Annotated in this window: 57 protein-coding genes, 6 tRNA genes and 3 rRNA genes (2 of these 66 only partly in view); 32 read left to right on the top strand and 34 right to left on the bottom strand. The window is 41.4% G+C overall.

The features are described from left to right. Positions 1–1,013, bottom strand: the 5' portion of a protein-coding gene (locus C9E88_RS02775; protein ID WP_227865850.1) for a hypothetical protein. The gene continues 157 nt to the left of window position 1, outside the view; only the first 1,013 of its 1,170 coding nucleotides appear in the window; its start codon is at positions 1,011–1,013; the stop codon falls past the left edge of the window. 149 nt (positions 1,014–1,162) lie between these two features. Between C9E88_RS02775 and C9E88_RS02770 the strand changes: the two genes are divergently transcribed. Beyond that, positions 1,163–1,459, top strand: a complete 297-nt coding sequence (locus C9E88_RS02770; RefSeq protein ID WP_029574588.1) for a pyocin activator PrtN family protein — start codon at positions 1,163–1,165, stop codon at positions 1,457–1,459. Here the strand turns inward: C9E88_RS02770 and C9E88_RS02765 are convergent. Beyond that, positions 1,425–2,561 (bottom strand): site-specific integrase, encoded by a 1,137-nt coding sequence (locus C9E88_RS02765; protein ID WP_010115612.1) that lies wholly within the window; start codon positions 2,559–2,561, stop codon positions 1,425–1,427. The two genes, C9E88_RS02770 and C9E88_RS02765, sit on opposite strands and share 35 nt — an antisense overlap. A 131-nt stretch (positions 2,562–2,692) precedes the next feature. On the opposite strand from C9E88_RS02765, the gene dusA reads away from it, so the two are divergent. Further along, positions 2,693–3,709, top strand: a complete 1,017-nt coding sequence (gene dusA, locus C9E88_RS02760) for a tRNA dihydrouridine(20/20a) synthase DusA (protein WP_106984577.1) — start codon at positions 2,693–2,695, stop codon at positions 3,707–3,709. A gap of 109 nt (positions 3,710–3,818) precedes the next feature. On the opposite strand, the gene coaBC is transcribed toward dusA, so the two are convergent. Then, the gene (gene coaBC, locus C9E88_RS02755) at positions 3,819–5,093 is read right to left on the bottom strand and encodes a bifunctional phosphopantothenoylcysteine decarboxylase/phosphopantothenate--cysteine ligase CoaBC (protein ID WP_106984576.1); all 1,275 of its coding nucleotides are present in this window, start codon (positions 5,091–5,093) and stop codon (positions 3,819–3,821) included. Positions 5,094–5,205: 112 nt separating this feature from the next. Between coaBC and radC the strand changes: the two genes are divergently transcribed. Further along, positions 5,206–5,895, top strand: a complete 690-nt coding sequence (gene radC / locus C9E88_RS02750; protein ID WP_106984575.1) for a RadC family protein — start codon at positions 5,206–5,208, stop codon at positions 5,893–5,895. Positions 5,896–5,972: 77 nt separating this feature from the next. Beyond that, positions 5,973–6,884: a bestrophin family protein gene (locus tag C9E88_RS02745; RefSeq protein WP_106984574.1), complete on the top strand. Its 912-nt coding sequence runs from the start codon at positions 5,973–5,975 to the stop codon at positions 6,882–6,884. A 55-nt stretch (positions 6,885–6,939) separates the two neighbouring features. On the opposite strand, the gene C9E88_RS02740 is transcribed toward C9E88_RS02745, so the two are convergent. Beyond that, the gene (locus C9E88_RS02740) at positions 6,940–7,791 is read right to left on the bottom strand and encodes a PHP domain-containing protein (protein WP_106984573.1); all 852 of its coding nucleotides are present in this window, start codon (positions 7,789–7,791) and stop codon (positions 6,940–6,942) included. A gap of 46 nt (positions 7,792–7,837) precedes the next feature. Here C9E88_RS02740 and C9E88_RS02735 point away from each other — a divergent pair, with 46 nt between their 5' ends. The 4 genes from C9E88_RS02735 (at position 7,838) to mnmC (ending at position 11,272) form a co-directional block, all read left to right on the top strand. Beyond that, positions 7,838–8,449, top strand: coding sequence for a septation protein IspZ (locus C9E88_RS02735; protein ID WP_106984572.1), 612 nt, complete (start codon positions 7,838–7,840; stop codon positions 8,447–8,449). Positions 8,450–8,478: 29 nt separating this feature from the next. Continuing rightward, entirely contained in the window at positions 8,479–8,781 is a 303-nt protein-coding gene (locus tag C9E88_RS02730; protein WP_106984571.1) for a YciI family protein, read from the top strand. A gap of 4 nt (positions 8,782–8,785) precedes the next feature. Beyond that, complete coding sequence (locus tag C9E88_RS02725; protein ID WP_106984570.1) at positions 8,786–9,289, top strand: SH3 domain-containing protein; 504 nt, start codon at positions 8,786–8,788, stop codon at positions 9,287–9,289. 78 nt (positions 9,290–9,367) lie between these two features. Then, positions 9,368–11,272, top strand: a complete 1,905-nt coding sequence (gene mnmC / locus C9E88_RS02720; protein ID WP_372658965.1) for a bifunctional tRNA (5-methylaminomethyl-2-thiouridine)(34)-methyltransferase MnmC2/FAD-dependent 5-carboxymethylaminomethyl-2-thiouridine(34) oxidoreductase MnmC1 — start codon at positions 9,368–9,370, stop codon at positions 11,270–11,272. Positions 11,273–11,336: 64 nt separating this feature from the next. On the opposite strand, the gene C9E88_RS02715 is transcribed toward mnmC, so the two are convergent. Next, entirely contained in the window at positions 11,337–11,651 is a 315-nt protein-coding gene (locus tag C9E88_RS02715; RefSeq protein WP_106984568.1) for a rhodanese-like domain-containing protein, read from the bottom strand. A 91-nt stretch (positions 11,652–11,742) separates the two neighbouring features. On the opposite strand from C9E88_RS02715, the gene C9E88_RS02710 reads away from it, so the two are divergent. From C9E88_RS02710 to C9E88_RS02700, 3 genes are all read left to right on the top strand, one after another. Then, complete coding sequence (locus C9E88_RS02710; protein WP_106984567.1) at positions 11,743–12,231, top strand: YajQ family cyclic di-GMP-binding protein; 489 nt, start codon at positions 11,743–11,745, stop codon at positions 12,229–12,231. Positions 12,232–12,259: 28 nt separating this feature from the next. Beyond that, the gene (locus tag C9E88_RS02705; protein ID WP_106984566.1) at positions 12,260–12,763 is read left to right on the top strand and encodes a DUF4442 domain-containing protein; all 504 of its coding nucleotides are present in this window, start codon (positions 12,260–12,262) and stop codon (positions 12,761–12,763) included. A gap of 132 nt (positions 12,764–12,895) precedes the next feature. Further along, the gene (locus C9E88_RS02700; protein ID WP_106984565.1) at positions 12,896–13,399 is read left to right on the top strand and encodes a nuclear transport factor 2 family protein; all 504 of its coding nucleotides are present in this window, start codon (positions 12,896–12,898) and stop codon (positions 13,397–13,399) included. A gap of 68 nt (positions 13,400–13,467) precedes the next feature. On the opposite strand, the gene C9E88_RS02695 is transcribed toward C9E88_RS02700, so the two are convergent. Genes C9E88_RS02695 through C9E88_RS02685 form a run of 3 tightly spaced genes read right to left on the bottom strand, consistent with a single transcriptional unit; the run spans position 13,468 to position 15,241 of the window. After that, positions 13,468–13,896: an acyl-CoA thioesterase gene (locus tag C9E88_RS02695; RefSeq protein WP_106984646.1), complete on the bottom strand. Its 429-nt coding sequence runs from the start codon at positions 13,894–13,896 to the stop codon at positions 13,468–13,470. Positions 13,897–13,913: 17 nt separating this feature from the next. Then, a complete protein-coding gene (gene trxC, locus C9E88_RS02690) occupies positions 13,914–14,345 on the bottom strand; it encodes a thioredoxin TrxC (RefSeq protein ID WP_106984564.1) in 432 nt (143 codons plus the stop codon). Next, on the bottom strand, positions 14,345–15,241 hold the full coding sequence (locus tag C9E88_RS02685; RefSeq protein WP_106984563.1) for an alpha/beta hydrolase: 897 nt from the start codon (positions 15,239–15,241) through the stop codon (positions 14,345–14,347). The genes trxC and C9E88_RS02685 overlap by 1 nt, the downstream gene beginning before the upstream one ends. A 121-nt stretch (positions 15,242–15,362) precedes the next feature. Between C9E88_RS02685 and C9E88_RS02680 the strand changes: the two genes are divergently transcribed. The 3 genes from C9E88_RS02680 (at position 15,363) to C9E88_RS02670 (ending at position 17,826) form a co-directional block, all read left to right on the top strand. After that, the gene (locus tag C9E88_RS02680) at positions 15,363–15,698 is read left to right on the top strand and encodes a protein tyrosine phosphatase family protein (RefSeq protein ID WP_106984562.1); all 336 of its coding nucleotides are present in this window, start codon (positions 15,363–15,365) and stop codon (positions 15,696–15,698) included. Continuing rightward, complete coding sequence (locus C9E88_RS02675; RefSeq protein WP_106984561.1) at positions 15,691–16,110, top strand: protein tyrosine phosphatase family protein; 420 nt, start codon at positions 15,691–15,693, stop codon at positions 16,108–16,110. Before C9E88_RS02680 ends, C9E88_RS02675 begins: the two co-directional genes overlap by 8 nt. Positions 16,111–16,446: 336 nt before the next feature. After that, positions 16,447–17,826, top strand: coding sequence for a dihydrolipoyl dehydrogenase (locus C9E88_RS02670; RefSeq protein ID WP_106984560.1), 1,380 nt, complete (start codon positions 16,447–16,449; stop codon positions 17,824–17,826). Between the two features lie 484 nt (positions 17,827–18,310). Here the strand turns inward: C9E88_RS02670 and rrf are convergent. The 8 genes from rrf to C9E88_RS02630 all read right to left on the bottom strand — a co-directional run bounded on the left by rrf (position 18,311) and on the right by C9E88_RS02630 (position 27,087). Next, positions 18,311–18,425: ribosomal RNA gene (gene rrf, locus C9E88_RS02665) — 5S ribosomal RNA — on the bottom strand. A gap of 196 nt (positions 18,426–18,621) precedes the next feature. Further along, positions 18,622–21,514 (bottom strand): 23S ribosomal RNA (locus C9E88_RS02660). A gap of 449 nt (positions 21,515–21,963) precedes the next feature. After that, a tRNA-Ala gene (locus C9E88_RS02655) sits at positions 21,964–22,039 on the bottom strand. Between the two features lie 75 nt (positions 22,040–22,114). After that, positions 22,115–22,191, bottom strand: a tRNA-Ile gene (locus tag C9E88_RS02650). 61 nt (positions 22,192–22,252) lie between these two features. Next, positions 22,253–23,790: ribosomal RNA gene (locus C9E88_RS02645) — 16S ribosomal RNA — on the bottom strand. The 16S, 23S and 5S rRNA genes sit together here with 2 tRNA genes alongside, the layout of an rRNA operon. A 446-nt stretch (positions 23,791–24,236) precedes the next feature. Further along, entirely contained in the window at positions 24,237–25,316 is a 1,080-nt protein-coding gene (locus tag C9E88_RS02640; RefSeq protein ID WP_106984088.1) for a DUF6670 family protein, read from the bottom strand. A 30-nt stretch (positions 25,317–25,346) separates the two neighbouring features. Next, complete coding sequence (gene pssA / locus C9E88_RS02635) at positions 25,347–26,174, bottom strand: CDP-diacylglycerol--serine O-phosphatidyltransferase (protein ID WP_106984087.1); 828 nt, start codon at positions 26,172–26,174, stop codon at positions 25,347–25,349. A gap of 55 nt (positions 26,175–26,229) precedes the next feature. After that, complete coding sequence (locus C9E88_RS02630) at positions 26,230–27,087, bottom strand: 23S rRNA (adenine(2030)-N(6))-methyltransferase RlmJ (protein ID WP_106984086.1); 858 nt, start codon at positions 27,085–27,087, stop codon at positions 26,230–26,232. A gap of 115 nt (positions 27,088–27,202) precedes the next feature. Here C9E88_RS02630 and C9E88_RS02625 point away from each other — a divergent pair, with 115 nt between their 5' ends. Both C9E88_RS02625 and C9E88_RS02620 read left to right on the top strand, forming a co-directional pair. Next, positions 27,203–27,805, top strand: a complete 603-nt coding sequence (locus C9E88_RS02625; protein WP_106984085.1) for a 2OG-Fe(II) oxygenase — start codon at positions 27,203–27,205, stop codon at positions 27,803–27,805. 67 nt (positions 27,806–27,872) lie between these two features. Further along, on the top strand, positions 27,873–28,400 hold the full coding sequence (locus C9E88_RS02620; protein ID WP_106984084.1) for a hypothetical protein: 528 nt from the start codon (positions 27,873–27,875) through the stop codon (positions 28,398–28,400). Between the two features lie 77 nt (positions 28,401–28,477). On the opposite strand, the gene C9E88_RS02615 is transcribed toward C9E88_RS02620, so the two are convergent. The 5 genes from C9E88_RS02615 to C9E88_RS02595 form a co-directional block, all read right to left on the bottom strand. Beyond that, a complete protein-coding gene (locus C9E88_RS02615) occupies positions 28,478–28,729 on the bottom strand; it encodes a DUF2789 family protein (protein ID WP_106984083.1) in 252 nt (83 codons plus the stop codon). A 117-nt stretch (positions 28,730–28,846) separates the two neighbouring features. Beyond that, complete coding sequence (locus C9E88_RS02610; RefSeq protein ID WP_106984082.1) at positions 28,847–29,080, bottom strand: DUF2789 family protein; 234 nt, start codon at positions 29,078–29,080, stop codon at positions 28,847–28,849. 147 nt (positions 29,081–29,227) lie between these two features. Next, entirely contained in the window at positions 29,228–30,214 is a 987-nt protein-coding gene (locus C9E88_RS02605; protein ID WP_067762865.1) for a malate dehydrogenase, read from the bottom strand. A 170-nt stretch (positions 30,215–30,384) separates the two neighbouring features. Further along, positions 30,385–30,981, bottom strand: coding sequence for a ribonuclease T2 family protein (locus tag C9E88_RS02600; RefSeq protein WP_106984081.1), 597 nt, complete (start codon positions 30,979–30,981; stop codon positions 30,385–30,387). 109 nt (positions 30,982–31,090) lie between these two features. Then, positions 31,091–33,049: a lytic transglycosylase domain-containing protein gene (locus C9E88_RS02595; protein ID WP_106984080.1), complete on the bottom strand. Its 1,959-nt coding sequence runs from the start codon at positions 33,047–33,049 to the stop codon at positions 31,091–31,093. Between the two features lie 356 nt (positions 33,050–33,405). Between C9E88_RS02595 and miaB the strand changes: the two genes are divergently transcribed. The 4 genes from miaB to C9E88_RS02575 all read left to right on the top strand — a co-directional run bounded on the left by miaB (position 33,406) and on the right by C9E88_RS02575 (position 36,891). Further along, positions 33,406–34,863 (top strand): tRNA (N6-isopentenyl adenosine(37)-C2)-methylthiotransferase MiaB, encoded by a 1,458-nt coding sequence (miaB, locus tag C9E88_RS02590; protein WP_106984079.1) that lies wholly within the window; start codon positions 33,406–33,408, stop codon positions 34,861–34,863. A 37-nt stretch (positions 34,864–34,900) separates the two neighbouring features. Beyond that, positions 34,901–35,986, top strand: a complete 1,086-nt coding sequence (locus C9E88_RS02585; RefSeq protein WP_106984078.1) for a PhoH family protein — start codon at positions 34,901–34,903, stop codon at positions 35,984–35,986. 9 nt (positions 35,987–35,995) lie between these two features. Further along, on the top strand, positions 35,996–36,478 hold the full coding sequence (gene ybeY / locus C9E88_RS02580; protein ID WP_106984077.1) for an rRNA maturation RNase YbeY: 483 nt from the start codon (positions 35,996–35,998) through the stop codon (positions 36,476–36,478). Between the two features lie 104 nt (positions 36,479–36,582). Further along, positions 36,583–36,891: an antibiotic biosynthesis monooxygenase family protein gene (locus C9E88_RS02575; RefSeq protein WP_106984076.1), complete on the top strand. Its 309-nt coding sequence runs from the start codon at positions 36,583–36,585 to the stop codon at positions 36,889–36,891. Here the strand turns inward: C9E88_RS02575 and C9E88_RS02570 are convergent. Further along, positions 36,851–37,306, bottom strand: coding sequence for a hypothetical protein (locus C9E88_RS02570; RefSeq protein ID WP_106984075.1), 456 nt, complete (start codon positions 37,304–37,306; stop codon positions 36,851–36,853). The genes C9E88_RS02575 and C9E88_RS02570 overlap by 41 nt on opposite strands. Positions 37,307–37,349: 43 nt before the next feature. Then, entirely contained in the window at positions 37,350–38,228 is an 879-nt protein-coding gene (locus C9E88_RS02565) for an energy transducer TonB (protein ID WP_106984074.1), read from the bottom strand. 248 nt (positions 38,229–38,476) lie between these two features. Here C9E88_RS02565 and C9E88_RS02560 point away from each other — a divergent pair, with 248 nt between their 5' ends. From C9E88_RS02560 to C9E88_RS02550, 3 genes are all read left to right on the top strand, one after another. Further along, positions 38,477–39,160, top strand: coding sequence for a hypothetical protein (locus C9E88_RS02560; RefSeq protein WP_106984073.1), 684 nt, complete (start codon positions 38,477–38,479; stop codon positions 39,158–39,160). Between the two features lie 151 nt (positions 39,161–39,311). Continuing rightward, complete coding sequence (locus tag C9E88_RS02555; protein WP_106984072.1) at positions 39,312–40,025, top strand: DUF3108 domain-containing protein; 714 nt, start codon at positions 39,312–39,314, stop codon at positions 40,023–40,025. Positions 40,026–40,114: 89 nt separating this feature from the next. Continuing rightward, positions 40,115–40,690, top strand: a complete 576-nt coding sequence (locus tag C9E88_RS02550) for a xanthine phosphoribosyltransferase (protein WP_106984071.1) — start codon at positions 40,115–40,117, stop codon at positions 40,688–40,690. 51 nt (positions 40,691–40,741) lie between these two features. Here the strand turns inward: C9E88_RS02550 and C9E88_RS02545 are convergent, their stop codons facing one another. Further along, complete coding sequence (locus tag C9E88_RS02545; RefSeq protein ID WP_106984070.1) at positions 40,742–41,716, bottom strand: aliphatic sulfonate ABC transporter substrate-binding protein; 975 nt, start codon at positions 41,714–41,716, stop codon at positions 40,742–40,744. Between the two features lie 248 nt (positions 41,717–41,964). Here C9E88_RS02545 and C9E88_RS02540 point away from each other — a divergent pair, with 248 nt between their 5' ends. Then, positions 41,965–42,354 (top strand): hypothetical protein, encoded by a 390-nt coding sequence (locus C9E88_RS02540; RefSeq protein ID WP_106984069.1) that lies wholly within the window; start codon positions 41,965–41,967, stop codon positions 42,352–42,354. A gap of 41 nt (positions 42,355–42,395) precedes the next feature. Here the strand turns inward: C9E88_RS02540 and C9E88_RS02535 are convergent, their stop codons facing one another. Together C9E88_RS02535 and wrbA are read right to left on the bottom strand one after the other, a co-directional pair. Next, entirely contained in the window at positions 42,396–42,587 is a 192-nt protein-coding gene (locus tag C9E88_RS02535; protein WP_106984068.1) for a hypothetical protein, read from the bottom strand. Positions 42,588–42,822: 235 nt separating this feature from the next. Continuing rightward, entirely contained in the window at positions 42,823–43,416 is a 594-nt protein-coding gene (gene wrbA, locus C9E88_RS02530; protein ID WP_106984067.1) for an NAD(P)H:quinone oxidoreductase, read from the bottom strand. Between the two features lie 115 nt (positions 43,417–43,531). Here wrbA and C9E88_RS02525 point away from each other — a divergent pair, with 115 nt between their 5' ends. Further along, positions 43,532–44,785: a YihY family inner membrane protein gene (locus tag C9E88_RS02525; protein WP_106984066.1), complete on the top strand. Its 1,254-nt coding sequence runs from the start codon at positions 43,532–43,534 to the stop codon at positions 44,783–44,785. A 73-nt stretch (positions 44,786–44,858) separates the two neighbouring features. On the opposite strand, the gene C9E88_RS02520 is transcribed toward C9E88_RS02525, so the two are convergent. Both C9E88_RS02520 and C9E88_RS02515 read right to left on the bottom strand, forming a co-directional pair. Further along, the gene (locus tag C9E88_RS02520; RefSeq protein ID WP_106984065.1) at positions 44,859–45,776 is read right to left on the bottom strand and encodes a DMT family transporter; all 918 of its coding nucleotides are present in this window, start codon (positions 45,774–45,776) and stop codon (positions 44,859–44,861) included. A 174-nt stretch (positions 45,777–45,950) separates the two neighbouring features. Further along, positions 45,951–46,880 carry a DMT family transporter gene (locus tag C9E88_RS02515; RefSeq protein WP_106984107.1) on the bottom strand — a complete coding sequence of 310 codons (930 nt, stop codon included), beginning with the start codon at positions 46,878–46,880 and terminating at the stop codon, positions 45,951–45,953. 104 nt (positions 46,881–46,984) lie between these two features. On the opposite strand from C9E88_RS02515, the gene C9E88_RS02510 reads away from it, so the two are divergent. Beyond that, positions 46,985–47,785: an AraC family transcriptional regulator gene (locus C9E88_RS02510; RefSeq protein ID WP_194229666.1), complete on the top strand. Its 801-nt coding sequence runs from the start codon at positions 46,985–46,987 to the stop codon at positions 47,783–47,785. A 113-nt stretch (positions 47,786–47,898) separates the two neighbouring features. Here the strand turns inward: C9E88_RS02510 and C9E88_RS02505 are convergent, their stop codons facing one another. Continuing rightward, a complete protein-coding gene (locus tag C9E88_RS02505; protein WP_106984064.1) occupies positions 47,899–48,540 on the bottom strand; it encodes a fumarylacetoacetate hydrolase family protein in 642 nt (213 codons plus the stop codon). Positions 48,541–48,566: 26 nt separating this feature from the next. Continuing rightward, positions 48,567–49,064, bottom strand: coding sequence for a YcxB family protein (locus tag C9E88_RS02500; protein WP_106984063.1), 498 nt, complete (start codon positions 49,062–49,064; stop codon positions 48,567–48,569). Between the two features lie 197 nt (positions 49,065–49,261). Here C9E88_RS02500 and C9E88_RS02495 point away from each other — a divergent pair, with 197 nt between their 5' ends. After that, complete coding sequence (locus tag C9E88_RS02495; protein WP_227865914.1) at positions 49,262–50,539, top strand: SRPBCC family protein; 1,278 nt, start codon at positions 49,262–49,264, stop codon at positions 50,537–50,539. Positions 50,540–50,624: 85 nt separating this feature from the next. Here C9E88_RS02495 and C9E88_RS02490 read toward each other — a convergent pair. From C9E88_RS02490 to C9E88_RS02475, 4 genes are all read right to left on the bottom strand, one after another. Continuing rightward, positions 50,625–50,701 (bottom strand) — tRNA-Arg (locus tag C9E88_RS02490). A gap of 498 nt (positions 50,702–51,199) precedes the next feature. Then, positions 51,200–51,276: transfer RNA gene (locus C9E88_RS02485), tRNA-Arg, on the bottom strand. Positions 51,277–51,321: 45 nt separating this feature from the next. Continuing rightward, a tRNA-Arg gene (locus C9E88_RS02480) sits at positions 51,322–51,398 on the bottom strand. A gap of 14 nt (positions 51,399–51,412) precedes the next feature. Beyond that, positions 51,413–51,502 (bottom strand) — tRNA-Ser (locus C9E88_RS02475). A 264-nt stretch (positions 51,503–51,766) separates the two neighbouring features. On the opposite strand from C9E88_RS02475, the gene rnr reads away from it, so the two are divergent. The 5 genes from rnr to C9E88_RS02450 all read left to right on the top strand — a co-directional run. Further along, on the top strand, positions 51,767–54,211 hold the full coding sequence (rnr, locus tag C9E88_RS02470; RefSeq protein ID WP_194229668.1) for a ribonuclease R: 2,445 nt from the start codon (positions 51,767–51,769) through the stop codon (positions 54,209–54,211). Positions 54,212–54,365: 154 nt separating this feature from the next. After that, the gene (locus tag C9E88_RS02465; RefSeq protein WP_106984060.1) at positions 54,366–54,710 is read left to right on the top strand and encodes a hypothetical protein; all 345 of its coding nucleotides are present in this window, start codon (positions 54,366–54,368) and stop codon (positions 54,708–54,710) included. 260 nt (positions 54,711–54,970) lie between these two features. Next, entirely contained in the window at positions 54,971–55,375 is a 405-nt protein-coding gene (locus C9E88_RS02460; RefSeq protein WP_227865848.1) for a hypothetical protein, read from the top strand. A 75-nt stretch (positions 55,376–55,450) separates the two neighbouring features. Next, the gene (locus C9E88_RS02455) at positions 55,451–57,481 is read left to right on the top strand and encodes a M3 family metallopeptidase (RefSeq protein WP_106984058.1); all 2,031 of its coding nucleotides are present in this window, start codon (positions 55,451–55,453) and stop codon (positions 57,479–57,481) included. A gap of 48 nt (positions 57,482–57,529) precedes the next feature. Next, a protein-coding gene (locus C9E88_RS02450) for a YheV family putative zinc ribbon protein (protein WP_171356348.1) crosses the window boundary here: on the top strand, positions 57,530–57,671 show its 5' portion. Its footprint extends 68 nt past the window's final position; only the first 142 of its 210 coding nucleotides appear in the window; its start codon is at positions 57,530–57,532; the stop codon falls past the right edge of the window.

Here is a 57,671-nt window from a genome sequence, read left to right as displayed (position 1 = left end):
TAGACACGATCATAGCAGTCAAATATAGTTTTTTCAGACACAGAGAAACCAAATTCAGCTAATTTTTTTCTTGCGAGCTTGGCACATGAGATATCCGAGTCCACAACATATTGAGGGGACTCTTTGAACAATGGTTTATCGAGATTATTACCTTTCTTAAGTATCAAATGCCATGCACCGATTAAGGCAATCCAATTAGCCGAACTATCTGAAAAAATGGGATTATGTCCTAATCGCTCTTCAATATTTATTAGGAACTTCTTCAGATCATTCTTAGTCTTTAGCTTATAAAATCCATCATATTCAATCCCCTTTAATGACTTGGCCTTACCCCTAGCCTTAATGGCAGCTGCTACTTTTTCATAATCTTCCAAATCATTTAAGTTAACAATCTGATCTTCGGAATAATACTCTGCAATTAAGTTATTTTTAAAAACTTCAAACTCTAGAAATAACATCGCCCTATAGAAAAGTTTATTTAAAAAACTCTCATTGATGACTTTATTCTTTTTTTGATATTTAGCTAGTGTTAAAAAATTAAAATCTAGAAATTTACTAAGCACCCCTATACTTATATTATCGTACTCAAAATATAGAACTTGACTAACAATTTTAAAAGCAGCAGCACCAGTAATTAACTGAATTGGATTTTGTATTAATATTTCATTTAAATCTTGCTTATAATGATCAATTTTAAAACCCACCGACTCTATTTGTTGAATTAGGTAGGCACGATATTTTTCTTGCATTTGAAAATAGATATCATTTTCAATTAATTCACCCTTTCCAAAAGCTAACTCAAAATCTACTCCTATCAATAACAAATGCTTGTAATGCTCCCTTATCAACATGCCCTCAGACCTACGATAAGCCAATGAATCAATAGTAGCTAATAACTTACTATATATACTTAACTTCTCTGTTGAGAAGCTCTGCATGGCTGCAACATCATGAAAATATAAATAATCTAATAGTGTGACTGTGCTGTTTTGAAAATCGTTAAGTTTTGGCATAAATGTGTATTCTTAAAAAAGTTCCCCTTATTTCAGAATTATTACCCATTTCATCTTATTTACAATTATTTCAGTTGATTTAGTTACCTAGACCTTAGCTCTATGTACTAAGAATTCGAAAAATTAACATTCTTTTAAAAGGTTCCCAAATGAGTACAGTAAAAATGAATTTATCAGACTATTTATTCATGCAATTTAAAACCATGACTCCCACTCTTGAACAAGTGGCAGCCATGTATTACCCCCATCTAAGTAAAGCAAAAATATTAGAAAAAGCGAGAAAAAAGGAATTTCCATTTATTTGCTACAAGATAGATGAAAGTCAAAAATCACCATACTTAGTTGATATTTTTGACTTAGCTTTTGTTTTAGACAAACGTTACAACGAACAAGCTAAAGAGTATGAAATTTTTACGAAGTCAGCTCTAACGAATTCTCAAAATTAAGGGTCTGTTTTCTTCGTTTAACCGATACATACCTTTCCAAACTCCCCCATGAATCGTGCAAACTAATTTGCTGTATCTGGGGGATAGTGAAACCTTGCTCAGCTAAACGGGTACACCCTTCATGTCTCAAATCATGGAATTTTAAATCATCTATTCCAAGCAACTTACAAGCTTTTCTAAATTCACCACCTATTGTTTTTGGACTAAGAGGTATCAGATATTCATCGCCATAGCCTCTTTTCAACATTCTAGCTCTAACTTCCTGCTCCGATAAAAGCTCAATAATTTTTTTACACTGAGGTAATACATTAAACTCCTTATGATTCCCTTTAGAGCCCGTTGGGTTTTTCAAATCACGTATTTTCCATGAGTTGTTATGCCTGTCAAAATCTATTAATTTCATTCGAGTGATTTCCGCTTCACGTCTACATGAGTAGATCGCAAACCAGATAATTAAATGCATTGGATAGCTATAGTTCGGATTACGCCATTTTTGTACAAAATATTTTGTAAGTGCCATCAGCTCATCATTGGTCGGGAGCCTATCTCTTTTCTGACTTGAAGAAATTTGGCGTGTTTTTCGTAATTGCGCTGTCGCTTTGTCAAAGGCATTTAGATCAATATCTATATCCCACATCACCGCTGCATGAGATAGCACCCCTCTAATATGTAACAACTCATGCTGGAGTGTACTAGATGCAACAGGGTCAAGTCCTAGATCTTCAATGCCCTTTTTGCGTAGGGCCACGTGTTCAGCAATATGAGTCGATTTAATTTTTGTGATAACATGCCGCGCGATTGGAAACTTCTGAATAAGTTTGAGTGAATATGTTTTAGTTCGTCCATACTCAGCTCCCACTTCCGCCAAATATTTCGAAATAGCGTTAGAAAGAGTTAGATCTATTACATCTTCTTGACCAAACAAAATTTCAGGATTTTCTTCTATTTCAGCTTCCCTTTTTGCTAACCAAATTGCTGCAACTTTCTTCGATCCAAATGTTTTACTTTCTTTATATATTGGTAAATCTTTTCGATTGATTCGAATTTCAGCACGATAGCGTATTGATCCATTGACTAACTTACGCTGCGTGATTGTACCCATTTTTACGCCTTATGATATTTTTACTTATTATGGCGTATTTATGGCGTAAATCAAATTTTAAAAAGAGCAAAAAAAGATGAAATAGATGCAAATAAATTCAACACAACACTGATTCAATAGGTTGATTTTCAATGAGTATTTTATCAAAACCAAGCAACACACAGAATCCTCGAATCAGTGTTGCACCGATGATGGATTGGACCACCAAAGATTATCGTTTCTTTGCACGTTTATTTAATCCAAATGTCATCCTCTATACAGAGATGGTGACCACTGGCGCGATTTTATTTGGTGGCGCGAACCGTCATTTAGACTTCAACAAAGAAGAACATCCGATTGTGCTCCAGCTGGGTGGTTCGAATCCTAAAGACCTAGCAACTTGTACTAAAATGGCACAAGACTGGGGCTATGACGAAGTGAACCTTAATGTAGGTTGCCCAAGCGATCGCGTACAAAACAATAAAATTGGTGCATGCCTCATGGCTGAGCCTGATTTAGTAGCAGAATGTATTGCAGAAATGCAAAATGCTGTGGATATTCCAGTGACGGTTAAACATCGTATTGGTATTGATGACATGCAGTCTTATGAAGAAATGTTGCACTTTGTCGACACTGTTGCCAAAACTGGATGTAATAACTTTATTGTGCATGCACGTATTGCTTTACTCAAAGGCTTATCACCCAAAGAAAACCGTGATGTACCCCCCTTACGCTATGAAGATGTCTACCGCTTAAAACAAGAGCGCCCGAATCTGTTAATTGAAATTAATGGTGGTATTAAGACCTTTGCCGAAACCGAAGAACATTTGAAGCATGTTGATGGGGTCATGATTGGACGTGAGGCCTACCATAATCCCTACCTTTTGGCAGAAATGGGGCAATTATGGAATTTGGAAGCACCTGACCGCTTTGAGATTATGCACAGCATGATGCCATATATTTCGCAGCGTATGGCTGAAGGCGCGCCTTTATCTATTATCACTCGTCATATTTTAGGCCTATTCCAAAACTTACCAGGCGCACGTAAATGGCGTCAGGCACTCAGTGGTGGTAATGCAAAAACACTCAAAGATGTTGAAACAGCATTGTTTAATATTCAAGATGCGATGAAGCGTACTGAAGAGTATGTGCGTGAACACCAAGCTTAAGTCAGTTCTACTTTAGCTCGAACCAATTAAAAAAAGCCCTCAATCATTGAGGGCTTTTTTGATTCAAGCTTTCAGCTTGTAATGCGAAGTTGAGTCAAGAAATGAAGGCTTAAAGCAACTCATCTGTTTCAGCTTCATGATGTAATGCATCATGAATAGCCTCAACCAACTGCTGTGCAATCTCTTGCTTGGAAGCTTTTTCTAAATCGCGCTTTTCCATTTGATACTGTTCTGCAAAAAACACAATCATGGCATTTTCATCAGAAGCAAAGCCAATATCTAGACGGGATACATCATTGCAAGCAATCATATCGAGCTTCTTGGCAACCAATTTACCGGCAGCATATTCTTCCACATTGCGCGTTTCAGCAGCAAAGCCCACCATAAATGGACGTTTATCCTGCTGGGCAATCGTCGCCACAATATCTGGGTTTTTAATCAGCGCAACATTTAACTCATCGCCTGCTTTCTTAATCTTATGCTCAGCCACTTCTGCCACACGGTAATCCGCCACTGCTGCAGTTGCAATAAAGACATCACACCCTTGATCCAACTGTTGCATGCTGTGATCAAGCATTTGTCTTGCTGATTGTACATTAATACGGCGTACACCATTGGGGGTGTCCAGACTCACAGGCCCAGCCAACAATGTTACTTTTGCACCAGCAGCATAACATGCCGCTGCCAAAGCAAAGCCCATTTTGCCAGTACTGTGATTGGAAATATAGCGCACAGGGTCAATCGCTTCACGGGTTGGACCTGCCGTAATCGTGACACGTTTTCCAGCCAACAAGCCAAATTTTTCCGCAATTGCACGTTGCGCACGGTGGAAGTATTCAGTCACTTGATTTGCTAGATCTTCGGGCTCAGGCATACGGCCCAAACCTACATCACCACAGGCTTGTGAACCTGCGTCAGGCATAATCACATGCACGCCATCTTCAATGAGCGTATTTAAATTGCGCTGTGTTGCTTTGGCAGCCCACATTTGTTGATTCATGGCTGGGGCAACCCAGACAGGCGCTTTCGTCGCCAAGTAAAGCGTCGAAAGTAAATCATCCGCCAAACCCGCTGCAAATTTTGCCAAGCTATCACAACTGGCAGGAGCCACCAGCAATAAGTCCGCCCAACGCGCAAGCTCAATGTGCCCCATACCTGCTTCTGCTTCTGGATCGAGCAATGTTGTATGCACAGGATTACCCGAAAGCGCCTGAAATGTTAATGGCGTAATAAAGGCTTGTGCACCGGCGGTCATGACCACACGTACATTAAATCCAGCGTCTTTTAAACGACGAACCAAAATCGCACTTTTATAGGCAGCAATCCCACCCGTAACAGCCAAAACAATGTTTTTATTTGGAATGACACTCAAGTCGAAGCTCACAAACAGGCTTCCTATCTGTTGCAGTGGCGCTCACAATAGCATTAAATATGGACAGACCCAAGATTGCACTTGGAAAAACAACGACAACTCATAATAAAAAAGTCTAACAAAAATGAATTTCTCAATTAAACATTGGCCCAGTCAAGAACGGCCTCGTGAACGCTTACTCCAACAAGGTGCACAAAGCTTATCCGATGCTGAACTACTTGCGATTTTTTTACGCTCAGGCTCACAACAACATTCCGCCGTAGAATTGGCAAGGTTATTAATTCAACACTTTGGAAGCCTAGGCCCTATCCTCAATGCTTCTTTAAGTGATCTCAGCCAATTTCATGGCATCGGCGCAACCAAATATGCACAGCTCATGGCGGTCAAAGAACTTGGCAAACGCTACATTAGCCAGCAAATGAGTCAGAATGCACTGACTTTAAATCACTCTACGCAGTTGATTGATTTTTTACGTTTTGAATTTTTATCCGAGACTCAAGAAGTTTTTGCAGTACTGTGTCTCGATGCACATTTAAGAAAAATAAACTTTAAAAAATTGTTTTTTGGCGCTGTTAATTCCTGTGAAATTTCGATCAATCAATTGTTACGCTATGCCATTTCACAACATGCAAGCGCGATCGTGATTGCACACAATCATCCCTTTGGCATGCCATCTCCATCTGAAGCTGATCGCGTGCTCACCGCACAAATTCATCAAGCTTGCCAACTCCTCGAAATCCAGTTAATTGACCACTGCATTATTGCGCAGGAGGGAAATTATTCTTTTGCTGAACACGGGCTCATCAATCATTAAAAACTGTCGTTTTCATATATTGACAAAGGTATGAGCAAAGATGAAGATCAGAGCAAATTTATGAAGATTCTAATCATATGATTGTTCGTGACCAAACCAGTGTATTTAAGCTGTTGTTCTCATGGCGAGGAACTATTTTACCTAAAGTTTTACCGCCATTAGGTGTGGTCATGTTGCTCTCAACCGTTATTGGTGGTCTGTCATATTTTAATATTTTTCACTTCCCAGAATTACCCTTGGTCGGCTTTACCTTAATTGGGGTTGTACTGTCTATTTTTTTGGGCTTTAAAAACTCTGCCTGCTATGACCGCTGGTGGGAAGCACGGCGTTTATGGGGCATTTTAATTGCCAATGCACGCCACTTTGACCGTGACTGTCGTATGCTCAGTCAGGGTCGCCGTGAGCGTGTGATTCAACATGTGATTGTCTTTGCCAATGTTCTGCGCGATCGCTTACGTCACGATACAGCCAACCCTACGGAACTCATCGAAACCAGTGGTATGAGCGCTCAAGCCATTAAACAATTGTATCAACAAGTCAATGCGCCACAGTACACGCTCAGTCTTATGCAATGGGAACTCATGCAAGCCCTAAAAGAAGGTGAAATTTCCGACATCATCTATGCACAAATGAACGATCATATTATGGAGCTCAGTACGGTACAAACAGGCTGTGATCGCATTGCGACGACCCCCTTGCCATTTGCCTATTCAGTATTACTTAACCGTACGGTCTATTTCTTTTGTTTTATGTTGCCTTTTAGCTTGGGCTCAACCTTAGGGCTAGTGACCCCTCTTTTGGTGGGTATTTTGGCGTATACATTTTTAGGTTTAGATGCCTTAAGTTCTGAAATAGAAGAACCTTTTGGTACACAAAGTAACGATTTACCCCTAGATTCAATGGTGCGTACCATTGAAATTGAATTGCTAGGTACCTTGGGTAAACCAACACCACCCCCCATTCAAGCCCACGACAACAACTTGCTTTAAGTTTTACCAGCCATCCCTCTTCAAAATGGAGAGGGAAAAAAGCGTGTGTTGCTCATTAAACGAAACTTTCCCAAATACCTCTTTGCCCGTCATTAACACGTGGAATATTGCCAAGCTTAATCCATGGCATATTGCTCCCATGATAATCACTTCCGACAGAGACTTTTAAACCAAATTCAGCAATCATTCGATCGACCATTTGACGTGTGCCCAATGGATCTACTGCAGGTGGGAGCTCAACAGCATCACCACCAAATTTCGCAAAAATTTCGATTAAGTAGCGAATATTGGTTGCAGACAAATCATAGCGGGTTGGATGTGCCAATACAGCAAAACCACCACTGGCATGTATGACTTGAATAGTTTCTTCTAAACCTAAACCATCAAATTTTACATAGGCTTTTTTGCCTTCTTTAATATATTTGTCAAATGCTTGCTGTGCACGGCTGACATAGCCTTTTTCTACTAAGGTTTTAGCAATGTGTGTTCGCGTCACACGATCAGGCACATTGTCCACTTTGGCAATAACATCTGTATAAATATCTTCACCAATTAACGGGATCAGTAAGTCACAAATTTGTTTGGCACGTACGGCGCGTATGTGCTTTTGTTGTTCGAGTAATTCAAGTAAAGGCGCAGGATTTTGCATATTGAGTGCAACGACGTGTACACCATAGCTTTTTTTAGTGGCCGGGCGTGACCATTGGCTGGAAATTTCCACCCCAGAAATCAGTCGCATGCCGAACTCTTGCGCCACTTTTTCAGCTAAATTTAAGCCATCCATGGTATCGTGATCTGTCAGCGCTAGGGTATGAATGCCAATTTCATGCGCCGCTTGCACCAGTTGCTCTGGAGACAAAGTTCCATCAGAAATATTACTGTGTGTATGTAAATCTACGCCTAGCATCACTTATACTATGTCATTTATTTGATCAGATACCAGATACTCTAACATGAAAGCACTTTTAGACTTTGTGCCACTCATTATTTTCTTTTATTTATATAAAACTGTAGATCCAAAAGATACTCAGCATCCATTATTACAACTCTTCGGTTCTGCTGGAGGCATTGATAATAATAATATTTTAGTTGCAACTACAGGTTTAATGCTTTCAATGCTGGTGGTTTACGGCGCATTATTTTTTATTCAAAAGTTCCGCTTAGACAAGCAACAATGGATTGTTTTGTTTATGACCGTCATTTTTGGTGGCATTACTTTGGTACTGAGTGACGATTTCTATATTCGTTTAAAAGCGGTATTGTTGAATTTAGTCTTTGCAGGGGCGTTCTTACTGTCGCCTTGGTTTAGCAAAGACCGCAAGCCACTGATCGAACGTTTGTTTGGGCCTGTACTCGAACTGAGCGCATCAGGATGGAAAAAACTGAACTTTGCATGGGCCTGTATGTTTGTGGTGATGTCTTGCTTACATATTTTCTTTGCTTATTTATTTATGGGCGGAAAATATTGGGGTGAATTCACTGCATTTGGCGACATGATCGTGATGTTTTCCTTTATCATTATTCAGTTTATTGTATTGCGAAAATACTTTAAGACCTCTGAATAATACTTCTAGTTTAAAAATCGAGAAATCACATGCCATTATTTGTCGTTAGCTGTACAGATCGTGAAGGTACAGTCGAAAAACGCCTAGCGGTTCGCCCACAACATCTTGCGCGCTTAGAGCAATTAGATACTGAAGGCCGTTTGATTGTTGCAGGTGCAATGCCGAAAGACCCAAGCAATCCTCAAGCGGGCTTTTATGGTAGTACGATTATTGTCGATTTTGAAACGCGTGAAGCTCTCGATGCATGGCTCCAAGATGAACCATTCCTAAAGGAAGGCGTATATAGTCATATTGACGTTAAACCGTTCAATAAAGCCTTCCCTAAAGGATAAGTTCATGCGTGCCGTTTTTACCTGCATCATAGGCTGTTTTCTTTTTAGTTCCGTAAGCTGGGCAGTTGAACCTGCCCCTACGCCTACAGAGCCAGTCACAGCAACAGCTGCTGTACTCCCTGCCACTGTACCTCAAACTTTGCCAGCCAATAAACCTACAACTATGCGTGTGGCCTCCCAGCCCAATGCAATGATGGCTGCCGAAAATGCACCGCTGACTGCTGAGCAACAGATCAAAAATAAAGTTTTACAAGATGCTAAAATTAAGGCGCTGGTCAAAGATCAACACTCACGTTTACAGCAACTTGAAAAAGCAAACCTTGACGCTTTAGCACAAAACCAAGAGCTACAATTGAAAAATGATAGTTTAGGTGTACAAGTGCAAGTTCTACAAAGTGAGCGCAGTGCACAAATGTTTTTATACGGCGCTGTGACCATTGCAGTAGGCGTACTGCTTGGCTTCTTAATGGCGAGTTATATTCATACCAAACGTCGTCGCCAGTGGTAATTTAAGTTTTTATCTGTATCTGTAAAAGGCTCTCCTGCTTTGTCTCAAGCAATTCAAACGGCTGATCTTGATTGGCGTATGATCGATGGAATTGATGTTCCAATTTCTAAACAATTTGGCGATGCCTATTTCTCCCGAGATAATGGCCTGCTCGAAACACGACATGTGTTTTTAAATGGCAATGACCTCCCTGAACGGTTGGCACAGTTGCAAGACTTTGAATCTTTTCATGTCGGTGAAACAGGTTTTGGTACGGGCTTAAATATTTTGGCCTTGTGGCAATTATGGCAAAAGGTTCGCCCGCAAAACCACAGTCGCTTGCATGTGGTCTCTGTCGAAAAATTTCCGTTGTCTAAGCCAGACTTGATCCGCGCTTTGAATGCTTGGCCAGAATTACAGCCCCTCTCTGAGCAACTACTTGAGCAATATCCATTGCCCATCGCAGGCTGTCATCGACTGTCTTTTCCAGATGAACGCTTTATCCTAGATTTGTGGTTAGGCGATGCGCATGATGTTTTTCCTGTGATGGCAAAAACCAGTCAAATTCATGCCTGGTTTCTAGATGGCTTTGCTCCAGCATGCAACCCAGATATGTGGGAGGAGCACGTTTTAAGTCATATTGTTCGCCTTTCAGGCTATGGCACAACTTTCTCGTCATTTAGTGTAGCAGGCGTATTAAAACGTGGCCTCAAACAACACGGTATTCGTATTAGTCGCCCACGCGGATTTCGGCATAAACGTGAAATGCTCAAAGCCATTTGGCTAGAGGAAGATAAAGACCTTCCCTCTACAGATGACCTCATTATTTGTGCCGAGCCACCCACACAACCGATCACACAGCCACAGCAGCATAAGCAGCGTCATATTGCGATTGTAGGCGCTGGAATTGCAGGATTAAGCTGTGCTTGGGCACTCGCACAGCGTGGCCATTCAGTTACGCTATTCGATCAAGCAGAGCCCTTAGCAGGAGGTTCTGGTAATCCCCTTGCGCTCTTAAATCCCAAGCTCTGTCCAATCGAGCAAAGTGCGGAGCATCTGATGACGCTCACCTGGCAACACGCCATGCGCCATTATCCAAAATTTAAGGCTTTTCGTGCGCTAGACATCCATCAAATTGCACTCAAAAAGCCCGAAGAATTATTAGGCTTGATCGACCAGTACCCAACAGGGCTATTAACCGAGGATCAAGCATCTACGGCACAAGCAGAGTCACCATCATTACAAAGTGAATTTTCCAGTCTGTGCTTAAATGAAGCAGGTGCCGTTTCACCGCATCAGCTACGTGATCAGATCTTAGCATCGCCTCTCATTCAGTTTCAGCAAGCACAGATTACACAGATTGAGCACTTAAGTACGGGTGTTGAATTATTCAGTCATACACAGTCTGTTGGGCAGTTTGATCACGTAGTGGTCTGTGCGGCTCGTCAAAGTATGCAACTGATTGAGGACTATCCACAGCTAAAACCAATACGTGGCCAAGTCAGCTGGCTCAGTCAACCAGACTCTGCGTTGAGTACGCAACATGCGTATAGCTATGGCGGTTATTGTATGCAACTCGATGCAACGCAATTTATTCTCGGTGCATCGTTTTATCCAAATAGAGAAGATAGCGAAGTGCTATTAGTAGATCATGTGCATAACTACAATCTTATCCACAGTGTCTTTCCTCACTACGCCGAGCAACTCCCAGCTGTAGAAACATGGCAAGGTCGCGCATCCGTTCGTGCACAAAGCTTGGATTATTTCCCTGTCCTTGGGTCAGTGAAAGCAGAGACAGAACTTTATACCTTTGCTGGATTGGGTTCTAAAGGTTTCTTATATGCTCCACTGTGTAGTGAAGTCTTGGTAGCGCAAGTCTTGTCTGAACCTTGCCCTATTCCTATGAGTTTATTGCAAAAACTCAGTGCACAACGTTTTAAAAAGAAAGTCAAAGCTAAAAAAGCATACTTTAAGCCTGATCAAACCATAAAACCGATTGAATGAAGCGTCATCGCTCCAATTTATAGACATAAAAAAAGCGCCCTTCGGCGCTTTTTTCTGAGGCGGATTAAGCGCCTTCAATCAGTGGTAAACCTGCTGCTCGAGCGGCACGAGTGCCTCCCATTAATACAACATATTCACGACCACTGTCTAAACCCTCTAAAAGCTCAGCAGCTCGAGGTGCTTTACTACCACCACCACATAAAATGTAGATTGGCTGATCCGTTGACACCTGAGTCAAACTATCTGCAGACAAATCAGTGATTGGCTGATTCACAGCACCTTTTAGGTGTGCCTCAGTAAATGCACTTGCGTCACGGACATCCCAGATAATCGCATTTTCTGGGAACTCAAATGTTGTAATTTCTTGTTTACGGATCATTGCGCACTCCTTTGATGTAAACAACACTTGGCAAATGAAGAAAACATCCCTAGCATCTCAGATATTCTTTCCCTTTGTAAAGGTCTAAACTATGCCTTCTTTCGATATTGTTTCAGAATTAGAAGTTTTTGAAGTAAATCATGCAGTTCAAAACACGCAAAAAGAAATTGCGACACGTTTTGACTTCCGCGGTCAGGACGTTTCAATCGAACTGAACGAAAAAAACAAAGAAATTAAAATCAGCACTGAAAGCGACTTCCAATGTGAACAAGTCTATACCATGCTAGAAAACCATTTCTTTAAACGTAAAGTCGATATTCAAGCACTTGACCCACAAAAAATGACCGCTTCTGGCAAAAACGTGATTCAAGTGATCAAACTCAAAGATGGCCTTGACTCTGATACCGCAAAAAAAATTAATAAAGCCATTAAAGAAAGTGGCGTGAAAGTGCAATCTTCTATTCAGGGCGATAAAATCCGTGTAACTGATAAAAAACGCGATACCTTGCAACAAGTGATGGCGTTCTTGAAAGAACAGCAGTTCGGTGTGCCTTTACAGTTCAATAACTTTAAAGATTAAGGCAGGACACCTGCCAAGCAGAGGAATCATGGCGCAAGGCAATCGTTTATCTAAGCTGGTCAGTTCAACATCGAAATTTCCACAAAGCATTCGCACTGCGCTATGGTCCAAAGCCTTTGGCAAAATCGTCCCAATGGTCGGTTCTGCCAAAATTCGTTATTTAGAAGTCAGCCCTTCCCGCGTTACGGTCAGCATCGCAAATCACAAAGCGATGCAAAACCATATTGGTCAGCTACATGCTTGTGCTATGGCACTCATCGCAGAGACTGCAACTGGCTTCGTGACTGCAATGAATGTACCTGACAGCGCCATTGTACTCATTAAATCATTTAAAGTTGATTTCCAACGTCCGAGTAAAGGCGCAATGCAAGCAACCGCTATTTTGACTGAACAACAACAACAGCTCATGCGCACCACAGACCGTGGCGAAACCTTAGTTCAAGTCACCGTCACCGATGAATCTGGCGAAGCACCCATTCAATGCGAAATGCTTTGGGCATGGGTAGAAAAGTCCTACCTGAAAAAGAAATAATTGTAAATAAAACTTACTTTTAAGTAAGTCTATTACTTACCGAATTAAGACTAAATCTTTACCAAAGGGTGCTATTTCTATAGCACTTCCTTGCTCATGATGGAGTTATATTTATAACGAGAGCAAAATTAAATGAAACCCTTTTTAATCACCAGCGCGCTACTTTTCACTAGCATTGCTGTAACCGCACAAGCAAAAGCACCTGCAGACAAAACGCCAACTCAGACACCAACTACCGTCATTACTGCACAAGCTCAGCAAGCCGAACGCAACAAGAAACTGGTGACCGATTTTTATAATGGTGTCTTTCAAAAGCATCAGGTAAAAGCTTACTCAGATCAATATATTGGAACTGAATATATTCAACACAACCCTCATGTGGCCAATGGTAAAGCGCCTTTTGTAAACTACTTCACCCAATATTTCAAAGAAAATCCTCTCGCAAAAAGCGTAATTAAACGTGCTGCTGCCGAAGGTGACCTTGTCTATTTACATGTGCATTCACAGCAAAATCCACAAGATAGAGGTGTTGCTGTCGTTGATATTTTTAGAGTTGAAAATGGAAAAATTGTCGAACATTGGGATGTTCAGCAAGCTGTTCCAGCTGAAAGTGCCAATCAAAACACGATGTTTTAAGCTTCAACAAAATAAAAAACCCAGCATATATGCTGGGTTTTTTAAACACTCAAACTGCTTTTAGCGTCTTATTCTGCTTTCGTTTGTGATGCTTCAAATAACTGTTTTGCTTCTGCAGGAATTTGGCGTTTTGCACCTTTGACATCCACAGCAACAAAAGTATAGACCCCTTCCGTCACACGAATAGGATCACGTGAGCTGTCATGGCTGTCCCAAACCTCGATTTGCATTTGAATTGAAGTATTTCCCACTTTCAAAATTTTGGTATAGCAACTGATAACATCACCCACTTTTACCGGTACTAAAAATGTCATCTGGTTAATGGAAATTGTTGCACAGCGACCTTTACTAAAACGCTCTGCGTGAATCGCACCTGCCAAGTCCATTTGTGACACGATCCAACCACCAAACACATCACCGCTCCAGTTGGTATCTGCTGGCATTGCAATTGTTTGTAGTGAGAGCGTACCTTCCGGTTTTACATGAGTTTCTGACACTTTAACTCCAAGCCCCATTATGAATGGGCAGTCAATTGTTGATCGAGCCACTGCTGCAATTCACTTGAACGCAGCGCTCCACTTATTCTAGCAAGTTCGTTGGTTTTATTCATCAAAACTAAGGTTGGAATGCTCCGTACATTAAAAGCACTGCTTAAACGTGGGTTTTCTTCAGTATTAATTTTGGCAAAAATTACATGCGGATATTGCTTTGCAACTTGAGCAAAATGCGGTGCCATCATCTTACATGGCCCACACCACTCTGCCCATAGATCAATGAAAATCGGTAAGTCGCTATGACTAATGAACTGACTAAAATTTTGCTCATTTAGCTCAATAGGTGCCAGTGGTACCAAGGCTTCATGGCATTGACCACATGCAGGTTGTTCTGCCAATTTTTCTTCGGGCACACGATTTTTTGCCAAACAATGCGGGCACACAATAATCATTAACTTACTCCTACATGCTGATTTAAAAAATCTAACTGCTTTGCCACTGCTTTTTCAAACCATGCGCCATGATAAATATCAAAATGAGCCATATCCCATTCATAATAATCAACATAAGGTGCAATATTCGTGGCTGCTTCACGGCTAGACTCAATTGGAATCAGACTATCATTCTTCGAGGCGATATACAGTACAGGAACAGCAATCTTGCGTAAATTTTGAATGGGCCGATAACGCATCAGATTAAAAAATACTCGTGCAGGCACCTGCCCACTCCAATAATAATCAGGGTGAATAATCGATTGATATCCTGCGTATGCATCTTTGGTTTGCACAAAACATAATCCAGATGGATCTGTTACCGCCAAAGTCCTTGGCGATAATCCCACCTTCGCCCCCATATAATCTTGACTGGAGATTTTGAGTGCTTTTGGCAATAAATTTAAGGGAAAATTTTTAGCACTTTCTGCACCATCAACAAATGGATTTTGTGCAATGACCGCTTGAATATTTTTATTTTCCGAAGCCAATTCAAGTGCATAACCCGCACTCAATGAAATGCCCCACAAGACAATTTTACGAGAATTAATCGATTTACGCTGTGACACATGCATCAACATTGTACGCCAATCGCTTAACTGCTCTTGAATGCTCACTAGCTCTCGAGGTCGACCCGTACTCCCCCCCCAATAGCGGTAATCAAACAAAACCACCGCATAGCCTGCCTGTGCAAAACGCTTAGCAAACTGTACTAATTTAAATTGTCTTAAACACGCAAAACCATGTGCCATGATAATGACACCCGGTGGAACATCTGTTTTGGGCCGATAAAAATCTGCTGCAATCACTTCCTGTCCGCTTTTCACATACAGCGGTTCAACGGTATAAGCGTGCATACACACTCCATGCAAAAATTGAACTGTTATTCTTTATAAAAATTTTAATACGCCACGCTCATATTCTCGCTTAATGCTATCATAAAGCATATTTCTATTTTTAAAATTTTGGAGTGACACCATGAGCGAAAATGTTGGTTTTGCAGGTCAAATTAGTCCTGAACATGTAACGCAAATTGTTGAAAAAGGATTTAAATCGATTATTAATAACCGTCCAGATATGGAAGGTGGTCCAGAGCAACCAACAAGTGCACAAATTGAAGAAGTTGCACGTGGTGCAGGCTTAGACTATGTTTATCAACCTGTAGTCGCTGGTCAAATCACTGAGCTTGATGTACGTGCATTTGCCAATCATTTTAACCAATTGCCAAAACCTGTCCTCATGTTCTGCCGTACAGGCAATCGCTCAAACAACCTATTTCAACTAGCAAAACAAATGGACTTGCTTGATGATTAAGTCGATTTATGCAAGTTTACTTTGTTTATGCTTGAGCATGCTTAGCCCAGCATTTGCAGAATTGCCACAAAGCACAGCCCTGACACCCCAAGTCAGTGTTGCTGGACAAATGAACTTAGATAAATTTTCTGCCTTGCTCAAACAAGGCTTTAAGTCTGTAATCGTTAATCGTCCAGACCAAGAAAATGGCAATCTGGTAAGTGTAAGTCAATTACGTGAAGTTGCTGAAAAAGCACATGTCAGCGTGATTTACCAACCTGTAGATAGCGGTAAAATTTCTCAAACAGATATTCAAGAATTTGCTAAGTATTATAATGAGCTGACTAAACCGATTTTATTGGTATGCCGTAGTGGGACACTTTCAACGGCACTCTTTAATCAAGCAAAAGCTCAAGGACTCTTGAATGAATAAAATATGGATGCTGGCAATCATCACTGCACTTTTACTATCGGGCTGTAATTCTATGCAGATTAGACCCACTGTTGGGGTAAGTGTTGGAAGCTCTATTTAATTATTATTCATAAAAAACAGCGCCGAAGCGCTGTTTTTTATAACTTTAAAGCGCAAAAAATTCTAAGTATTATATTATTTATAAGACTTATTCTATAAAAATTAAAAAAAATAAACTATTGAACTTATTAAATTTAGCTTAGTATTTCATACTAGTTATACACATATTTCACTTAAATTAAAGTCAAATACACATTTAAAATGTCGCTACACTCTCAAAATAGGAAAGGCCTATCCATGTATGATCTAATTATTATAGGTGCAGGTACAGCAGGCATTTCTGCCTATAAAGAAGCCATAAAATATACCGATAACTTATTAATTGTTAATGATGGTCCTTGGGATACGACCTGCGCGCGCGTTGGCTGTATGCCAAGTAAAGTTCTCATTGCATCTGCAAATCGGGTGCATGAAATACAAAATCTGGAAGGATTAGGTTTAAGTGCCACAGTAAAAATTGATACTTCGCAAGTGATGCAACATGTACAACAACTTCGAGACCGTTTTACTCGTGCAACACTAAAAGATGTTGAATCTTGGCCATCAGAACACAAAATTTCAGGTCGCGCCGAATTTATTAATGCCAATACTATTCAAGTCAATCATCAAGAATATCAAGCCAAAAATTTTATTTTAGCCGTTGGAAGCACGCCAAACATAGATGCAAAATTAAAACAACGACTTGGGGATCGTTTAATCACGACTGATCAAATCTTCGAATTAAAGCAACTCCCACAAAGTATAGCCGTAATCGGCAGTGGCGTTATTGCCTTAGAGCTGGCTCAAGCGATGCATCGTCTAGGTGTCAAAACTGAAATCTTTGCACGTAGCCGTAAAGTTGGCACATTGGTGAGCAAAAATCTACAACAAGTAGCTCAAAATGAATTGCTCAAAGAATTAAATCTAAACTTCGAAATTTTGCCTAGTGACTACACTCGGACCGAACACGGTATTGAAATAATATATCAACAGAATGATACAAAACAGCTTATAACGGTTGATTACGTGCTATCTGCTACTGGTCGTCAATCACGCCTAAATACATTGCATCTTGAGAAAATTAGCAGCATTTTTAGTGATCCTAAAAAAATACCAGTCAATCCCAATACAAAACAGCTTTCTAACTATCCAATCTATATTGTAGGTGATGCTTTTACCAATACTCCAATCCAACATGAGGCTGCGCACGAAGGAAAATTAGTTGTTCAAAATATATTAAGTAACAAGCAAGTTTCTAATATTAAAACATTAACACCGTTGGGCATTGTCTTCAGCTCACCAGAAATGGCATCAGTTGGGCAAAATAGTCTGCAACTTGAAGAACATAAAGTTAGCTTTATTACAGGTGTTATTAACTATGCCAAGCAAGGGCGAGCAATTATTAATGCTAAAAACCAAGGTGCAGTTGAGATTTATATAGATAAGGATTCCCGCAAAGTATTAGGAGCTGAATTGTTTTGTCATGAAGCAGAACATCTCGCACACATACTTGCATGGATGATTGATGAATCACTTACAGTGGATGACTTACTCGATAAGCCGTATTACCACCCAACAATAGAAGAAGGCCTGAGAACGGCTTTAAAACATGCGAGAAGACAATTAAATAATGATTAAGGGTTAGCTAATTATTTAGTTTGTTATTGAGAGTAGCTGTTGCTTACACATTAGTGCTTTAATGCAACAGCTCTCATGCCAATCAATATTGTCAAAAAAACAATAATTATTATTTGGCTTATTATGGCAACGAGAGCACAATTTTTAAATGTATCAATACTAAGCACATATTTAAAAACAATTGATGCCAGAAAAATAGAGAATATGAACAATATGAATTGATTATCTATCGTTTTCTTTATATAACCTGTAATTGCAGAATTCAAAAATAAAGAAAAAAAATGCTTAAAAAATTTGCTCTCAATTTATTGTCTTTATTTTATAAGTACTTAATAAGTATATAAAACTATTTACTGATCTTCAATCAATTGCCCCCTATATTTTCTTTCAAGCCTGTTTCTAAATAAGCTTTAGCCTTATTTAAAATATTTTTTATGCATAAAAAAACACCCCCTGCACTAGTCAGGGGGTGTTTCGAATAATGAGCTGGCGATGACTTACTCTCACATGGGTAACCCCACACTACCATCAGCGCTAAGAGGTTTCACTTCTGAGTTCGGGAAGGGATCAGGTGGTTCACTCTTGCTATTGTCGCCAGCACAACTTGGATGCTTACTCGTTTGGTCTTACTTGGATGCCGAACTTTCGTCAAATGAGTTATTAACAGATCATATCTGAGTCGAATTGTATGTTCTAGCGTTAGCTGAATCAAGTATTTCAAGACCGTTTGGTCTTTAATGAATCAATCTCTGCTCACTGCTTGCGCAGTTCGTACAACAACTGTTTGGGTGTTGTATAGTCAAGCCTCACGAGCAATTAGTATTGGTCAGCTTCATGCGTCACCGCACTTCCACATCCAACCTATCAACGTCGTAGTCTTCAACGGCTCTTTAGAGGAATAAATTCCTAGGGAAATCTTATCTTGAGGTAGGCTTCCCGCTTAGATGCTTTCAGCGGTTATCCCTTCCGAACATAGCTACCCGGCGATGCGACTGGCGTCACAACCGGTACACCAGAGGTTCGTCCACTCTGGTCCTCTCGTACTAGGAGCAGATCCTCTCAAATTTCCAGCGCCCACGGTAGATAGGGACCGAACTGTCTCACGACGTTCTAAACCCAGCTCGCGTACCTCTTTAAATGGCGAACAGCCATACCCTTGGGACCTGCTTCAGCCCCAGGATGAGATGAGCCGACATCGAGGTGCCAAACACCGCCGTCGATATGAACTCTTGGGCGGTATCAGCCTGTTATCCCCAGAGTACCTTTTATCCGTTGAGCGATGGCCCTTCCATACAGAACCACCGGATCACTAAGACCTACTTTCGTACCTGCTCGACTTGTGGGTCTCGCAGTTAAGCGCGCTTTTGCCTTTATACTCTACGCGTGATTTCCGACCACGCTGAGCGCACCTTCGTACTCCTCCGTTACTCTTTAGGAGGAGACCGCCCCAGTCAAACTACCCACCAGACATGGTCCTCGCTCCAGATAATGGAGCAGAGTTAGAACCTCAATATTACCAGGGTGGTATTTCAAGATTGGCTCCACAGCAACTAGCGTCGCTGCTTCAAAGCCTCCCACCTATCCTACACAAGTAAGATCAAAGTTCAATGTCAAGCTGCAGTAAAGGTTCACGGGGTCTTTCCGTCTAGCCGCGGGTACACCGCATCTTCACGGCGATTTCGATTTCACTGAGCCTCTGCTGGAGACAGCGCCCCCATCATTATGCCATTCGTGCAGGTCGGAACTTACCCGACAAGGAATTTCGCTACCTTAGGACCGTTATAGTTACGGCCGCCGTTTACTGGGGCTTCGATCAAGAGCTTCGCTTACGCTAACCCCATCAATTAACCTTCCAGCACCGGGCAGGCATCACACCCTATACGTCCACTTTCGTGTTTGCAGAGTGCTATGTTTTTAATAAACAGTTGCAGGGGCCTGGTTTCTGTGGCTGCCGATAGCTCAGGAAGCAAGTTCCATCACCGTCAGCAGCGTACCTTCTCCCGAAGTTACGGTACCATTTTGCCTAGTTCCTTCAGCAGAGTTCTCTCAAGCGCTTTGGTCTACTCGACCTGACCACCTGTGTCGGTTTCGGGTACGATTCCTGTGTAACTGAAGCTTAGAGACTTTTCCTGGAAGCATAGTATCAGCCACTTCACTGTACAAGTACAGCTTGCTATCAGATCTCAGCATAGAGTACCCCGGATTTGCCTAAGATACATGCCTACATCCTTTCACCTGGACAACCAACGCCAGGCTGACTTAACTTACTCCGTCCTCTCATCGCATTACACAGAAGTATTGGAATATTAACCAATTTCCCATCGACTACGCCTCTCGGCCTCGCCTTAGGGGTCGACTCACCCAGCCCCGATTAACGTTGGACTGGAACCCTTGGTCTTTCAGCGAACGGGTTTTTCACCCGTTTTGTCGTTACTCACGTCAGCATTCGCACTTCTGATACCTCCAGCAGACTTCTCAATCCACCTTCATCGGCTTACAGAACGCTCCCCTACCACTTGCAATAAATTGCAAATCCGCAGCTTCGGCATATAGTTTTAGCCCCGTTACATCTTCCGCGCAGGCCGACTCGACTAGTGAGCTATTACGCTTTCTTTAAAGGGTGGCTGCTTCTAAGCCAACCTCCTAGCTGTCTATGCCTTCCCACATCGTTTCCCACTTAACTATAATTTAGGGGCCTTAGCTGGCGGTCTGGATTGTTTTCCTCTTGACTACGGACGTTAGCACCCGCAGTCTGTCTCCCGGATAGTACTCATTGGTATTCGGAGTTTGCATCGGTTTGGTAAGTCGGGATGACCCCCTAGCCGAAACAGTGCTCTACCCCCAATGGTATTCGTCCGAGGCGCTACCTAAATAGCTTTCGGGGAGAACCAGCTATCACCAAGTTTGATTAGCCTTTCACCCCTATCCACAAGTCATCCCCTGGCTTTTCAACGACAGTGGGTTCGGTCCTCCAGTTAGTGTTACCCAACCTTCAACCTGCTCATGGATAGATCACCTGGTTTCGGGTCTACACCCAGCAACTAAACGCCCTATTAAGACTCGGTTTCCCTACGGCTCCCCTATACGGTTAACCTTGCTACTGAATGTAAGTCGCTGACCCATTATACAAAAGGTACGCAGTCACCGAACAAGTCGGCTCCCACTGCTTGTATGCATGCGGTTTCAGGATCTATTTCACTCCCCTCACAGGGGTTCTTTTCGCCTTTCCCTCACGGTACTGGTTCACTATCGGTCAGTCAGGAGTATTTAGCCTTGGAGGATGGTCCCCCCATATTCAGACAAGGTTTCACGTGCCTCGCCCTACTCGACATCATCATATAAGCCCTTTCGTGTACAGGACTATCACCCACTATGGTTGCACTTCCCAGAGCATTCCACTAGAACTTATATGACTTAATGGGCTGTTCCCCGTTCGCTCGCCGCTACTGAGGGAATCTCAATTGATTTCTTTTCCTAAGGGTACTGAGATGTTTCACTTCCCCTCGTTTGCCTCGCAACACTATGTATTCATGTTGCGATACCTACCTTACGATAGGTGGGTTTCCCCATTCAGAAATCTCCGGATCATAGGATATTTGCCGCCTCCCCGAAGCTTATCGCAGGCTATTACGTCTTTCATCGCCTCTGACTGCCAAGGCATCCACCACATGCACTTAATTACTTGACTATACAACCCCAAACAGTCGTTTATCCTTACAAGTAGGATAAGCAACAGAGTTTGTCTTACGACTTACTCATACAGTTGGCGTCTTGTGCATTTAAGCACTGTACAGCTTCAATTAGATTCATATACCAAAACGCTTGATTCAGTTAATTTCGCTAGTAACTCATAGCTTCTATCTTCACATCACAGTAATAAATCACTGTTAGTGTTAATGTCAGTTATGAGTATGAACAAATTATTTCAACTCAAATATATTCTGTTAATGATTTAACATGCCTTCGTCAGGTCATGTTGCTGTGATAAATCACAGAGCTTAATAACAATGAAGCGCATTCTACGCTAGTTTGTTGCTAAGCTCTATAACCTAAGCACTTGATCGCTTAAAGACTAAACTAACAGTCAGCTGACTGTTCATTTATTAACTTGTCTTTTATACATCGCTTTGCGATGTATGGTGGAGACTAGGAGAGTCGAACTCCTGACCTCCTGCGTGCAAAGCAGGCGCTCTACCAACTAAGCTAAGTCCCCAGCTTATCAATTAAGTCAATGTCTCTGTTTTCTGTTTGCTCTCATATTTTATTCAAATATTTCGTTAGTCAGATTTGGTGGGTCTGACAAGACTTGAACTTGTGACCCCACGCTTATCAAGCGTGTGCTCTAACCAACTGAGCTACAGACCCTCAGATACATCGTCATGAAGAACAACTTGTTGTGGATTCTTACCAGTCGCCAATCTTTCGTTAAGGAGGTGATCCAGCCGCAGGTTCCCCTACGGCTACCTTGTTACGACTTCACCCCAGTCGTCGGCCACACCGTGGTAAGCGTCCTCCTTACGGTTAGACTACCTACTTCTGGTGCAACAAACTCCCATGGTGTGACGGGCGGTGTGTACAAGGCCCGGGAACGTATTCACCGCGGCATTCTGATCCGCGATTACTAGCGATTCCGACTTCATGGAGTCGAGTTGCAGACTCCAATCCGGACTACGATCGGCTTTTTGAGATTAGCATCCTCTCGCGAGGTAGCAACCCTTTGTACCGACCATTGTAGCACGTGTGTAGCCCTGGTCGTAAGGGCCATGATGACTTGACGTCGTCCCCGCCTTCCTCCAGTTTGTCACTGGCAGTATCCTTAAAGTTCCCGGCCGAACCGCTGGCAAATAAGGAAAAGGGTTGCGCTCGTTGCGGGACTTAACCCAACATCTCACGACACGAGCTGACGACAGCCATGCAGCACCTGTATGTAAGTTCCCGAAGGCACCAATCCATCTCTGGAAAGTTCTTACTATGTCAAGACCAGGTAAGGTTCTTCGCGTTGCATCGAATTAAACCACATGCTCCACCGCTTGTGCGGGCCCCCGTCAATTCATTTGAGTTTTAGTCTTGCGACCGTACTCCCCAGGCGGTCTACTTATCGCGTTAGCTGCGCCACTAAAGCCTCAAAGGCCCCAACGGCTAGTAGACATCGTTTACGGCATGGACTACCAGGGTATCTAATCCTGTTTGCTCCCCATGCTTTCGTACCTCAGCGTCAGTATTAGGCCAGATGGCTGCCTTCGCCATCGGTATTCCTCCAGATCTCTACGCATTTCACCGCTACACCTGGAATTCTACCATCCTCTCCCATACTCTAGCTTCCCAGTATCGAATGCAATTCCTAAGTTAAGCTCAGGGATTTCACATCCGACTTAAAAAGCCGCCTACGTACGCTTTACGCCCAGTAAATCCGATTAACGCTCGCACCCTCTGTATTACCGCGGCTGCTGGCACAGAGTTAGCCGGTGCTTATTCTGCGAGTAACGTCCACTATCCCTAGGTATTAACTAGAGTAGCCTCCTCCTCGCTTAAAGTGCTTTACAACCAAAAGGCCTTCTTCACACACGCGGCATGGCTGGATCAGGGTTCCCCCCATTGTCCAATATTCCCCACTGCTGCCTCCCGTAGGAGTCTGGGCCGTGTCTCAGTCCCAGTGTGGCGGATCATCCTCTCAGACCCGCTACAGATCGTCGCCTTGGTAGGCCTTTACCCCACCAACTAGCTAATCTGACTTAGGCTCATCTATTAGCGCAAGGTCCGAAGATCCCCTGCTTTCCCCCGTAGGGCGTATGCGGTATTAGCATCCCTTTCGAAATGTTGTCCCCCACTAATAGGCAGATTCCTAAGCATTACTCACCCGTCCGCCGCTAGAAATCGGTAGCAAGCTACCTATTCCCGCTCGACTTGCATGTGTTAAGCCTGCCGCCAGCGTTCAATCTGAGCCATGATCAAACTCTTCAGTTTAAAATCAATAGTACCTTTAAAGGGTACCAATCTTGGCTCATCAATTACTGACAAATATTTGCTCAAATAAACTTCGAGAAATTTCTACCAATTATCAATGAAAATATATTCGATTGATCAACCAGTAAAAATCCACACAAGTTGTTCTTCATAATCTCTTAATGATCTTCTTGTTGGTTCGTCACCAGCAAGCTAGGTCGGCTATATTACACTAAATTTATTTAGTGTCAACAAGTAATTCAAATTATTTTAAACTTTTTTTCTAAAACCAAACTTAATCTTTTCAATCAAGTCCTTGTTTTATCAGAAGTTTTAATCTTCATCACCGCCGATGGATGTGCATTCTACAGCATTTCACATCCGTTGCAACCCTATTTTTTATTTTTTTCCATTTATTTTTAAAAAATCCTACCAGGTGTCTTTTTATTGTTCAAATTCGGCTATTTTTACTTGTTTTTAATCAAAACTGGCATTGAATCTGCTTGTTGAAAAGCCGATAGATGATCTTGATGATGCTCTTGCCAATTTAAATTCCGGCAATCAATATATTCGCTATACCCCTCTTCCCCCTCTTCTTGTTCTTCATTCAACTGCAAACGATAACTAAAACTGCCCGCATAACCCGCACCCAAGCCAAATTTAAAATCACCTCGACTTTGTCCTTGCAAGCGAATCTGCATGGTTTCATTTTGCATAAACCATTCAAATTCACGTGGAAGATACATATTACGTCCATTGGGGGTGGTTATTTTGGGATAAACGCGATGTATTCGGAAATGGACTGCTGTATCGAACATCTGATGTTTATTTGCTTTAAGATCTCTTAAGTAAATACGTGATTGTACAATCTGATTTCGTGCATCCCGTACTTGCATAAACATGAGTTGTCGATTATTACTTAGATTCAACATGCTCATGCTGTAAAATGCCACAGGAAAATAAGGAAATGCCCTAGCTCTAGCAAACTCTAAAGTTCCGAGCTGTGCAATATCAAAAATTTGCCCTTTATAAACCACTTTACCAGCACATTGGCTTAGCACACTCCAATACTCTGCCATGCCCATTCGTAACTTGGTAATACATGAAACAAGATCCGAACTATTCACCTGTAGATCTAAACTGAGTTCTTGATGTTCGCGCTGAAATTGGAATTTTGGAAATTCACCATATATATCGACATGATCGGCACATTGAATATGTTTAGACGCCAGATGAAATGTCGCCTCTTTTGTATCACACTGAAATTGCCCAACCATGTGTGCACTACAACTGCTCATCAAATAAATTTGGTTGGTTGCATTTTTGGATTTAGCGTGAGCATGATGCAATATCGGTAAATTCAGCTGCCCTAATTGTATAAATAGGTTGAGGTAATGTAAGGGTGCTGGCAAATTTGGGATTTTAAGTGCAATGAGAATGCTTGGATATTTTTGTGTTTGTATATGAAAAGGTAGTTTTTGTTGTTTGCAATAAGGAGCCTGATTCAGCTGTTTGGACTGATCAAAGAAATCTTGAAATAACTGCATATCAAGCTCCTATTGATTTAGATTTTACATTTATAAGGCGCTCTGCTTTCTCGCCATTATGGTTGTAACAAAACCTGAAAGTGCATAAATGACTGCAATCACCAGTACGCCAACAGGAATATTATAAGTTACTGCAGCTAAAACAAAAACCACGATTGGCAACACTGCGAAAGGGACGCGTTTTCTGTCTACTGTTTTAAATGAGTAATATTTAATATTTGAAATCATCAGTAAGCCAACGGCAATAATCACCACAGCGTTGAGTGTTTGAATACCCGCTTCACGCAAATCAAAAACTGCAGGGAAATCACGGGCAACCAAGACCAATGAAATAATAATAACGGCGGCTAATGGACTGGCTACACCAATAAAATAGCGTTTATCGACCACACCAATTTGCACATTAAAACGTGCTAGGCGGAAAGCCGCACAGGCGGTATAGACAAAGCATGCAGCTAAGCCAATACGTCCAAGATCGTGCAAGCTCCAGCTATACATTAAAATCGCAGGTGCCACGCCAAATGCAAGCAAGTCAGATAGTGAATCAAACTGTTCACCAAATGGACTTTGCGCACCAATAGCACGAGCAACTCGGCCATCTAAACCATCTAATAGTGCGGCAATAAAAATAGCATACACCGCTTGAGTGTAATCACCATTCATACTGGCAATAATTGAATAGAAACCTGATAACAACGCTGCGGTTGTAATCAGGTTCGGCCACAGATAAATACCTCGACGTTTGACTTTCTGTCCTTCATGGGTATGTTCTTCTTCCTCCACCTCAAAAGTAATGCCATCAAAGGCACTTTCATCTTTAGTAGAAGCTTCCCGTTCAGGTTTATTTATATTTGTCATTCTTCGATCCTAACTGTGACCTTTTGTCTTACTTAAATATTGTGTAGCGTCTGGCTTATTCGCCAACCAACCAACGTACAGCAGCATGACCACCACTTTCACTCATGCGAAGGTGTGGGAATAACCATTGTAATGCCTCATCTGCATCTTCTGAGAATTTCCAAGGTGGGTTAATCACCAATAAACCACAACCATTTAAGCCCACTGGTGTGTCATCTGGCCATACGCAAACTTCACATACCAACTGACGGCGAATACCCGTTTTGTACATTTTCTTTTCAAAACGTTCAATCATGGCGCGGTCTTTAATTGGATACCACACTGCGAAAACGCCTGTCGGCCATTTTTTATAAGCAGCAACCAATAATTCTACCAATTGTGGGAAATCTTTTCGTTCCAATTCGTAAGGCGGATCAATCATCACCAAGCCACGTTTCTCTTTTGGTGGAATAACACCTAAAAGACCTTCGTAAGCATCGCGCTCATGCAAGCCCGCACGTTTATCAAAAATATTGTGGCGTAACTGTTGAAATACATCACGTTGCATTTCAAAAATAGTGGCCTTGTCGGTTTCACGCATGCCTTCAAGCGCAAACCAAGGTGAGCCTGGATAAGCACCTTTGCCAAAATTTTCACGCATTTTTTCAACAATTTTTAAATATTGTTGCACGCCCTCTGGCGCATTACGCTTAATTGAATCATCTAGTTTGACCAGACGATGAATACCATTTAAAAACTCACCTGATTTTTGTGCTTCAGAGGTTGATAAATCATATTTACCTGCACCACCATGGGTATCTACATAGCGATAAGGTTTGTCTTTCGCATTCAGCCGACTCAATAACTGAAGCAATAAAACATGCTTCATAACATCGGCAAAGTTGCCTGCATGGAAATGGTGACGGTAGTTCATGTTTCTAAAATTCCTAATATCAACGGCTATTTTAGCATGAAAAATAGTTTCATTCCGATGCTATTCTTCTACTAGAATACATCGCTATTTTCTGACGATCATTAGGCTGTTTTATATGGATGCAATGCATCTCCCAAAGTCTTGGCCTGTTGAGCAAATTTTAGATAATTTAGCTCAACATGGCTTTGCAATTATTGACCAAGCATATTCACCTGAATACACAGGCGCATTGGTCCATGAATGTTCAACGCATTTAAATGAATTCCGCGATGCGGCCATCCAAAATGGCGTAGTCTCTAACATCCGCAGTGACCATATTTTATGGATTGATCAGCAACTCAAGGTCGCACAACAACATATTCAAGCTTTAAACGCCCTTTCACAACATTTGAATCAGGCGTTTTTTTTGGGCATTAAAGAAGCTGAAGCGCACTTTGCTTGCTATAACGCAGGTGAATTTTATGCATTACACCGTGATAACCCACAAGGTAAAAATGGACGTATGATTTCTACTGTCTATTATTTGCATGAAGCATGGGAAAATGACTGGGGCGGAGAACTACGCCTGCAAGATAAAAACAATCAATGGCATATTATTCATCCAGAGCCAAATCGTATTGCCATTTTTCAAAGTGATTTGCTCCACGAAGTATTAGAAGCCAAACATCAACGCCTTTCTATTACGGCGTGGCTTAGAACAGACCAGCCACTTTGGTAAGCACAAAACTTTAAATTTAAAAATTCATCCTCATATATGCTTCATTGCAAACATGAGGATGCCACCAATGCGTGACCTAACCAAAGACATCATTCAACGTATTGGTGAAACTGATCAATTGTATTTACAAGGCAATCAACCCGAACTGGCTTTAGAACGTGCTGACTTGCGCTTACAGTTGGTCACCTTAAGCCGTGTACGCCAAGAGCAAATCCATTTCCTACAAGAAGCGGTCGTGCTCTTAGAGCAAGGCCGTATTGAATTCGAAGAAATGCCTCTGAGCTTATATATCGACTTGTCTTTACACTTGGCTAAAGCCTATATGCTGTATTTTGAAGTAACCCGTGAAGAGCGCTTTGCCGTGATTACCCAACAAATCTTAAAGCCTCTTGCACACGATGATGATGGTGATATTTACTTTTTCTTGGCCTATGCAGCAGCTTCAAAAAATGAACCTGCTATGACACGCCACTGGCTGACTAAATATGCTAAAACCAATGCTTTTGACTTACAACTGATGCAAACACATCCTGCATTTGATACTTACCGTGCCGAAGCGTGGATGGAGAAGATTGTAAAAAGTCGCTTGCATTAAATGATGCATAAACTTCTGTAGATGCAAAAGCAAAAAGCCTCAATAAAAATTGAGGCTTTTTTTAAGTCGAAATTAAATTATACCGCTTGGAGTCTATAGGCATCTAAATGGAGTTGTTGATTCAGCTCGTCTACCCAAATGGCCCAATCATCATCTTGTACCAAATGACTGATTAACAGCGCACGCTGCCCCTTATTCCAAAATGGCGCATCATGTAGTGACACATTGGCTGCAAGCTGATGTGTACGCACATAGAGTTCAATAGCAGCAGGACTATTGGCCAAACCGAGCTGCGAAAATAGAAGTTCTAAGGATGGTTTGTTCTTCATGAGCTTTCGCCCTCCTTATCAGCTTAATTGTCATTTATTATTGAATTAACTTATAAAATATCTCAAAAAAAACCTAGTCATAAAACTAGGTTTGTTGTTACTTTTTGTGAGCACTTTTTAATCAGCATGCAATTGCTCATTCAGTTGATCAATAACCATCGCCCACTCATCATCTTTTTTCCAATGGCTAATTAAAAAGTCACGTTGTGATTGAGTCCAGAAATCGGCCTGATGCATAGGAACTTCAAGCGTCAGCTGATGTGTTTGAATAAATTGCTCAATAGCCTCTGGCGAGCTGTCTAAGCCCAATTGCTGAAATAATAATTCTTGGGTTACATCCATATCTAACATGGGAATTTTCCTGTTGTTTTATTATTTTTAACTTAGCATGTTCAACCCTCGGCTTCTGCTGATATTGCTCAACGCATTGTTATTTTTTGTGCATAAAAAAAACGCTCCGAATGGAGCGTTTTTTCTAACTTAATCTAAGTGATTAAATTATTTGATCATGTCAGCAACTGCTGCACGTTCTTCTTCAAGCTCATTAAGAGTGAAGTTGATACGCTCACGGCTGAATTCGTCGATTTCAAGACCTTGAACGATTTTGTATTCGCCATTTTCGCAAGTTACAGGGAAACCGAACATTACGCCTTCAGGGATACCGTAAGAACCGTCAGAAGGAATACCCATAGTTACCCATTCGCCGTTTGTGCCAAGAGCCCAATCGCGCATGTGGTCGATTGCAGCGTTTGCAGCAGAAGCAGCAGAAGACAAACCACGAGCTTCGATAATCGCAGCGCCACGTTTACCAACAGTTGGAAGGAATACGTCTTTGTTCCAAGCTGCATCGTTGATTTTGTCTTTTAAGCTTTCGCCGTTTACTGTAGCAAAACGGTAGTCAGCATACATTGTTGGAGAGTGGTTACCCCAAACTGTCATTGTTTTGATGTCAGAAACTGCAACGCCAGCTTTTTGAGCTAATTGAGTCAACGCACGGTTGTGGTCAAGACGTAACATAGCTGTGAAGTTTTTCGCAGGAAGATCTGTAGCAGATTTCATAGCGATGTAAGCGTTAGTGTTCGCAGGGTTACCTACAACAAGAACTTTAACGTCACGGCTAGCAACTTCGTTAAGCGCTTTACCTTGACCGATGAAGATTTCACCGTTTACTTTAAGAAGGTCAGCACGTTCCATGCCAGGACCACGTGGACGTGAACCTACAAGAAGAGCATAGTCAGCATCTTTGAATGCAACTTTAGGATCATCAGTACCGATCATACCTTCTAGAAGAGGGAATGCGCAGTCATCAAGTTCCATCATTACGCCTTTAAGCGCTTGTTGAGCTTTCTCAACTGGAATTTCTAATAATTGAAGGATAACTGGTTGGTCTTTACCCAACATTTCACCGCTTGCGATACGGAATAATAAGCTATAACCGATTTGACCAGCTGCGCCAGTAACGGCAACACGAACTGCTTGCTTCATGTAATTATCTCCAATTGAGGAAGGTCATAATGATTAAATAGCTGTTCTATCTAATCTTAATAATCATAAACGGCAAAGATTGTACTCCAATCTTTTGGCAGTTGCATGTAAAAGAGAATGCTTTTCAACAAAAGTATGATAGGAAATATAAATAAAATAGCAATAAAGGCTTAAAAAGAACCTTTAATTGTGAAAGTTGCAGGGCAATTATTTTGTACGTTTTTCGGACAAGCCTTGTAATGCCCATTGTTTTGATAGCAAATTTTAATTTCTGTCAAAATGCTATTTGTTTTGTTCTGCTGGCAACTAAACTCAAATCCTTGGGGCGGCAAACCGGGGTTCAAACGCAACATACGGCTACGCAAAACCGCTGCCTGCATCACACGGGTCTCTTGGCTGGTTAATTCATCAGGAATTTTGAGCTTTTCCGCATAGTTAATCATCATACGAAAATATTGATTGGCTGGCATAGGCACACAGCCCCCAACGCCTTGCCACAATTGTTTACGTGCATTTTCATCAGGCATGACTCGCGCAACCACTTTCGCTTGAATCGGAGGTAAATTTAAAACCGTATGACTCGTACAATTACGCTGCGCTGCCACTTCAGGATAAAGCCCAAGAACATTCAGGGAATAACCCTCTAAACATTTGCGCTTTTTATTACGCTGAGGGTCAAGCGAGCATGCTGCAGGCACAAGCTGAATTTCCATGACATAACCCGCTGGTGCTGGGCTTGCATGTACAACTGCAGTACATATTCCCATACCCGCGATGCCATAAAAATATCGCAACAACTTGTTAGCATTCAACCTGCTTAACAGCATTTATGTTGTCCCCAGTTTTTTTAAATTTTTGGCGCCATTGACACAGGTATTATTGCGAATTTCTCAATGGAATCGCTTGCATACGCTGTCCAATCGTTTGTGAACCTTGCCCCAATAAGATACCGTAATGAGTCGCATTCGTCATTACATGTTTGACATAATCACGGGTTTCAGTGAGTGGAATCGTTTCTGTATATTGGTCAGCGGCAATCGGTTGTCCATCGGGTTGCCAACGTCGAGCACGATTTGGACCTGCATTATAGCCTGCTGTAGCAAGCACTGGACTATTGCTCAATTGACGTTGAATCATTGATAAATAGAAGGTGCCATAACGCACATTGGTATTCATGTCACTTAAGGCCGCAGGGTTATAGGTTTCCCCCATTTGGCGTGCCACCAGTTTGGCGGTATCCGGCATAATTTGCATGAGACCACCCGCACCAACATGGGAACGTGCACCAGTGACAAAACGACTTTCTTGACGCATTAAACCATACGCCCAAGCAGGATCAATGCCTGCATTTTGGCTATGTGCAACCACATAAGAACGGTGTGGCATCGCATAACGATAACCATAATTGTGTTTGGTTGTCGTACGATCTGCCGCATAAATGGCACGGTCATACCAACCCATATCGGTAGCACGTTTAGCGGCAGCCAAAATCAAACCATCATCATGTCGCAAATAAGCCTGTCGCACGGCCCAGTTCCATTCACGGTTCACAAAACTGTCCGAAGCACCAACGTTACGTAAAGCAAATGCACGGCGGAAGTGAATATCCTGACTCAAGCGCACTGCATCTTGATTGGTCGCTTCGCTATAGGCTGGAATATTATTATAGGCCTGCCCAATTCGGTCTTTGGCTAATAAATTATGGTAATCATCACCAACAGACAATTGACGATAAATATCTTGCGCTGCTTTTTTAGATTTTGAATCAGTTTGTTGTTCGTACGCACGTGCTAACCAATACTGCCAACGGTCTTCTTGACGTTGAGTTACACTCATTCCCTCAATGGCACGAAGCAGACTATTCCAGCCATTAAAACGAATCGCTTGGCGTGCGTAAATTTCAGCTTCTTCAGGACTCAGCGGTAAACCGTAACTCGCATCATAAAAATCGAGTACTTCACGATTAAAATTATTTTTCATCACCGTAGTACCACCGACATAAGCCACTGCACGGTACACAGCCTTTTGAGCATCTTCAGGTAATCCTTCTGCTACACGACGCGCGGTCGAGAATGCAGCATTTAAATCACTATCTGCTAAACGACCAATGGCATAAATAATATAGGCTTGATCTTCTTTGGTTGCTTTAGGTGCATTCCATAAATAGTTTAAAGCATTGGCTTGAATACTATTGAGCTGTGCCAAACTCAAATTGATGCCAATCGTTTGCGCTGTGGCAATGGCTTGACCTGGTTGACCTGCACGCAACTGCCCCCACAAACGTTGCTGACGATCTTGTGTCGTCATCAGTGGGCTAGAGAGCATCATCCGCCCTAAGCCCGTACACGAATCAGGTTGCGAATTGGTGGTGAGCCATACATCTTTATATTCAGCAAAGACCAATGGATCGCCTGATTTTGCACGAACCTGTGCCATAGCACAGCTTTCTGCTTGGTCAGGATTACTGACATATTGTAAAACTGGCTGAGCCGAAGCAAAGTCTGCCATTTTGACTTTTTCTTCAACATAATCTGCTGACAGTTTTTCTGCCATCGCAGACTGAGGATAACGCTGTGCAAAGTTCGTAATTGAACTGGTCGGTTGCGAAGCTAAATTGGTATTGAGCATCCAATATTCAGGATAATAACCCAATGCATCGTTTTGCATTTGAGATTGGTATTGTTGCAATAACGAAATATTACCGGCATTGGCTGCACGTAGTGCATCATTAAACTGTTCGTCTGCGGCTTGTGCAGAAATGCTGGCACACGCGGTCGCGACACCTAAGGCAAGTAATGGATAATAATTTTGAGATTTGAAAATTCGATTTAGCATCTACGACTTGCCTTCTATTTCTTGCATCGTTTTATGACATCGCCCATGACATTTTTGGTGCTCATGTTTAAATTTAGCTATGCAGCTACATTTGCAGTTTTCAACCAGTTTAATAAGTCTAAACCAACGATATTGTTCTGTTGTGTAACCTTATGATTAAACAATATTAATTTTCAAACATTTTTCGTTCACAAATCAATATTGATCATTGGTTATTTTAAACTATAAGTTTAGCTCGAATTACTGTTAAAATACGGCCCTTTCAAAATTTCCTTATACAGAACTTCGCCACTTAGCGCCAAATTGCGTGCAAAGCAGCCAATAATGTATATCTCAAATCTATCCTAGGAGCCTGCATGACGGTTCAAACCTTCATTCCAAATGCTGCCCCAGCTGCCTCAGAAAACACTGTCTCCCAGCCACAGCACACCCCAGCGAACGATACAGCAGTGAAAAAACTGTACATCGAAACGCAAGGGTGTCAGATGAATGAGTATGATAGTCACCGTATGGCTGACCTGTTAGGCGACTCACACGGTTATGTACTAACCAAAGACCCGAAAGATGCCGATATTCTATTAATGAATACCTGTTCTATTCGCGAAAAAGCACAAGAAAAAGTGTTTTCTGAATTGGGTCGCTGGCGCAAACTGAAAGAAAAAAATCCAGACTTAATTATTGGTGTGGGTGGTTGTGTTGCTTCACAAGAAGGCGACAACATTCAAAAACGTGCCAATTATGTCGACATGATTTTTGGTCCACAAACCTTGCACCGTTTACCTCAAATGCTTGATCAACATTTTGAGCAAGTTGAAAAGCCGAAAAAAGAAAAAATTAAACTGGTGGATATTTCTTTCCCAGATATTGAAAAATTCGACTTTTTACCTGAACCACGTGTGGAAGGTTACAAAGCTTTTGTTTCCATCATGGAAGGCTGTTCTAAATACTGCTCATTCTGTGTTGTACCTTATACACGCGGTGAAGAAGTTTCTCGCCCGCTCGATGACGTATTAGCAGAAATTGCAACACTGGCTGAAAAAGGTGTGCGTGAAATTTCGCTATTAGGTCAAAACGTCAATGGTTACCGTGGTGAAACCTTCGAAGGTGAAATTTGCACATTTGCAGATTTACTACGTTTGGTTGCAGAAATTCCGGGCATTGGCCGTCTGCGCTATACCACTTCTCACCCGCTTGAATTTAACGACGACTTAATTCAATGCTACCGTGATTTACCACAAATGGTTTCGCACCTTCATTTACCCGTACAAAGTGGGTCAAATGATGTGTTACAAGCCATGAAGCGTAACCACACCATTGATGTGTATATCGAAAAAATTGCCAAACTGCGTAAAGTTCGTCCAGATATGCATTTATCCAGTGACTTTATTATTGGTTTCCCTGGCGAAACAGATGAGAACTTTGAAGAAACCTATCAATTTATTAAAGATATGGACTTTGATCACTCCTACAGTTTTGTCTATTCAAAACGCCCAGGTACGCCTGCAGCAGAGCTTGAAGACACCACTTCTGAAGATGTGAAAAAAGAACGTTTGGCAAAAGTTCAAGACTGGATTAAACAATCAAGTATTGATAAGACCAATGCGATGTTGGGTAGCATTCAACGTGTGTTGATTGAGTCTGTTTCAGAAAAAGATCCAAACTTACTGATTGGTACTGCAGATAACACTCGTTTAGTGGGCTTTATTGGTGATCCAGCTTGGGTGGGTCGCTTTGCAGAGATTGAAATTACCGACATCAAAACTTTGAAGTTTGTTTACGGTGAACTCTTGAATCTTGAGCCTGACGTGGCGTAATGTAGAGGTATTCGCTAGACAACTTAAAGGAATACTCTTGACTGCAGCGATTCGACGTACAGTAACATTTCCTGGTATTTCAGTTGACCGTTTACAAAGCATGCTTGGTGCATATAACGGTCACCTGAAACAAATCGAACAACGTTTAGAAGTCCAAATTGCTCACCGAGGCGATGCCTTTTTTGTCGATGGTGATATTAATGCGGTAGAGCGAGCCGAAGGCTTGCTCCACCGTCTCTTTGAAGAATCCGAAAGCACCGCACAAATTACCGCAGATACCCTTCACCTTATGATTCAAGGCAGTCAAACTGACCGTGAAATTCAAGAAGATTTTGATGATCAGGAACATACTGGCTTAGAAGACGTTTATTTACAAACGCGTAAAGGCCGTATTAACCCTCGCGGTGCAAACCAAAAACGCTATGTACAGCGTATTTTACAAAGTGACATTTCTTTTGGTATTGGCCCTGCGGGTACGGGTAAAACCTATCTTGCAGTTGCTGCTGCCGTTGATATGCTCGAACGCAACGAAATTCAACGTATTTTATTGGTGCGCCCAGCCGTTGAAGCGGGTGAAAAACTGGGTTTCTTACCCGGTGATTTAAGCCAAAAAATTGACCCGTATTTGCGCCCTTTATATGACGCTTTATATGAAATGCTGGGTTTTGAAAAAGTCGCTAAGCTCATTGAGCGTCAAGTGATTGAAGTTGCACCCCTCGCTTATATGCGTGGTCGTACACTTAATCATTCATTTGTGATTTTAGACGAAGCACAAAACACCACGCCTGAACAAATGAAAATGTTTTTAACCCGTTTAGGTTTTGGTTCGCGTGCCGTGATTACCGGTGACATTACACAGGTCGATTTGCCTCGTGGCCAACAATCGGGCTTAGCGCATGCGCTTCGCGTGATTGATAAAATCAAAGAAATTCATATTACTCGTTTCCACTCTCGCGATGTCGTTCGTCATCAGCTGGTACAAAAAATTGTCGAAGCGTATGAGGGCTGGGACAGTGAACAACAGCGTTTAAGCGCAGAAGCCCGTGCAGAACGCAAAGCGCGTCAAGAAGCTCTCATTGCAGACAATGACGCCAAAGCCGATGCACAAAATGATGATAATTAAGGATTCATTTTGAAACTTAGCCTCTCCCTACAGCAGGATTTTCAAGCCCCTGAATTGGTATTGAAACGTGCTTATATCAAAAAAGTGGTAGAAACTACCCTTCGCTTTATTGATACCCAAAGTGATTGTGAAATTGGCATTGCCTGTGTAGACAACGAAGAAAGCCATAAACTGAATTTGGAATATCGAAAGAAAGACAAGCCAACCAATGTATTGTCTTTCCCCAGCGATTTACCAGATGAAATGGCTGCCGTCCTAGACGTATTTCCAATTGGTGATTTGGTCATTTGCATTCCCGTTGTACTGCGTGAAGCAAATGAACAACAAAAAGCGCCACTCACTCATTTTACGCACATGCTCGTTCATGGCACCTTGCATTTAATGGGCTATGACCATGAAACTTCTGAAGCCGATGCTGAAGAAATGGAAGCTTTGGAAATCGCAATTTTGGCGAAGCTTGGTTTTGACAACCCTTATTTAGAACAAGATTAAAACCTTAAAAAAGCGAACTTCGGTTCGCTTTTTTAACTTTGAGCTGAATATTCAACATCCCAATACATTAAATACAAAATCGTCAATAATAAGTAGTTAAAACAATGAAATATGTCGTTATTTTTAAAGCTCAGATATTAAATTTTGACGCGAGTTATGATCAGACCGCACAAGCCCTACGCGAAAAAGCCCTGAAACATTTTAACTGCCGCCACTTTGAAGCATTAAGCGAAAATGGGCAGGAAATTGCGTTGTCTTATTGGGACAGCCTTGCTGACATTCGAGCTTGGCATCAAGATGCAGAACATCAAGCCGCCCAGCTTTTAGGGAAAGAAAAATGGTATAAAAACTTTAGTGTCGATATTTGTGAAATTACAAAACAGTATGCCTCATGCTCAGCCACAGCGCACTAAGCCATAGCGACAGCCCCATCAACACTACACGAACGACCAAACCAATCATGACAAATTTAAACCATTCAAAGTGGGTATAACGCACATAGCTTTCGCCAAAGCGTTGCCTCATATTTGCAACTTGCTGACGTACAAATAAAAAATACCACAAGATTAAATACCAGAAAAAAAAGCCATTGACCATTGCGGTATTTGTGGGATAAGCCAAACTACAAATGACCGAGAGTAACCACACAGCTAAACCTGCGATCATCCAATTTTTTGCTTTGCTCGCCGCACCTCGATCATTCAGCTTTTGCGCATTTTTATACAGTAAATAACTACTACATATAGGGCTAACCAGAAGAGCCCAACAACCAGCAGCATTGGGATTCCATAATTTTAACGGCTTTTCTTGTAATTGAATTTCAGACATTGAATTTGCTTTTTCTATTTTAAAAACAAATATATCCTATGTTCTAATTCACTTCAAATTCTGCTTCTGCTGGGTCAAAACGCCATGTTCGCACAACACGAAGTTCAGAGATGTCTTTCATTTTAGAATCGAAATGAGCAAATGGTGCAGCTTTACGTACTGATGCTTTAGCCGCTTCGTCTAAAACAGGATGCCCAGAACTTTCCAGTAAACGAATTGCACGGATCCCCCCACTGGAATTTAAAATCACCATCAATTGCACTTCACCAGCTAAATTTTGTGCACGCGCCTGATCTGGATAGTTTTGGTTGCCATAAAATTCTACTTTTTGGCGGAATTTTTCCATATACGCAGCTGTATCATCTTGCTTGGCTTGCACACCATCAATGGTTTTAATTTTTTGCTGACGACTAAAGTTTTGCTGGCGTTGTAAATATTGCGCTTCAATACTGGCCACCATCGCTGCTTTGGCAGAAAACTGGCTTTGCAATTCTTCAGCTTGCTTTTTACGTTGATTCTCATCGGCCTGTTTTTGCCAACTGAGCGTGGTCATCAGCACTTTTTCTTCAAAGTTCAGTTCACGCTTTTGCTGAATTTTATCTAATGCTTGCTGTGCTTGCTCGCCACTGTCCTGATCAACCATGGGTGCAGGCATGTCGGTCGACATGCGGTGCTTCTCGCGAAACTTACCTGAGCCTTGTTGATCGGCTTGCGCAAGATAATCCGCATCTTCCACAGTCGTATCACTAGGCCGTAGGCTTACAGCAATTTCTTTAGTGGTTTCAAATGTTGCTTGTGGCACACCAAATTGCACCATTAACACCGAGATATGCAACACCGCAGCAGCAGTAAATGCACTGACAAATATTGGATCTTTCCACCACTCATTTTGCAACGGTTTGAATGTCTTTTTCTTCAGCATCACATTAATACGACAATTTGCCGAGTTCCCCAACAAGCATAAAAGAGTATAAAATAAACCTGGTTTTCATATTTTTATGAAAGCGAGAGGTTCATCAACAAATACACAACACATGACTCTGTGCACTTTAAAATCCTAAAAATGGTGCAATTTATTTTGCTAAACTGCAAGAAAGAAAACTTGTATTTTTTCAATTATTCGACAAGATACACTCCGCTAAAAAGCTTATTTGCCAGGATGCTTTCAATATGCAAACGCTTATTTCCAATATTTCTAAACGTATACGTCAGGTCTATCAACGAGCGGAAGGATTTATTGAAGACGAGCGCGAGTTTCCACTTTCTCAAGTTTTTTTAAATGCGACCTTTCAACGTTTTGTTACTGACAACGTCAAAATGCTCCAAGACTTGCATGCTGATTTGCATGATGATTGGTTACGTTTATATGCCACACTCAATTATAACGGTTTAGAAATTACGCTTACAGTTGACCTAAAATTGGTGCAAATGGAGCTTAACAAAACCACCCAATTAATTGTGTTTGAACAAATTAGCGACACCAAAGTTTTAGATGCCAAATACCCCAATATTTTTTATAAATTGGGCGTGAAATTTGCGCTGTTTTTCTATCAAAAAGTATTGAACGATGACCCACTCGGTATGATTTTAGAGAAACTGAATGTTATTAAAGTCAAAGATGATCTCTTGCATTTGGATTTGAACCGCTGGCTTGGCAAAAGCCGTTCGATTATTGACACCTTATCCAAAGTCCATGTCAATCATGCCATGCTCAGAGAAGCTGAATTGGTGGTGATTGGCAACGTCAACATTGCTGCTTTATTTAGTAAAATGGCAGCAGAACGGATAGAAGATTGGGACGAAGCACCAGAGTCCGATAGCGAAGTCACCCCGATCCAACAAAAGAGCAAATAACAGCAACTCGAACCAAAAACTGGTGTTAAAAATAAGCAGAAAATTACATTTCTTACGATATTTCGCTTATTTCTCCACAATCAAGGCGCATAATTCTATTTAATCGCAGAATATTCTGTATCAAACATAAGGCTTAAAAGGAAAAATACTGATGGCTAAATATGTGATGAAAACTTTTGGCATCGCAGCAGCTGTATCGACTGCAGTCCTTTGTTCAGGATTTGCAAGTACAGCTTTTGCCATGAGTCCCTATCAAGCAAGTTACCAATTTAACTATAACGGCAAAAACGTCGGCTCTGCCTCACGTAATTTGGCACAGTCGGGTAATAATTGGACCTATGTGTTTGCAGCCAAAGCCGTTGGCATGGCATCTGCGACCGAGACCAGTAACTTTAGCTTCAGCAATGGCAACATTAATTCAAAAAGCTTTAGCCGTACCAGCAAAATCCTGATTCATAACAATACCATGAGTATTAACTTCAACCCGAACAGCAAAATCATTAATACCAAAAAAGATGACAAAGCACGTTCATTTGCTTGGCAAAATGGTGTGTTAGATGAACTGAATGCTGAACTGCAAATCCGTGAAGATTTGAAAAATGGCGGTTTAAAATCTAAATACTACTTAGCTGATGCTAAAGAAGTAGAAGCACGTCGCTTTGTCAAACAAGGTAATGAGTCAGTTAAGACCACTTATGGAACTTTCGATACTATTAAAGTCGTGATGCAACACGATAAACCAGGTCGCGAAACAATTTTCTGGCTTGCACCGAAATTGGATTATCTTCCTGTAAAAGTGAGCCATGTCGATCAAAAAACATCATATTCTTTACTTTTGACAGGCTATAAGGGTCCAACTAAGTAAGTAAATTAGCCGATTTTGCTTGCATTTTCTGCGGTGCTTTTTAAAATACGCTTTTGCTTTAATGAGCACCCGCTCTTGAGGATTCTCCCGTGCATGCACTAGAACAGAAAATCTTAGCCGAAGGTATCGTTCTATCTGATGAAGTTTTGAAAGTCGATTCTTTCTTAAACCACCAAATTGACCCCGTAATGATGCAGCAAATTGGTCAAGAATTTGCACGCTTATTTAAAGATGCGGGCATTACTAAAATTATTACGATTGAAGCTTCAGGTATTGCACCTGCAGTGATGGCTGGTTTAGAGCTTGGTGTTCCAGTTATTTTTGCACGTAAATATCAATCTTTAACTTTAAAAGATGATTTATACCGCTCGAAAGTATTCTCTTTCACTAAACAAATTGAAAGCACCATTGCGATCTCTAAAAAGCATATCTATGCTACAGACAAAGTTTTAGTGATTGATGACTTCTTGGCAAATGGCCAAGCAGCATTAGGTCTTGCTGACTTAATTCATCAAGCCGAAGCATCTGTTGTTGGTATTGGTATTGTGATTGAAAAATCATTCCAACCAGGTCGCGATATTTTGCTTGAAAAAGGTTACCGTGTTGAATCATTGGCACGTGTTAAATCTTTGAGCAATGGTACTGTTGAATTTGTTCGTGACTAATTCAAAGACCATAAAAAAAAGCGCCATCTGGCGCTTTTTTTACATTTACAATTACTGTTTTTTCCAAACATGTTCGTTAATTTGTACAGGATTTGGAATTAACTTTAATTCGGAGAATAGGTCTGCAATTTTTTGCTGATCTTTTATCACAGCGTCATTCAAATAATAGGTTTGAACCGTATCTGGGCGCTTGGAAAGTACTTTTTCAGCCACGGTACGATCAATGCCTGTGCTTTCTGCCAAAATTTGAATCGCTTCTTGTGGATGTGCTTTAATCCATTCATCTGTTGCATTTAATGTATCAACAATTTTTTGAGCATCTTTTGGATGTGCTTTTAAAAATTGTGGTGTAGACAAATAAAAACTATAAACTGAATGTAATTGTGACGAATCAAAAATAACGCGGGTATCCCCTTTTAGCGCAGCAGCACTTGCATACGGATCCCATACAGCCCACGCATCAATTGAACCTTTATCTAAAGCTGCTCGTGCATCTGCAGGTGTTAACCAAATAGGCTGAATATCTTGCCAAGACAAATTGGCTTTATTTAAAACCTGTGCCACGAAATAATGCGCACTTGAGCCCTTAGTTAAAGCAATACGCTTGCCCTTTAAGTCTGCTAAATTTTGAATTGTGCTGTTTTTAGGCACTAACAAATCATGTGAACTTTTAGAGTTAATTTCATAACCTAAATAATCAATGGGTTTATTTGCAGATAAGGCAAAAATAACAGGCGTATCCCCTGTATAACCAAAATCAATTGCGCCTACATTGAGTGCCTCTAAAGTTTGTGGTCCCGCAGGAAATTCCTTCCATTCAACTTTTACATTTGGAAATGCTTGCTCAAAAGCTTGTGTCTTTTTAGCCACAATTAATTTGAGTGCTGCTTTTTGATAGCCAATATTCAATTGCTTTAAAGATTGTTCTGAAACTTGTTCTTGATTCGTCGTTTTATTTTTTTGATCACAAGCAATCAACCCCAAACTTAAACTGATCGCGGCAACAGATGCCAGAATTTTTTTCATGTAGTATCCAATATATTCTTGAAAAATTTATACTGCACACCTTAGCGAGTTTCAGTTTTCAGCTGAAATCATTTTTTATCACAACTAAATCTCAGAAATTAATTTAATATTACAAAATTGCTGAATATAAATTTGGTCGTTTAGGTCAGCATAAGTCAGTGAAAAACCTGTTTTAATAACAACTGAAATCAATACGATTGTGTAGATGGATCTAGATCACACTCTCAAGAATGAATGAGCTCAACACTATGAATGAACTTCCCACTGTACAATGCCCAAAATGCGCTTCAAACGACGTCGAAGCACGTAATCACGAACAAACCCTACAAAAAATTGGTGGCGTTTTACTTAGTGGCGCAGGCACTGCTGCTGGTACAGTCGGAGGCGCAGCCTCAGGGGCATCTATAGGCGCAGCCATTGGCGGCGTAACAGCTGGGCCTTTGGGTGTAATTATGGGTGCAACAATTGGTACATTCGTGGGTGCAATTAGTATAGGCGTAACAGGTGGCTTTTTAGGACATCGTGTCGGTAAAAAAGCAGGCCAAATAGTCGATAAAAATATCTTCCTCGACTATCAATGCAAAGCCTGTAAACATCGATTTGCGGTACAGCATGCTGTGCAAATTAACAAAGAATAACGCGTACACCCATAAAAAAGCGCTCAAAGAGCGCTTTTGGGTTATTTTTTTACACTACTCGCTGTTGCATGCGGTGGTTCAGCCTGCGTCGTCACTGGCTGTTGTGTAGTTGTTTGTTGCTTTTTTTCAGGCGGAAATTCAAAACTATGTAACACACTCATTGCAAATGAAGCAGAAGAAACTGTGAAAGTTAAAAAAACACCAAAAGTAAACCGAAGAGAAGAAGACCACATAAAAGACCCCAAATTTAAAAATATGCGAAAAGCCAATCGGCTTGCATAGATAAGTATAAAAAGCATGTGTATTAAATGTGATCTAGTCGTCTTTTTACATCCCTCAAAATAGGTATATTTCAATCTATAACAATGAGATATTTTGTTTTTATATTTAAATTTTTACAAATATAACTGCTACTTGTATAGTAATAACTTTGCCTGTAGATCATTCAAACAGGCAAAGTTACAGGTTTTAGCCCACCAGCTTTTGTACTACTTGTGCCAAACGTTTACCTTGCTCTTCACACAAGATTTTTTCATCTTGACTGATAGATAAATCATGACGTGGCCCACTCACATGACTTGCCCCATACGGCGTACCACCAGTTTTCGTATTCGACAGCGCTAGGGCTGAATTGCTTAAGCCTAAAATCATCATGCCGTGGTGGAATAAGGGTGGAAGCATAGTTAACAGAGTGCTTTCTTGACCACCATGCATTGAACCTGACGACGTAAAGACACACGCGGGCTTGCCATGCAATGCGCCATTTAACCAAAGACTGGTGGTTTGATCGAGGAAGTATTTCATTTCCGATGCCATATTGCCAAAACGGGTTGGTGAACCCAAAGCCAACCCAGCACAATTGGCCAAATCATCCAAGCTACAATAAATATCCCCTTCTTCTGGAATGCTAGCTGCAGCTACAGTCACCACGGTGGACAATTGAGGAACTGTGCGAATTTTTACTTGCATGCCTGTAGACTCAATACCATTTGCAATCAAGTGTGCCATTTCTTTGGTTGCGCCATTTTTACTGTAATACAGAACTAAAATATAAGGTTGCATGGTGATTTAGGCGGTGTAATTAAAAAATAAACTATACGGTATTTTGTCCAGTTTTTGGTTAAGCTTAGAGCCGAATGTTGAAAAATGATGATTAGAACAATTGAGGCTGTAATTTATGATTGCCGAATATTTCAAGAAACTTCCCTTTTATGACAAAAAATGGTTTCAGTTTGTTTTATTCGTTATACGGCGTTTCGAGGCCGATCGTTGTCGTGAGCAAGCAGGTTCTTTGACCTACACCACGCTGTTTGCTGTCGTGCCGATGCTGACAGTATTTTTGGTGATTATCTCTTCCATTAAAGCGCTTGAACCTGCGCGCCAACAACTCCAGCAACTGATTTATAGTAATTTTTTACCTAAAACGACCATTGCCTTTGATAAAGCACTCAATGCATTCACTGATAAATCGAGTAATTTAACCGTTATTGGTATTCTATTTTTATTCATCACTACCGTGATGATGTTGACCAGCATTGAAACTGTGTTTAACCGCATTTGGCGTGTAACCGAAACCCGTGGTGGCATTTTAGGCTTTATGCGTTACTGGACCATTATTTCTCTTGGGCCAATTCTATTGGGCAGCGCATTTGTCATTTCGTCTACCATGGCCTCACTAAATGTTCTTAACAATAACTTTGCAGGCTATGAACTTGATGGTGAGTTTATATTGTGGCTCATCTCATTTGGTTTAACCATTTTAGGATTTTTCATCTTAAATTGGACCATTCCCAATCGGAATGTACCTCTAAAAGCAGCCTTAATTGCAGGCTTATTTAGCGCAACCGTATTTGAACTCCTCAAAAATCTATTTGGGTTTGTAATGAGTAACTTCACCAGCTATGAACTCATTTATGGTGCATTTGCAGCGATTCCTATTTTCCTGCTGTGGATTTTTTTATCTTGGAATATCGTGTTGTTGGGGGTAGAAATCAGTTATGCACTTACCGCCTTTGATGCCGATGCAAGTCGTGACCGCAAACGCCATCCAGTAATTATGTTGCTGGATCTGCTCGAGCTGTTCTATCAAAAGCAAAAAGTTGGTCTGAGCGTTAGTGAGTCCGAAGCTTTGGAAGTGTTAGGTCGTGATGAAATTGGTCGCTGGCCGAGCTATGTCAAATTACTCGAAAAACAAAATTTGATTACCCGTACAGATACCAATAACTTTGTACTCGCACGTAATCTGGCACAAATTGATTTTTGGACTTTTTACTCACAGCTTCCTTATCCACTGCCACATCGTAAAGATATTGGCAATATTCATGCAGATGATGAATGGATGGAAAAAATTGGCCCAGCTTTGATTGAGTCCGATGATTATTTAGCGGCTAAATTGGCCATTCCGTTATCGACGATTTTGGAATCTAAATAAATACTCAGCCTATTGAATAAAAAAGCCTCATAGATTGAGGCTTTTTGATTATTTCGTTGCTTTACATCACTTTTTAGCGACTTGGCTGTTTAGCGCGCCCAGATAAACTCACAATCAGCACACCAAGCATTACCATGCTGGTACCAATAATAAAGGCGCGTTCTAAAGGCTCATTTAAAATAACTACACCAAACAGAATACCAAATAGAGGGGTTAGAAAAGAAAACACCCCTAAACGTGAAGCTAAATATTTTTTAAGCAACCAAAACCAAATGAGATAGCTTGCAAATGAAATCAATACTGCATGAAACAGTAGACTCGTGAGAGTCAGCATCGACCAACTGATTTCGCTTTGTCCCAATATAAATGCCATAGGTAACAAGCAAATAAAGCCACCGAATAATTGATAAAACAAAGTTTGTGTAGCAGGTGCTTCAGACAAATTTGTTAATCGCACGGCAAGCGTTGTGGAGGCCCAAAATATGCCAGCGCATAGTGCCAGTAAGTCACCCAAAATCACATGGCTTAAGCTTTGCACGGATGATTCACGCTCACCTCCCCAAAAGGTGGTCACAATGCCTAAAAATGCAATTGCAATACCGCTCCACTGTTTCCACGTCAGGCGTTCTGCTGGTAATTTCCAATGTAAGCCCAATGCCACAAAGATAGGCGCTGTATATAACAAAACAACCGTATGTGAGGCTGTCGTAAATCGCAAAGCTTCGGCCAATAAACAAAATTCCGTGGCAAATAGACCTGCAACCAATGCCCCTGAAAACCAATACTGGCGTGACCACAAGGACTGCCCCTGCGCTAACTTAATCAGTGGAAAAACTAGCAATGCAGATAAACCTGAACGCAAAGCCATTTGCATCAAAGGTGAAATATCTGCTGCAGCCAATTTCACAACAATCTGTTGTAGCCCCCACAATATACATAAGCCAAACATGATTGATGAAGCTTTGGCATCCAATGCCTGACGTTCTTGCACACCGTCTACTCGTTGCTCTAAACCTCAACACAGTAACATTGTCGTACCTAAAAAACACGAGTCAACATTGACTTTTTAATTTCTTATCACGCGAGCTTTTATAGATAGATCAAATACTTCCGAGCAGATAGCGCTTGAATGAGGCGTTGAAGCACCTGAGCAGACCAAGCTGGCTTATTTTATAAAATGAATATGCGCCCATGTACGTGCAATTTGGCGATGTAAACTTACAGTCATCACCCCCAACATAACGAAGCCCGTACCCATCAGAAAATTCAGCTCAATCTGTTCATGCAAAAAAACCACCCCAAACAGCATGCCAAAAATAGGCGTAAGAAATGAAAATACCCCTAAGCTATTGGCCAAATATTGGCGTAATAACCAAAACCACAGCATGAGGCTAAAAAACGACATGATCAGCACATTAAATAATGTGCTCCCCAAAACCACCCAGCTCCAATGAATCGTACTTTGGCCTGTGATATATGCCAATGGGAGTAAAATTAAAAAACTACCCAGCAATTGATAAAACAGCGTTTGAGTTGCTGGCGCATCTGCCAATTTTGTTAAGCGTAGTGAAATGGTGGTTAAAGCCCACATCATACCCGCCATTAGGGCCAAAAAATCTCCCCAAAGCGCATGTGTTAAATCACCTGCTGTGTCACCACGCCCCATAAAGAACAACACAACGCCTGAAAAAGCGAGGAAAATACCGCCCCATTGAATCAAATTCAATTGTTCTGCTGGCAATTTCCAATGTAAACCCAGCGCAACAAAAATAGGCGCGGTATACAGCAACACGACCGTATGTGAAGCCGTGGTATAGCGTAGCGCTTCAGCCACAAAAAGAAATTCGGCTGAAAATAAAATAGCCAGCCACAGACCAGGAAGCAGATAGTCTTTATGATATAAATCTGAAACATGCTTCAGACGAAGTAGTGGAATCACCAACAGAACGGATAAACCTGAACGAAGCGCAATTTGCATAATCGGGCTAATATCGGGCGCGGCCCACTTCAGCACGACCTGCTGAATTCCCCAAATCATACACAATAAAATCATCCAACCCGATGCTTGTGCATCGAGTGCTTTACGCTGTTCCACGGCCATTGCTCAAAACTAAAAGAGCCTACTACTATAGACCTGTCACAAATCAAATATATAGTTTAAAACAGACAAGTCATTATTGAATTCAGGCAATTTCCAACATGCCAAATCGCACTAATGCATCACGCCCTTTGGGCATGCAACTCAAAACCAATGACCATATAGACGCTGCACTTTGGATTAGCTTCCGAGATGACCCAGCGCAATCCATTTACCCCACACATGGCCATGCATGGGGTGAGTTTATTTATGCCTTTGACGGCATTATGGAACTCAATATTGATCAAATTGATTATATCACCCCACCACCGCACGGCATTTGGTTGCCTCCAAACGTCAAACACAGCGGCTTAAATCGTACGGCGGTGTCTCATGGCACGCTGTATATCCATGAAAGCCTATGTCAGGACTTACCCCAACAAGCAGGTATTTTACTAAGCTCGCCTTTGATTTCTGCCCTATTTGAACATTTAAGACAAACACCAAATGCTGTATCCAACGCCGAACACCAACGCTTACTCACTGTACTGGTCGACCAACTTAAACATGCCCAATTAGTCAGCAGTTATTTGCCTCATTCTGAGCATCCGACACTGCAAGCCTTACTCAATGATTTACACCAAGCCCCTGCCAATCATCTGTCTTTGGCTATGCTTGCCAAACAATACAATATGACTGAGCGTACCCTTGCCCGACTCAGTCAAAAAGAATTAGGCATGTCATTGCATGAGTGGCGCCAGCGCCTAAAAGTGATTAAGGCCATGAGCTTACTGAACCGAGGTCATACGGTAGAAAGTATTGCCTTCGACTTAGGTTATGCCAATGCATCTGCTTTTATTAATATGTTTAAACGCTGGATGCATATTAGCCCCGATCAGTTTCGTAAAAAATTTTCCAGATAAAAACCGCTCTCTGTTTGCTCAAATTAACTGTTCTAAAGTAAATTTCGCTGTGCCTTACATTTACGCAGACATAAAAAAAGGACTGTCTCTACAGTCCCTTTTGATGAATTCAATTACTTTACAAAGGTCGTCCAAACATAATCTTGTTGCTGACCCTGTAAAGTCATACTCAACTGATCACCAGCCTGTAAGGCCGCGACACCTGCAGGTGTTCCTGTCATCACAACATCACCAGCTTCTAAGGTAAACACTTGGCTAATGTCTGCCAGCAACGTTCCTACATCAAAAATCAGCAATGCCGTATCACCCTTTTGACGGAGTTCATCATTAACTTGCAAAGTGTAATGCACATCTTTCCAGTCACTGACAACCGATGAAACATCTACCCAATCTGCCAACATGCATGAACCGTCATACGCTTTTGCACGTTCCCAAGGCTGACCTTTCTTTTTCAAATCATCTTGCAAATCACGCAAAGTTAAATCCAAACCTAAAGTTACCGCATCTACCGCTTGCAATGCCTTTTGTGGATCAGTTTCTGCTTTTAAAGTTTGCCCAATACGCAAAGTCAACTCACACTCGTAATGACAACTACCCAGGGTTTTATTCCAGTCAATGCCAGCATCTAAAGCAGATAAAGCACTCGGTGGCTTCATAAACAAAACAGGACGATCAGGTACTGCATTTCCTAACTCTTTTGCATGATCAGCATAGCTGCGGCCGACACATATAATTTTTGATGGACGTGTAGTCATGATCTTCCCTTCTGTTTTAAGCTCAATTATTTCTTAAATGTATTTTCAAAAATGCTTTGATCAGCTGGATTGCTAAACGCGCGCTTAGGAATAATCACCACTGTACGGTTTTTCATTTCCAACATATACGTCAGTTTACCTGAGGCAAAAGTTGCGACTTCGGCATAGTTGAAAATATTTTTACGCTCATTGGCAAAAATTTCACCATGATCTTGATACAGATCAATGCCTTGCTCACTCTTACCAAATTGATACTTAATAAACTGACGCTTAAACATCATTGGTAAAAACCAATAGCGCATGAGCAATTGCATGATTAAAAAGAATGCGCCTAAAGCCACGTAATAGCGACCTACACCACTGAAACCTAAAGAAAAACCCCAAATAATAATACCAATGCTAATCAATGGCGTAATAAAGCGTGTGAACTGCTTCTTACCAAAAGTAGCCAAGGCAAAACCATCTTGAGATTCTTCTAAATTCAAGGTGTAACGTAACGACAATGCGGGTTGAGTCTCTGACATCTGCTCACATACATATTTTAAAATATAAATTGAACTAGATATTACACCAGAATAGGGTGATTTCTTATTCTTTTTAGCATCAGAAATACACACTTCGGCGCTGTTCTTTTGCTTTAAAATGCGCTAAAACTGCCAACAAATAAAAAATGCATATTACAGGATGTCCTATGCAGCAGATTCAAATAAAAACATGGCTGATGCTGACGAGTCTTATCTTTGCAGGAAATGTATCTGCAAAAATTTTGCCTTGGAAAGCTCAAATTCCAAGTGCATTAACTGAATTTAATCATGATCTTCAAGCCTTAGCTTCACTCACAGGAGAGCGCATTTTGATTTATGCGCATCCTACGCAGTCCATACAATTACCCACCATGCCAGCAGGCAAAAAAACGACGGGGAAATACTACAGTGCCTCGGTGGTGATTCCAGCCAATGTCCAGCAAGTCAGCCGTTTACTGCTCAACTACACCAATTATGCAGGCTTATTTCCAACACTTAAATCGGCCAAAGTGGTTGAGCAACAAGGCTCCATTAGCCAAGTTAAATACAATATTCATATTCCAACGCCTATTCCTGTGCTGAATTTCCGTGAAACAGTACTTATGCAGCATCAGGCCGATGCCAATAGCATTTCCACGCTGATTTTGGATGCACCCGTGCCATACGCGGCGGGTAAAATTGAATGGTTTGAACTCGCGCCGAATCAGACCTTAGTAACCCTCACGCAATGGGGAGACTTAAGCCAACCCAAAGGTTTTTTATTTAGTAAAATTTTGAATGCCATACCCGATGCAAAGCTTGGCATACCTGCGGGTACCAATGCATTTTTGCTCGAATCCTTACAAAAACGCTTTAAGACCAGCCAAGCACAGCCTTTAGGCACTGGTGTATTCCCCACCGTCGGCTTAGACCGAAATGAACAACTCAAAGTGGCACAGCTCAGCCAAAACTCACAAGAGCCTGTCAGTTTTGTGCTCACGGCCAAAAATGTGCCCTACCCACACGGCACAGAGAAATTACGTTTTAGTACCAGCTATCAGTACTATGCCCATAGCCCTGCCCAGCTTCAGCAATGGCTCACACCTAATAGCTATCAACAATTATTCCCCAATCAAATTAAGCAAGTCCGTGTCCGTAAACTAGATAATAAGCAAATGGATGCGAGCTATAAGATCTCGGTGGGCCTCGGTGTCATTAACATTCCTTTTGATTTTAAAATGCGCTTTAACTACGCCACAGATTGGCAAAATGAATTTTATGCCAATGGTGGCGATTTAAAATTTGTCCGCGGTGGCATGCAGTTGACGCCAATGAATCAAGGAACGTTATTAAGTGTGACCAGTGCAATGAAAATTGATCAGGATGCCCCATTTTTATTACGTGCCATGCGAAGCATGCCTTATTCCGATATGCTACCTGCTTTAGGGGGCAATACGGTTTTTGTGCTGAAAGTAAAACAAAAGGCTGGCGCTTAAATTTTGAATTTTATTTAGAGTTATTTTAAATAATTCAGACACAAAAAAACCGCAATAAATGCGGTTTTTTCAATTTAAATCAAGTTGGTGCGCCCAGAGAGATTCGAACTCCCGACCCCTTAGTTCGTAGCCAAGTGCTCTATCCAGCTGAGCTATGGGCGCGACGTCTTGATGTGGTGCATTATACGTGAAATTTCAGCTTTGTTAAGCCCTAATTTGTATTAACACGATCAACTGCCTAGTTATTAGGCATTAATAGCTTTATTCTATTAAAAACCAAGCAAATTTAAATGATTTTATACTTTGGGATTCACTGTGGTTTTAGCCCTAAAATTGGTTTTGAGTGTAGTAGCAATACTTAGTGTTTAAGCAGTTTTTGGTTTTGCTTCGTGACTAAGCACGATTCTAATCATAAAACCGCACACAATGCAGCGGTGGATTTAAAGTCTCAGCTTAAAACATACAGCAGGATTAAACGCCTATGCTCAATTCTCAAAGCTCTATATTCTTGGTGATTATGCTTGATGCTAAAATAGTAGTGAATCTGGCTTTTGAACTGACTTTTAGTTTACGCTCCTGCGACCAACATACAGACAAGAGTTTAGATGCATAAATAGCAGGCACAAAAAAACCGCAATAAATGCGGTTCATTGTTCAAGTTGGTGCGCCCAGAGAGATTCGAACTCCCGACCCCTTAGTTCGTAGCCAAGTGCTCTATCCAGCTGAGCTATGGGCGCTTCACTTGTATCGTCTTAAAAGACTGCGTTATGTACTTTACTTATTGGTGCGCCCAGAGAGATTCGAACTCCCGACCCCTTAGTTCGTAGCCAAGTGCTCTATCCAGCTGAGCTATGGGCGCGACATAAGTAAAGTTGGCGGTGAGAGAGGGATTCGAACCCTCGATACAGTTGCCCGTATGCATCCTTAGCAGGGATGTGGTTTCAGCCACTCACCCATCTCACCGTAACGTGGCGCCATAATACAAATTTAACCCCATACGTGCAAGCACTATCCCCCACTTTTTTTCATATTTTCGTTCAATTAAATATTTTTTATACAATTTTTCAAATTTAAGCCCAAAAATCACTTTAAAAATGCCACATTAAGCACATTAATTCAGCATTCGTTATAAAATGCCTGTCAAACACACAATATTGCAATCATTTACGTGCAGTCTGCTGTCGCATGACTTATGCTAAACCTATCTTCTGACATGAAGCCAAAGACATTATGAAAAATTGGGTCGATCCTGAAGCAAAAGCTGAAGCCGAACGTTACGAAAATCCGATTCCGAGCCGTACGCTCATTTTAGACATTATTGAACAGCGTGCGCCGTTGTCACATGCAGACTTGGTTGAGCATTTTGAAATTGCCGATCAAAAAAGTATTGATGCCCTGAGCCATCGCCTCATTGCAATGGTGCGTGATGGGCAATTAATGAAAGATGGATTTAAGTTTCAATTGGCCACTGAACAGCCGACTCATGATGCGACGGTTTATGTCAACTCAAAAGGTATGGGCAGTGCCAATATTAAAGGTGAAGACGACCTTTTATTGCCTGAGCGTGAATTACGTCAGGTCTTTAATGGTGACCGCGTTAAAGTACGTCAGACTTCAGTTGATCGCAAAGGTAAAGCATGGGGCTTTATTACTGAAGTTGTAGAGCGTCGCGTTAAACAAATTATTGGTAAAGTCTCAATCCACGATGGTGAATACTTTATTCAACCGTCTAATCCAAATGCGCATCAGCCGATTACCTTAGAAAAAGAACTGATTGAGCATGCCAAAGTAAAATTAGGCGATTCAGTCCGTGTTGAAATTGACGACTACCCAACCAAAGAAGAATTTGCGACGGGTCATATCATTCAGTCTATGGCCGATAAAGCCGATACCGAAATTATTATTCCACAAACTATTTTAGAATTTGGTTTACCTTACGAATTCCCAGAAGAAGTTGTAAAAGAAGCAGAAAGCTTTAAAGAACCATCTGCAAAAGACCGTGAAGGCCGTATTGACCTACGCGATTTACCATTCGTGACTATTGATGGTGAAGATGCACGTGACTTTGACGATGCCGTTTATGCCGAAAAACGTCCAGGTGGTGGCTACCGTGTAGTGGTTGCGATTGCCGATGTGAGCCATTATGTGCGTATTGGTAAGCCTTTGGATGACGAAGCACAAGCGCGTGGTACTTCTGTGTACTTCCCGCATTTTGTCTTGCCAATGCTTCCTGAAGCACTGTCCAATGGTTTGTGCTCACTGAATCCAAATGTCGACCGTTTGTGTATGGTGTGTGACCTGAACCTTTCACGTGCAGGCCGTGTGACCAGTTACGAGTTCTACCCTTCGGTGATGCACTCTAAAGCACGTTTAACCTACACCCAAGTGGCACAATATTTTGATGGCGATAGTCAGGCGGTGCCTGAAGATCGTAATGTGCGTAAATCGCTCAACACTTTATTCCAGCTTTATCATGTATTAAAAGATCTACGCGCGCAACGCCATGCAATGGAATTCGAAACTGTCGAAACCTACATGACCTTTGACGAGCTTGGCGGTATTAATGAAATTTTACCGCGTACACGTAATGATGCACATAAACTGATTGAAGAATGCATGTTATTGGCCAACGTAGCTGCGGCTGAATATGCATTAAAAAATGAAGTACCAATGCTTTACCGTGTACATGAGCCACCAGAGTTTTCACGCATTCAAAAAGTCAGTGATTTTGTGAAGTTATTGGGTCTTAAGTTCCCTGAGCAACCCACACAAGCTGACTATCAAGCAGTGATTGAAGCGACCAAAGACCGTATTGATGCACCAAGCATTCATGCCGTGTTATTACGTTCGATGATGCAAGCTTATTACGGCGCGAAAAATGCAGGTCATTATGGTCTAGCTTATGAGGCGTATACGCATTTCACTTCACCAATTCGTCGTTACCCTGACTTACTGTTGCACCGCGCAATTAAAGCCAGTCTCACACACAAAAAGTATCCACTTTCAGGTGCCTCATTGGATGATGCAGGTCAGCACTTCTCTGCTACTGAACGTCGTGCAGATGAAGCATCGCGCTCTGTAACAACATGGCTAAAATGTCATTATATGCAACAACATTTAGGCGCAGAGTTTGTCGGTACGATTTCTGCAGTGGCTGAATTTGGTTTATTCGTAACCCTCAAAGACCTTTATGTCGATGGTATGGTACACGTGAGCCAATTGGGTGATGACTTCTTTGTGTTTGATCAATCAAGTCAAAGCTTAGTAGGCCAAAACCGTGGCCAAAGCTTTAGTTTAGGCGATGAAGTTCGTATTAAAGTGGCTGGTGTTAATCTTGAAGAACGTAAAATCGACTTTGAACTGATTCAACAGCTGAGCCATGCTGGTCGCCCGATTCGCAGCAAAGCACCACGTGTGACTAAGCCTAAAGTGGTACGCGAAGCGAAAGAGGAAGTTTTTAGCGAACGTCCGAAGAACCACGAAGCGCCTGCGTTGAGTGAAGACGGAGAACGTCCCATTCGAAAGAAAAAGTCAAAATCAAAACCCAGCACCTACGGCAAAAAGCCTGCTAAAAAATCTGCAACAAAATCTGAAGCAAAGGCTAAAGATAAAGTAAAGAAAAAGACCAAATTAAAAAAGAAAAAGTCAAATGCGAAAGCAAAGACTGAGTAATTTTTACTTGGATTTAAAAGAGCGCTTCGGCGCTCTTTTTTATTGACTCTTTGGTCTACTAAGCTTGACTAATCTTTTGAAAACGCTATCTTTTAGCACTTTACTAGGGGGTAATATATGAAAAAAAATTTCAACTTCACTACTCATCGCCAGCATGCTTTTCAGTACAGGTTGTGCGACGATGTTTAATGGTTCAAGCCAAACCATTAATATTAGAAGTAATGACACAGATGCTAAGCTTTATGTCAATGAAGAGTATATGGGCAAAAACCAAGCTGTTTATACATTCAAGAAAAAAGAAAATTATGTCATCAAAGCAGAGAAGCAAGGCTGTAAAACAACAGCCATTACACCGCAAAAAAGTTTTGATCCAACGACACTTTTAGGTCTCTTAATTGACTGGGGAATTATCTCTATTCTCGTTGTAGATGGTGCAGCGACAGGTTCTTGGCAAAAATTTGCGCAAACCAGTTATGTCGTAGATCCTGATTGTCAGTAAAATATTTAATCCAAAGAGCGCTTCGGCGCTCTTTTTCTTTTAATATATTCATATAAAAAATAAGTTACTTAAAAATAATGAATCCACAGAAGATCTCGAAATATGATTATCACAATTATGTGTTGTTCGCATTTTTCTTACTGACCATCACAGCGCTCTTTGCCATTTTTAGTTTAGATTTCACCCCAAAGGATCACGTCAAAATATGTGCTTTCATTTTAGCCATATTCATTTATTTTGTGATTTTGCTCTACTTTTATGTGCTTCATCGACAAGGTGAATGGGTCATTCCACGTACATGGAAAAATGTACAGAACAGACCAAAATTCTATTTCTTACTGCTACTGCCTCTTTTTGCTGTTTTGATTTTTTATTTAAATTTTGTGTTTTATCCCCCTCTACTGCATACCGTACTGTTAGGTACACCGACTGTTGTGACCGTTGAAGCAAGTGCTGTCAAAGGACATGGTAAAAAAGGAAGTGTCTACCATTCCATCCAAACACCTTATGACTCTACTCGTATATTTCGAATCAGTGCAGATGAATATGAACACTACAAAAATCAAAATCTGTTCATGAAGGTATCTGTCATTCAGGGGCACTTTGGCACTTACATCCAAAAGATCGAATCCATCCAAATTGTCAAACCAACACAGAATAAATAGCCACAAAGCCTTGATTTATTTATTTCAAACCCCTACATCTACTTATAACATCAGAAATTACTACGGCATTTCACAATGACATTAGAAAAGGCAACTTTGCCTGTTCCACAATTCAATCAAATCACTTTAGATCAACTTAAAACACAAATTGAGCAAGCGATTCAATCAGGCCAAACCTTTTTAGATGAATTAACTGCAGTTCCAGACAGTATTCAGCAACAATTAGCTGTACTCGAACAGATCGATACCCTAGAAAATAATATGAGTGAAGCATGGGGCGTACTATCACACCTCAATGCAGTCATGAACAATGCAGAAACACGTGAAGTTTATCAGTCGCTATTGCCAGCACTCAGTGAATACTATACCGCTCTAGGCCAACATACCGTGTTGTATCAAACTTATCAGCACGTACGTGACGGTGCCTTGTTTGAAACACTCCCTGCCGCACAGCAAAGTGCGATCAAGTTATCTCTACGAGACTTTAAACTCTCAGGCGTGGCTTTAGAAGGTGATGCTAAAAAGCGCTATGCTGATATTTCTGCACGTTTATCACAATTATCATCAGACTTTTCCAATCATGTACTAGATGCAACCCAAGCTTTTGTACTTCCTTTAGAAGATGCACAGCTTAAAGGCTTACCAGACAGTAGCGTGGAATTGCTAAAACAATACGGTCAGCAGCGTGAATTGCAACAGCCTGCAGCAACTTTAGATATTCCCTCTTATTTGGCGATTATGACCTATGCTGAAGACCGTGGACTGCGTGAGCAAATTTATAAGGCTTACACCACCCGCGCTTCAGACCAAGCCAATGCATCTGAATTTGATAACACGCCAGTGATGGAAGAAATTCTAAGTTTACGTCAGGAAATGGCACAGCTCTTGGGTTTTAGCAATTATGCCGAACTCTCACTGGCCAGCAAAATGGCACCCAATGTAGAAACAGTACATCAATTTTTAGTTGACCTTGCAGAACATGCACGCCAGCCTGCACTCAAAGAAGTTGCAGAACTAAAAAGCATTGCCAGCGCAGATGGTATTCAAGACTTACAACCTTGGGATACAGGCTTCTACTTAGAAAAGCTCAAAATGCAACAGTTTAATCTGTCACAAGAAGCACTTAAACCCTACTTCCCTGCGCCTAAAATCTTGCAAGGCCTATTTAGCATTGTCAACCGCTTATACGGCGTACAGGTTGTCGAGCGCGAAGCACCTGTATGGCATCCAGATGCACGTTATTTTGAACTTGAAGATCAAGGCACTGTAATTGGTGGTTTTTACTTTGACCTTTATGCACGTACAGGCAAACGTGGTGGCGCATGGATGAGTGGTTTCCGTTCACGTATGCAAACCGAGCATGGCCTACAAAAGCCAATTTGCTATATGGTGTGTAACTTCACCCCACCTGTAGGTGATCAGCCTGCATTATTAACACATGATGAAGTGAACACCTTATTCCATGAATTTGGCCATGGTTTACATCACATGCTAACCGAGGTCGATAATATCTCTGTGGCTGGTACTCATGGTGTGGCATGGGATGCTGTTGAATTACCAAGTCAGTTTATGGAGTTTTGGACATGGGATACAGAAAGTCTAGACCTACTGAGTGAACATATCGAAACCAAGCAAGCCCTACCCGCTGATTTACTTCAAGCATTACTGAATGCACGGTTTTTCCAATCGGGTATGCAAACACTGCGTCAAATTGAATTTGCTCTATTTGATCTCAACATTCACAGCCGAACACCTGCACTCAATGCCACTCAAATTCAGGCAGAATTAGATCAAATTCGTCGCCAATTTGCTGTAGTGCCAACTGTTGCCTATAACCGTTTCCAACACGGCTTTAGCCACATTTTTGCAGGTGGTTATGCTGCAGGTTATTACTCATACAAATGGGCTGAAGTTTTAGCCAGTGACGCTTTTGATCGCTTCGAAAAAGAAGGCATTTTCAATACGCAAACAGGGCATGATTTCCGTAAAGCCATTTTAGCTGTCGGTGGAAAAGATGCTGCACTCGACGCTTTTGTCAATTTCCGTGGACGCGAGCCGAAAATAGATGCACTGCTTCGTCACCAAGGTTGGACGAACGCTTCATAAACTCTTAAACTAAGGACCTTAATTTTATAGTAGGTAAGTATGATGACCATTAAACGCCGATTTATTGCTGGCGCCAAATGTCCGAAGTGTCAAGCGATGGACCGTGTTGTCATGCTTAGCTCAAATGATGATGAATGGATTGAATGCATTGATTGCGGTTATACCGAAAACCGTCCGACGCATGTAGAAG

The sequence above is a fragment of the Acinetobacter cumulans genome, from assembly GCF_003024525.3.
GTDB classification, from domain to species: Bacteria; Pseudomonadota; Gammaproteobacteria; order Pseudomonadales; family Moraxellaceae; genus Acinetobacter; species Acinetobacter cumulans.
The sequence above is the reverse complement of the archived record's forward strand: the minus strand, read 5'-3'. Positions and strand labels throughout refer to the sequence as shown.

Coding starts and splice junctions, on each gene's coding strand:
- C9E88_RS02740 (WP_106984573.1), bottom strand. CDS start 7,791: ATGCTAGGCGTAGATTTACATACACACAGTAATATTTCTGATGGAACT.
- radC (WP_106984575.1), top strand. CDS start 5,206: ATGAATTTCTCAATTAAACATTGGCCCAGTCAAGAACGGCCTCGTGAA.
- C9E88_RS02745 (WP_106984574.1), top strand. CDS start 5,973: ATGATTGTTCGTGACCAAACCAGTGTATTTAAGCTGTTGTTCTCATGG.
- C9E88_RS02575 (WP_106984076.1), top strand. CDS start 36,583: ATGAAATATGTCGTTATTTTTAAAGCTCAGATATTAAATTTTGACGCG.
- pssA (WP_106984087.1), bottom strand. CDS start 26,174: ATGACAAATATAAATAAACCTGAACGGGAAGCTTCTACTAAAGATGAA.
- C9E88_RS02610 (WP_106984082.1), bottom strand. CDS start 29,080: ATGTTAGATATGGATGTAACCCAAGAATTATTATTTCAGCAATTGGGC.
- C9E88_RS02525 (WP_106984066.1), top strand. CDS start 43,532: ATGATTGCCGAATATTTCAAGAAACTTCCCTTTTATGACAAAAAATGG.
- miaB (WP_106984079.1), top strand. CDS start 33,406: ATGACGGTTCAAACCTTCATTCCAAATGCTGCCCCAGCTGCCTCAGAA.
- C9E88_RS02770 (WP_029574588.1), top strand. CDS start 1,163: ATGAGTACAGTAAAAATGAATTTATCAGACTATTTATTCATGCAATTT.
- C9E88_RS02570 (WP_106984075.1), bottom strand. CDS start 37,306: ATGTCTGAAATTCAATTACAAGAAAAGCCGTTAAAATTATGGAATCCC.
- C9E88_RS02625 (WP_106984085.1), top strand. CDS start 27,203: ATGGATGCAATGCATCTCCCAAAGTCTTGGCCTGTTGAGCAAATTTTA.
- C9E88_RS02465 (WP_106984060.1), top strand. CDS start 54,366: ATGCTTTTCAGTACAGGTTGTGCGACGATGTTTAATGGTTCAAGCCAA.
- dusA (WP_106984577.1), top strand. CDS start 2,693: ATGAGTATTTTATCAAAACCAAGCAACACACAGAATCCTCGAATCAGT.
- mnmC (WP_372658965.1), top strand. CDS start 9,368: ATGATCGATGGAATTGATGTTCCAATTTCTAAACAATTTGGCGATGCC.
- C9E88_RS02600 (WP_106984081.1), bottom strand. CDS start 30,981: ATGGGAATATGTACTGCAGTTGTACATGCAAGCCCAGCACCAGCGGGT.
- C9E88_RS02535 (WP_106984068.1), bottom strand. CDS start 42,587: ATGTGGTCTTCTTCTCTTCGGTTTACTTTTGGTGTTTTTTTAACTTTC.
- C9E88_RS02455 (WP_106984058.1), top strand. CDS start 55,451: ATGACATTAGAAAAGGCAACTTTGCCTGTTCCACAATTCAATCAAATC.
- C9E88_RS02595 (WP_106984080.1), bottom strand. CDS start 33,049: ATGCTAAATCGAATTTTCAAATCTCAAAATTATTATCCATTACTTGCC.
- C9E88_RS02620 (WP_106984084.1), top strand. CDS start 27,873: ATGCGTGACCTAACCAAAGACATCATTCAACGTATTGGTGAAACTGAT.
- C9E88_RS02670 (WP_106984560.1), top strand. CDS start 16,447: ATGTATGATCTAATTATTATAGGTGCAGGTACAGCAGGCATTTCTGCC.
- C9E88_RS02680 (WP_106984562.1), top strand. CDS start 15,363: ATGAGCGAAAATGTTGGTTTTGCAGGTCAAATTAGTCCTGAACATGTA.
- C9E88_RS02555 (WP_106984072.1), top strand. CDS start 39,312: ATGGCTAAATATGTGATGAAAACTTTTGGCATCGCAGCAGCTGTATCG.
- trxC (WP_106984564.1), bottom strand. CDS start 14,345: ATGATTATTGTGTGCCCGCATTGTTTGGCAAAAAATCGTGTGCCCGAA.
- C9E88_RS02630 (WP_106984086.1), bottom strand. CDS start 27,087: ATGAACTACCGTCACCATTTCCATGCAGGCAACTTTGCCGATGTTATG.
- C9E88_RS02565 (WP_106984074.1), bottom strand. CDS start 38,228: ATGCTGAAGAAAAAGACATTCAAACCGTTGCAAAATGAGTGGTGGAAA.
- C9E88_RS02685 (WP_106984563.1), bottom strand. CDS start 15,241: ATGCACGCTTATACCGTTGAACCGCTGTATGTGAAAAGCGGACAGGAA.
- C9E88_RS02510 (WP_194229666.1), top strand. CDS start 46,985: ATGCCAAATCGCACTAATGCATCACGCCCTTTGGGCATGCAACTCAAA.
- C9E88_RS02715 (WP_106984568.1), bottom strand. CDS start 11,651: ATGATCCGTAAACAAGAAATTACAACATTTGAGTTCCCAGAAAATGCG.
- C9E88_RS02725 (WP_106984570.1), top strand. CDS start 8,786: ATGCGTGCCGTTTTTACCTGCATCATAGGCTGTTTTCTTTTTAGTTCC.
- C9E88_RS02640 (WP_106984088.1), bottom strand. CDS start 25,316: ATGCAGTTATTTCAAGATTTCTTTGATCAGTCCAAACAGCTGAATCAG.
- C9E88_RS02540 (WP_106984069.1), top strand. CDS start 41,965: ATGAATGAACTTCCCACTGTACAATGCCCAAAATGCGCTTCAAACGAC.
- C9E88_RS02500 (WP_106984063.1), bottom strand. CDS start 49,064: ATGTCAGAGACTCAACCCGCATTGTCGTTACGTTACACCTTGAATTTA.
- C9E88_RS02705 (WP_106984566.1), top strand. CDS start 12,260: ATGGCGCAAGGCAATCGTTTATCTAAGCTGGTCAGTTCAACATCGAAA.
- C9E88_RS02545 (WP_106984070.1), bottom strand. CDS start 41,716: ATGAAAAAAATTCTGGCATCTGTTGCCGCGATCAGTTTAAGTTTGGGG.
- wrbA (WP_106984067.1), bottom strand. CDS start 43,416: ATGCAACCTTATATTTTAGTTCTGTATTACAGTAAAAATGGCGCAACC.
- C9E88_RS02700 (WP_106984565.1), top strand. CDS start 12,896: ATGAAACCCTTTTTAATCACCAGCGCGCTACTTTTCACTAGCATTGCT.
- C9E88_RS02495 (WP_227865914.1), top strand. CDS start 49,262: ATGCTGACGAGTCTTATCTTTGCAGGAAATGTATCTGCAAAAATTTTG.
- C9E88_RS02710 (WP_106984567.1), top strand. CDS start 11,743: ATGCCTTCTTTCGATATTGTTTCAGAATTAGAAGTTTTTGAAGTAAAT.
- C9E88_RS02605 (WP_067762865.1), bottom strand. CDS start 30,214: ATGAAGCAAGCAGTTCGTGTTGCCGTTACTGGCGCAGCTGGTCAAATC.
- C9E88_RS02615 (WP_106984083.1), bottom strand. CDS start 28,729: ATGAAGAACAAACCATCCTTAGAACTTCTATTTTCGCAGCTCGGTTTG.
- C9E88_RS02675 (WP_106984561.1), top strand. CDS start 15,691: ATGATTAAGTCGATTTATGCAAGTTTACTTTGTTTATGCTTGAGCATG.
- C9E88_RS02765 (WP_010115612.1), bottom strand. CDS start 2,561: ATGGGTACAATCACGCAGCGTAAGTTAGTCAATGGATCAATACGCTAT.
- C9E88_RS02730 (WP_106984571.1), top strand. CDS start 8,479: ATGCCATTATTTGTCGTTAGCTGTACAGATCGTGAAGGTACAGTCGAA.
- C9E88_RS02505 (WP_106984064.1), bottom strand. CDS start 48,540: ATGACTACACGTCCATCAAAAATTATATGTGTCGGCCGCAGCTATGCT.
- C9E88_RS02735 (WP_106984572.1), top strand. CDS start 7,838: ATGAAAGCACTTTTAGACTTTGTGCCACTCATTATTTTCTTTTATTTA.
- C9E88_RS02560 (WP_106984073.1), top strand. CDS start 38,477: ATGCAAACGCTTATTTCCAATATTTCTAAACGTATACGTCAGGTCTAT.